This is a genomic window from Aphanothece microscopica RSMan92 (assembly GCF_046613545.2).
Classification (GTDB): domain Bacteria; phylum Cyanobacteriota; class Cyanobacteriia; order PCC-6307; family Cyanobiaceae; genus NIES-981.
In genome coordinates this window covers 1-57,671 of the sequence record NZ_JBKKKY020000005.1, presented here as the reverse complement: position 1 = coordinate 57,671, position 57,671 = coordinate 1, and the positions used below count along the sequence as shown (strand labels likewise).

At 68.6% G+C, this 57,671-nt stretch carries 49 protein-coding genes (1 of these 49 running past the window's edge); 13 read left to right on the top strand and 36 right to left on the bottom strand.

Annotated elements, in window-relative coordinates; all coding sequences use genetic code 11:
- The 9 genes from ACLD7X_RS02600 to ACLD7X_RS02560 all read right to left on the bottom strand — a co-directional run.
- On the bottom strand, positions 1-337 hold the 5' portion of the coding sequence (locus tag ACLD7X_RS02600; protein ID WP_411421900.1) for a UDP-glucuronic acid decarboxylase family protein. It extends 611 nt beyond the left edge of the window; 337 of the gene's 948 nt are visible here — the first part of the coding sequence; the start codon lies at positions 335-337; its stop codon lies off the left edge, out of view.
- Positions 338-341: 4 nt separating this feature from the next.
- Positions 342-1,733: a nucleotide sugar dehydrogenase gene (locus ACLD7X_RS02595; RefSeq protein WP_412007151.1), complete on the bottom strand. Its 1,392-nt coding sequence runs from the start codon at positions 1,731-1,733 to the stop codon at positions 342-344.
- A 202-nt stretch (positions 1,734-1,935) separates the two neighbouring features.
- Positions 1,936-2,832: a DUF4115 domain-containing protein gene (locus ACLD7X_RS02590; protein ID WP_411421898.1), complete on the bottom strand. Its 897-nt coding sequence runs from the start codon at positions 2,830-2,832 to the stop codon at positions 1,936-1,938.
- A 69-nt stretch (positions 2,833-2,901) separates the two neighbouring features.
- Positions 2,902-5,328 carry a type II secretion system protein GspD gene (locus ACLD7X_RS02585; RefSeq protein WP_411421897.1) on the bottom strand — a complete coding sequence of 809 codons (2,427 nt, stop codon included), beginning with the start codon at positions 5,326-5,328 and terminating at the stop codon, positions 2,902-2,904.
- A 100-nt stretch (positions 5,329-5,428) separates the two neighbouring features.
- Positions 5,429-6,166: a hypothetical protein gene (locus ACLD7X_RS02580; RefSeq protein ID WP_411421896.1), complete on the bottom strand. Its 738-nt coding sequence runs from the start codon at positions 6,164-6,166 to the stop codon at positions 5,429-5,431.
- Complete coding sequence (locus ACLD7X_RS02575; protein WP_411421895.1) at positions 6,163-6,870, bottom strand: PilN domain-containing protein; 708 nt, start codon at positions 6,868-6,870, stop codon at positions 6,163-6,165. The genes ACLD7X_RS02580 and ACLD7X_RS02575 overlap by 4 nt, the downstream gene beginning before the upstream one ends.
- Positions 6,867-7,748: a type IV pilus biogenesis protein PilM gene (locus ACLD7X_RS02570; RefSeq protein ID WP_425625049.1), complete on the bottom strand. Its 882-nt coding sequence runs from the start codon at positions 7,746-7,748 to the stop codon at positions 6,867-6,869. The genes ACLD7X_RS02575 and ACLD7X_RS02570 overlap by 4 nt, the downstream gene beginning before the upstream one ends.
- 39 nt (positions 7,749-7,787) lie before the next feature.
- Positions 7,788-8,978: a quinone-dependent dihydroorotate dehydrogenase gene (locus ACLD7X_RS02565; RefSeq protein ID WP_411421893.1), complete on the bottom strand. Its 1,191-nt coding sequence runs from the start codon at positions 8,976-8,978 to the stop codon at positions 7,788-7,790.
- A 9-nt stretch (positions 8,979-8,987) separates the two neighbouring features.
- Positions 8,988-9,812 carry a ribonuclease H family protein gene (locus tag ACLD7X_RS02560; RefSeq protein ID WP_411421892.1) on the bottom strand — a complete coding sequence of 275 codons (825 nt, stop codon included), beginning with the start codon at positions 9,810-9,812 and terminating at the stop codon, positions 8,988-8,990.
- Positions 9,813-9,885: 73 nt separating this feature from the next.
- Here ACLD7X_RS02560 and ACLD7X_RS02555 point away from each other — a divergent pair, with 73 nt between their 5' ends.
- Complete coding sequence (locus ACLD7X_RS02555) at positions 9,886-10,719, top strand: DUF3747 domain-containing protein (RefSeq protein ID WP_411421891.1); 834 nt, start codon at positions 9,886-9,888, stop codon at positions 10,717-10,719.
- Positions 10,720-11,059: 340 nt separating this feature from the next.
- Here the strand turns inward: ACLD7X_RS02555 and rplL are convergent, their stop codons facing one another.
- The 8 genes from rplL to gloA all read right to left on the bottom strand — a co-directional run bounded on the left by rplL (position 11,060) and on the right by gloA (position 18,152).
- Positions 11,060-11,446 (bottom strand): 50S ribosomal protein L7/L12, encoded by a 387-nt coding sequence (rplL, locus tag ACLD7X_RS02550; protein ID WP_411421890.1) that lies wholly within the window; start codon positions 11,444-11,446, stop codon positions 11,060-11,062.
- 82 nt (positions 11,447-11,528) lie between these two features.
- Positions 11,529-12,062: a 50S ribosomal protein L10 gene (gene rplJ, locus ACLD7X_RS02545; protein ID WP_411421889.1), complete on the bottom strand. Its 534-nt coding sequence runs from the start codon at positions 12,060-12,062 to the stop codon at positions 11,529-11,531.
- A 402-nt stretch (positions 12,063-12,464) separates the two neighbouring features.
- The gene (rplA, locus tag ACLD7X_RS02540) at positions 12,465-13,172 is read right to left on the bottom strand and encodes a 50S ribosomal protein L1 (protein ID WP_411421888.1); all 708 of its coding nucleotides are present in this window, start codon (positions 13,170-13,172) and stop codon (positions 12,465-12,467) included.
- A gap of 95 nt (positions 13,173-13,267) precedes the next feature.
- Positions 13,268-13,693, bottom strand: coding sequence for a 50S ribosomal protein L11 (gene rplK, locus ACLD7X_RS02535; protein ID WP_087068222.1), 426 nt, complete (start codon positions 13,691-13,693; stop codon positions 13,268-13,270).
- Positions 13,694-13,798: 105 nt separating this feature from the next.
- On the bottom strand, positions 13,799-14,419 hold the full coding sequence (gene nusG, locus ACLD7X_RS02530; RefSeq protein WP_411421924.1) for a transcription termination/antitermination protein NusG: 621 nt from the start codon (positions 14,417-14,419) through the stop codon (positions 13,799-13,801).
- 127 nt (positions 14,420-14,546) lie between these two features.
- Complete coding sequence (secE, locus tag ACLD7X_RS02525) at positions 14,547-14,831, bottom strand: preprotein translocase subunit SecE (protein WP_411421887.1); 285 nt, start codon at positions 14,829-14,831, stop codon at positions 14,547-14,549.
- 62 nt (positions 14,832-14,893) lie between these two features.
- A complete protein-coding gene (locus ACLD7X_RS02520; protein WP_412006773.1) occupies positions 14,894-17,737 on the bottom strand; it encodes an ATP-dependent Clp protease ATP-binding subunit in 2,844 nt (947 codons plus the stop codon).
- Positions 17,738-17,750: 13 nt separating this feature from the next.
- Complete coding sequence (gene gloA / locus ACLD7X_RS02515; protein ID WP_411421923.1) at positions 17,751-18,152, bottom strand: lactoylglutathione lyase; 402 nt, start codon at positions 18,150-18,152, stop codon at positions 17,751-17,753.
- 131 nt (positions 18,153-18,283) lie between these two features.
- Between gloA and eno the strand changes: the two genes are divergently transcribed.
- Positions 18,284-19,573 carry a phosphopyruvate hydratase gene (gene eno / locus ACLD7X_RS02510; RefSeq protein WP_411421885.1) on the top strand — a complete coding sequence of 430 codons (1,290 nt, stop codon included), beginning with the start codon at positions 18,284-18,286 and terminating at the stop codon, positions 19,571-19,573.
- A gap of 21 nt (positions 19,574-19,594) precedes the next feature.
- On the opposite strand, the gene ACLD7X_RS02505 is transcribed toward eno, so the two are convergent.
- The 4 genes from ACLD7X_RS02505 to argJ are packed head-to-tail and all read right to left on the bottom strand — an operon-like array spanning position 19,595 to position 23,360.
- The gene (locus ACLD7X_RS02505) at positions 19,595-21,265 is read right to left on the bottom strand and encodes an ABC1 kinase family protein (RefSeq protein ID WP_411421884.1); all 1,671 of its coding nucleotides are present in this window, start codon (positions 21,263-21,265) and stop codon (positions 19,595-19,597) included.
- Entirely contained in the window at positions 21,262-21,570 is a 309-nt protein-coding gene (locus ACLD7X_RS02500) for a hypothetical protein (RefSeq protein WP_411421883.1), read from the bottom strand. The genes ACLD7X_RS02505 and ACLD7X_RS02500 overlap by 4 nt, the downstream gene beginning before the upstream one ends.
- Before the next feature lie 52 nt (positions 21,571-21,622).
- The gene (locus ACLD7X_RS02495) at positions 21,623-22,105 is read right to left on the bottom strand and encodes a hypothetical protein (RefSeq protein ID WP_411421882.1); all 483 of its coding nucleotides are present in this window, start codon (positions 22,103-22,105) and stop codon (positions 21,623-21,625) included.
- Between the two features lie 10 nt (positions 22,106-22,115).
- A complete protein-coding gene (gene argJ, locus ACLD7X_RS02490; RefSeq protein WP_411421881.1) occupies positions 22,116-23,360 on the bottom strand; it encodes a bifunctional glutamate N-acetyltransferase/amino-acid acetyltransferase ArgJ in 1,245 nt (414 codons plus the stop codon).
- 72 nt (positions 23,361-23,432) lie between these two features.
- Between argJ and ACLD7X_RS02485 the strand changes: the two genes are divergently transcribed.
- Genes ACLD7X_RS02485 through coaE form a run of 3 tightly spaced genes read left to right on the top strand, consistent with a single transcriptional unit; the run spans position 23,433 to position 26,514 of the window.
- Positions 23,433-24,338, top strand: coding sequence for an SPFH domain-containing protein (locus tag ACLD7X_RS02485; protein WP_412006772.1), 906 nt, complete (start codon positions 23,433-23,435; stop codon positions 24,336-24,338).
- Positions 24,335-24,976 (top strand): TFIIB-type zinc ribbon-containing protein, encoded by a 642-nt coding sequence (locus tag ACLD7X_RS02480; RefSeq protein WP_411421879.1) that lies wholly within the window; start codon positions 24,335-24,337, stop codon positions 24,974-24,976. Before ACLD7X_RS02485 ends, ACLD7X_RS02480 begins: the two co-directional genes overlap by 4 nt.
- 8 nt (positions 24,977-24,984) lie before the next feature.
- Positions 24,985-26,514, top strand: coding sequence for a dephospho-CoA kinase (gene coaE / locus ACLD7X_RS02475; RefSeq protein ID WP_411421878.1), 1,530 nt, complete (start codon positions 24,985-24,987; stop codon positions 26,512-26,514).
- Between the two features lie 34 nt (positions 26,515-26,548).
- Here the strand turns inward: coaE and ACLD7X_RS02470 are convergent, their stop codons facing one another.
- A complete protein-coding gene (locus ACLD7X_RS02470) occupies positions 26,549-27,214 on the bottom strand; it encodes an SDR family oxidoreductase (protein WP_411421877.1) in 666 nt (221 codons plus the stop codon).
- Between the two features lie 95 nt (positions 27,215-27,309).
- Here ACLD7X_RS02470 and ACLD7X_RS02465 point away from each other — a divergent pair, with 95 nt between their 5' ends.
- Positions 27,310-28,206: an MBL fold metallo-hydrolase gene (locus ACLD7X_RS02465; RefSeq protein WP_412006771.1), complete on the top strand. Its 897-nt coding sequence runs from the start codon at positions 27,310-27,312 to the stop codon at positions 28,204-28,206.
- Positions 28,207-28,279: 73 nt separating this feature from the next.
- A complete protein-coding gene (locus tag ACLD7X_RS02460; RefSeq protein WP_412006770.1) occupies positions 28,280-30,130 on the top strand; it encodes an alpha-amylase family glycosyl hydrolase in 1,851 nt (616 codons plus the stop codon).
- 74 nt (positions 30,131-30,204) lie between these two features.
- Here ACLD7X_RS02460 and gatB read toward each other — a convergent pair whose 3' ends face one another.
- Complete coding sequence (gatB, locus tag ACLD7X_RS02455) at positions 30,205-31,731, bottom strand: Asp-tRNA(Asn)/Glu-tRNA(Gln) amidotransferase subunit GatB (RefSeq protein ID WP_411421875.1); 1,527 nt, start codon at positions 31,729-31,731, stop codon at positions 30,205-30,207.
- Between the two features lie 59 nt (positions 31,732-31,790).
- Positions 31,791-32,597, bottom strand: a complete 807-nt coding sequence (locus ACLD7X_RS02450; protein WP_411421874.1) for a hypothetical protein — start codon at positions 32,595-32,597, stop codon at positions 31,791-31,793.
- A 106-nt stretch (positions 32,598-32,703) separates the two neighbouring features.
- Here ACLD7X_RS02450 and ACLD7X_RS02445 point away from each other — a divergent pair, with 106 nt between their 5' ends.
- Entirely contained in the window at positions 32,704-33,840 is a 1,137-nt protein-coding gene (locus tag ACLD7X_RS02445) for an FAD-dependent oxidoreductase (RefSeq protein ID WP_412006769.1), read from the top strand.
- Here ACLD7X_RS02445 and ACLD7X_RS02440 read toward each other — a convergent pair.
- From ACLD7X_RS02440 to ndk, 6 genes are all read right to left on the bottom strand, one after another.
- Positions 33,800-35,707: a CHASE2 domain-containing protein gene (locus tag ACLD7X_RS02440; RefSeq protein WP_412006768.1), complete on the bottom strand. Its 1,908-nt coding sequence runs from the start codon at positions 35,705-35,707 to the stop codon at positions 33,800-33,802. The two genes, ACLD7X_RS02445 and ACLD7X_RS02440, sit on opposite strands and share 41 nt — an antisense overlap.
- Before the next feature lie 32 nt (positions 35,708-35,739).
- Complete coding sequence (locus tag ACLD7X_RS02435; protein ID WP_411421871.1) at positions 35,740-36,606, bottom strand: FecR domain-containing protein; 867 nt, start codon at positions 36,604-36,606, stop codon at positions 35,740-35,742.
- Between the two features lie 87 nt (positions 36,607-36,693).
- Complete coding sequence (locus tag ACLD7X_RS02430; protein ID WP_411421870.1) at positions 36,694-37,467, bottom strand: FecR domain-containing protein; 774 nt, start codon at positions 37,465-37,467, stop codon at positions 36,694-36,696.
- 31 nt (positions 37,468-37,498) lie between these two features.
- On the bottom strand, positions 37,499-39,364 hold the full coding sequence (locus ACLD7X_RS02425) for a CHASE2 domain-containing protein (protein ID WP_411421869.1): 1,866 nt from the start codon (positions 39,362-39,364) through the stop codon (positions 37,499-37,501).
- The gene (locus tag ACLD7X_RS02420; RefSeq protein WP_412006767.1) at positions 39,361-40,002 is read right to left on the bottom strand and encodes a FecR domain-containing protein; all 642 of its coding nucleotides are present in this window, start codon (positions 40,000-40,002) and stop codon (positions 39,361-39,363) included. The genes ACLD7X_RS02425 and ACLD7X_RS02420 overlap by 4 nt, the downstream gene beginning before the upstream one ends.
- 123 nt (positions 40,003-40,125) lie before the next feature.
- On the bottom strand, positions 40,126-40,611 hold the full coding sequence (gene ndk, locus ACLD7X_RS02415) for a nucleoside-diphosphate kinase (RefSeq protein ID WP_411421867.1): 486 nt from the start codon (positions 40,609-40,611) through the stop codon (positions 40,126-40,128).
- 117 nt (positions 40,612-40,728) lie between these two features.
- Here ndk and speA point away from each other — a divergent pair, with 117 nt between their 5' ends.
- Positions 40,729-42,678 (top strand): biosynthetic arginine decarboxylase, encoded by a 1,950-nt coding sequence (gene speA / locus ACLD7X_RS02410; RefSeq protein ID WP_411421866.1) that lies wholly within the window; start codon positions 40,729-40,731, stop codon positions 42,676-42,678.
- 281 nt (positions 42,679-42,959) lie between these two features.
- The gene (locus tag ACLD7X_RS02405) at positions 42,960-44,333 is read left to right on the top strand and encodes a cyclic nucleotide-binding domain-containing protein (protein WP_412006765.1); all 1,374 of its coding nucleotides are present in this window, start codon (positions 42,960-42,962) and stop codon (positions 44,331-44,333) included.
- A 210-nt stretch (positions 44,334-44,543) separates the two neighbouring features.
- On the opposite strand, the gene ACLD7X_RS02400 is transcribed toward ACLD7X_RS02405, so the two are convergent.
- From ACLD7X_RS02400 to alaS, 4 genes are all read right to left on the bottom strand, one after another.
- Positions 44,544-44,819 (bottom strand): hypothetical protein, encoded by a 276-nt coding sequence (locus ACLD7X_RS02400; protein WP_411421921.1) that lies wholly within the window; start codon positions 44,817-44,819, stop codon positions 44,544-44,546.
- Between the two features lie 304 nt (positions 44,820-45,123).
- Positions 45,124-45,813, bottom strand: coding sequence for an SIMPL domain-containing protein (locus ACLD7X_RS02395; protein ID WP_411421864.1), 690 nt, complete (start codon positions 45,811-45,813; stop codon positions 45,124-45,126).
- A gap of 67 nt (positions 45,814-45,880) precedes the next feature.
- The gene (locus tag ACLD7X_RS02390) at positions 45,881-47,071 is read right to left on the bottom strand and encodes a hypothetical protein (protein ID WP_411421863.1); all 1,191 of its coding nucleotides are present in this window, start codon (positions 47,069-47,071) and stop codon (positions 45,881-45,883) included.
- Positions 47,072-47,118: 47 nt separating this feature from the next.
- A complete protein-coding gene (gene alaS / locus ACLD7X_RS02385) occupies positions 47,119-49,830 on the bottom strand; it encodes an alanine--tRNA ligase (RefSeq protein WP_411421862.1) in 2,712 nt (903 codons plus the stop codon).
- Between the two features lie 141 nt (positions 49,831-49,971).
- Here alaS and ACLD7X_RS02380 point away from each other — a divergent pair, with 141 nt between their 5' ends.
- The 3 genes from ACLD7X_RS02380 to ACLD7X_RS02370 are packed head-to-tail and all read left to right on the top strand — an operon-like array spanning position 49,972 to position 54,234.
- The gene (locus ACLD7X_RS02380; protein WP_425625048.1) at positions 49,972-50,385 is read left to right on the top strand and encodes a hypothetical protein; all 414 of its coding nucleotides are present in this window, start codon (positions 49,972-49,974) and stop codon (positions 50,383-50,385) included.
- 40 nt (positions 50,386-50,425) lie between these two features.
- Entirely contained in the window at positions 50,426-53,539 is a 3,114-nt protein-coding gene (locus ACLD7X_RS02375) for a DEAD/DEAH box helicase (RefSeq protein ID WP_411421860.1), read from the top strand.
- Between the two features lie 44 nt (positions 53,540-53,583).
- Positions 53,584-54,234: a ceramidase domain-containing protein gene (locus ACLD7X_RS02370; protein ID WP_411421859.1), complete on the top strand. Its 651-nt coding sequence runs from the start codon at positions 53,584-53,586 to the stop codon at positions 54,232-54,234.
- Here the strand turns inward: ACLD7X_RS02370 and ACLD7X_RS02365 are convergent.
- The gene (locus ACLD7X_RS02365; protein ID WP_411421858.1) at positions 54,188-55,903 is read right to left on the bottom strand and encodes an FAD-dependent oxidoreductase; all 1,716 of its coding nucleotides are present in this window, start codon (positions 55,901-55,903) and stop codon (positions 54,188-54,190) included. The genes ACLD7X_RS02370 and ACLD7X_RS02365 overlap by 47 nt on opposite strands.
- Positions 55,904-55,964: 61 nt before the next feature.
- The coding region (locus tag ACLD7X_RS02360) for a ShlB/FhaC/HecB family hemolysin secretion/activation protein (protein WP_411421857.1) at positions 55,965-57,671 on the bottom strand (1,707 nt) is incomplete at its 5' end.

Sequence of the window (57,671 nt, the reverse complement as noted above, 5' to 3'; positions counted from 1 at the left end):
GTGCGCCCACCCGGCGGGCCAGGCCGAGCATGTTGTAGGTGCCCAGGAAGCTGGTCTTGGCCGTCTTGATCGGGTTGTGCTGGTAGTGCACCGGAGAGGCGGGACAGGCCAGGTGCCAGATGCGATCCACCTCCAGCTGGATCGGCTCGGTCACGTCATGGCGGATCAGCTCAAAGCGGGGGTGGCCGATCCAGCGGGCGATGTTGGCCTTCCGCCCGGTGAAGTAGTTGTCGAGGCAGAGCACCTCCTCGCCGGCTTCCATCAGCCGATCGACCAGATGGGAGCCCAGAAAGCCGGCCCCTCCCGTGATCAGATTGCGCGGGAGGGAGGCCGGCACCGCCTCAGCCCTGCCCGATGCGCCAGACATTGAGGCCCGCCGCCCGGGCGGCCGCCTCGTCGGCCCGGCCGCGGGCATCGAAGAGCCAGGCCGGCTGGCGCATCACCGCAGCAATGGCCATCCAGTCCAGCGCCGCGAACTGCTCCCACTCGGTGAGCAGCAGCAGGGCATCGGCCCCCAGCGCCGCCGCCTCCACCGAGGCCACCAGACGCCAGCTGCCTTCCCCCTCACCGGCCGGCTGGCCGAGGTCGAGGCCGATCTGGCGCTCACTGACCTTCGGGTCGACGATCATCAGCTGGGCGCCCTCCTCGAGCAGATCCCGGGCGATGCGGATTGCCGGGGATTCGCGGGTGTCGTTGGTGTCGGCCTTGAAGGCGAAGCCCAGGATGGCGAGCCGCTTCCCCGTCACGGTGCCGAACAGCCGGGTCACCACCAGCCGGGCGATGCGGTGCTGCTGCCAGGTGTTGAGCCGCACCACCTGCTCCCAGTACGCCGCCACCTCCTCGAGGCCGTAATGACGGCAGAGGTAGACGAGGTTGAGGATGTCCTTCTGGAAGCAGCTGCCACCGAAGCCAGGGCCGGCCTGAAGGAACTTCGGCCCGATCCGGCTGTCGGCCCCGATCGCGCGCGCCACCTCCCGCACGTCGGCGCCGGTGGCCTCGCAGAAGGCGGCGATGCCGTTGATCGAGCTGATCCGCTGGGCCAGGAAGGCATTGGCCGTGAGCTTGCTGAGCTCACTGCTCCAGAGGTTGGTGCGCAGGATGCGCTCCGGGGACACCCAGTGGGCATAGACCGCCGCGAGCACGTCGATGGCGGCGGGATCATCGCCACCGATCAGCACCCGATCGGGGTGCTCCAGATCCCCGATCGCCGTGCCCTCCGCCAGGAATTCGGGGTTGGAGAGCACCGAGAAACTCTTGCCGGCCACGCCGGCGCCCAGGATCGCCTTGACGGCCTCGGCCGTCCGCACCGGCAGGGTGCTCTTCTCCACCACGATCGTGTGGCCCTGGGCCGCCTTGGCCACGGTGCGGGCACTGGCCTCGACCCACTTGAGGTCGCTGGCCTGGCCGGCGCCGAGCCCCCTGGTCTTGGTGGGGGTGTTCACCGAGAGGAAGACCATGTCGGCCGCGGCGATGGCCTCCTCCACCGCGGTGGAAAAGAAGAGGTTGCGGCCACGGCAACGCCCCACCACCTGATCGAGCCCGGGCTCATAGACCGGCAGGCGGCTCAGATCCGGATCGTTCCAGGCCGCGATCCGCGCGGCGTTCAGGTCAACGACGGTGACCGTGATGGCGGGGCAGCGATCGGCGATCACGGCCATGGTGGGTCCGCCCACATAGCCCGCGCCGATGCAGCAGATGCGTTGGGGCAGCGGAGCGGAGACGGCCGTCGTCAAGCACGGTCCAGGCGGGTGCAGGAAAGGTAAGACGGCTGAGGCGGCCCTTCCCTGACAGGCCACCAGCGGGAGTTCTGGATCAGCTCGACTCGCAGGCGCGTCGGCTGTGATCCAAGACGCGTCAGCTGGGATCAACAAGAGTTGGCAGGGCCATGCTCCTCATCACGGTTGCCCCAGCCAGACCTGACGTCGGCCGGTCTGGTCAGCCCGGCCCCTCGGGCTGGCTGACCGGGGGGATCGGGGAGGGAAGAAAGGTCCTCCAGTCGAGGTTGCTGATCGGGTTGAGCACCTCATAGGGCCCCTCCCCCACGGCCACGTCCAGCAGGTCCGGACGGCCGGAGCGTACCTTCAGGCCATCCCGCAGCCGAATCCGCTGCAGATCGCCCTCCTGCAGGGTGTTGGTGTACACCACCTCCCCGTCGAGCTTTTCCACCTGAACCCAGGATTCGCCGCGGGCACGCAGCAGAAGATCCTGATCAGCTCGCCGCGGCGTGGAGGGATTGGCGGCAGGCACCGCCGTCGAGGGCCGCAGCGATGGTCCGGGGGCCTGCGTGGGGGCCTTCAGACGCCGCAGTCCGACGTCCGCCAGCACGACCAGCAGCGCCACACCCCCCACCGTCCCGAGCACCAGCAGCGGCAGACGACCGCGACGCGGAAGAGGGAGGGTCGGCCAGCGGGGGGGCGCGACGCTGGAGGGGAGATGCGCTGCAGCCGCCCGGATGGTCTCCCAGCGGCGGCGCAGACCACGACGCCAGCGCTTGAGACGAAGGGAGCGTGGCCGCCGTGGCGGGGTCGGCACCGCAGCCAGGTCGGTCGTTGCCGGAGGCAGCGCTGGCTGGGGTTCTGCGGCCGGCAGGGTTGCGGCGAGCTGCTCCTGAAGCGCGCGCCGCTCATCCATCAGGCGGCGGATGTCCTGGGCCAGGACCTGGAGTTGATGGCGGAATTTCGTCTCGTAGATGGCCGGCAGCTCGTCGAGCATGGCCTGGTATTCGGCCAGTTCCGCCTGGGCGCGGGTCAGCTGCTGCTCCAGTGCCTCGATCGATTCACCAGTCGAGCCCGACGCGGCCTCAGGCTGACCTGGTGTCGGGAAAGGCTCCATGGGAGATTGGCCCAGGAGGGCAGATGCGGACGAACGGAACGAAGCGGCAGGTGGGGCCCTGGATCTCAGTCAGTAAGAACCCGTGCCGAGGAAATCTCGAACTTGACGGGTGCCCGGTTGGTAGCCGTAACCATAGACCCCTCCCTGCTCATCATTGATGATCCGCGGGGTCACCATGATGACGAGCTCACGCTTTTCCTTACCGCCAGATGTACTACGGAAGAACTGACCGATGAGAGGGATATCGCCAAGGATCGGCCACTTGCTGACCTCTTGCCGGTCAACCTCGGAAATCACACCGGTGAGAATCAACGTTTGACCATCGCGAACGCGGAGCGCTCCGCTGTCCAAGCGGCGAACGTTGAGGATCGAAATCGGCGGACAACCCAATCCGGACGGAATGGTGTCAACGACGGCCGAGACACTGGGGGAGAGAGCAAACGTGACGAATCCATTGTCGTCGATCTTCTCAACTCTGGCCCCCAGCACCAGGCCCGCGGTGGTCAACTCGGAAATTGAACAGGTATTGGTGCCGGCATTGTTGTTCGTCGTAGAATCAACTTCGGTGGGCACGTTCGTGCCGACACGCACCACCCCTTCATTGGCTCGTCTGCGGCCGATCGGAGAGTCAATTGAGTAGGAGTCCAGTCCGCCCTCATCATTTGAATCAGAGCCGCCACTATCCCTCCTGATTTCAGCGGGATTTTCCGAAAGAATCAGCGTGGGGCTGGCAATCACCTTTGTAGAGCCCGAAACAATCTGGGCCCTGAGGAAATCGTAGAAGCTGTCGGAAGGATAACTTTGACCCGGATTGACGCGTCGTGAGCCGCTGAAGTTGGAAGTGGAATTGGAGGTGGTCTGAACATTACGGCCCAAGGTACGAGACAAAATCCGCTCGACGCTTCTTTGGAACCGATCCGAGTTGACATCAATCGAATTACTGCTCGGCACAACCACAAACTGTCCATCATCCTGTTGGACCAGTTCAGAACCCGTCTCAGTAGTCAGCTCTTGGTTGATCTCACTGAGCTGGTTGCGGGTTAGCCCCCGATCCAAGCCTCGGGTGATGCTGAGAGAATCGGATGAACTCCTGGAGAACGTCTCTTGCTGATTGAAGGAATCACTGTCAGCCGGCAGATAACGGCCGAAGGCGCCCAGCAGCTGGCCGCTGTCGTTGACGATCAGGTTGTTACCAAAGCGGAAGGCAAAGGAATTGTCAATCTCAGTAGTGTTATTCAGCTCAACGTCAAGAATCTTGACATTGAGCGCCACCTGGCGCTGGCGCAGATCCAGCTGGCGCAGATACTGCTCCGCAATCCCGACCACGGCAGGATCGCCCACCATCGTGATCGTGCCCAGCCGGGTGTCCGTGGTAGCACGCAGGCCAAGCAGAGGGCCGGTGGAAGCGCCGTAGGCCTCCACCGTGGTGGTGCTGCTGGCCTGGGTGGTCTGGGCACTGGATGCCGAGGAGATCGCATCACCCTGGGTCACACCCTGGGTCACCGAGGTGGTGATCGTGTTGGTCTTGGTGACAGAAGCCCCCAGGTTGGCCAGGTAATCAGCTGCGGCGTTGGGGCCCACCTGGTTGAGGCGGTAGACCTTGGAGACCTGGGCGCCGAAGCTCTTCGAGAGAGCCGTAGGCCCCGCAAAGATCATGCTTCCCTCGAGCTTGCCCTGCAGACCCGCCGCCAGGAGGGTGGTGTTGATGGCACGGGCGTAGCTCTCGCCTCGAAACGCCACCGAGATCGGCTGGGTGCCGCTGCTGCCTCCAGCGCCCCGTGAACCGCCGTCCCCCGACTCTTCCACATAGGCAAAGCCATACCCGCCGAGTTGGGCCAGGGCCATCAAGGCATCCTTCGCAGGAGCGTTCTTCAGCGTCATCGTCACCGGCGGGCCGGAGACATTGACGTAGCCCGGGTTGCGCAGCGTCATGGTGCCCACGGCCATGTCACCGAGGGGCGGGGCCACGGCCCGGGGCTGAAGCGGAGGGGCGTAGCTCGGCAACGGCACAGCCCCGGGCTGGGCCAGGCTGACCCGGTTGACCTGCAGGGAGGCCTGGGGGACGGGGGAGGGGAAGGAGAGGATCAGATTCTCACCATCGGCGCTCACCACCGGCCTGGCCAGGGTCACGCCCGGCATGGGGGTGACGCCAAGCGTGAAGCTGCCACCACCACCGTCGAAGCTGATCCCCTGGATCCCCACCTCAGGCAGTGACAGCCGCTGCGGGCCTGCCTTCAGGGCGGTCGGAGTGGCGGTGAACACCTGACCCTGCCAACCGGGGCCGTTGCTGGATTGCTGGAGCTGGGGAGAGATTCCGGTGCCCTCGATCACGAGCTCCACGGAATCGGGCAGGCGCCTCACCTTGAGTTGAACGGCGCCGGAGACTTCCGGGGTACGGACCGTACTCGAGCCGGGTGATGAGGAGCGGGGAGCCGCGTCGCTCGCGACTCCCAGCAAGGAGGTGCTGAGCACCCCTCCTGCCAGCGCCACGCCCATCAGTTTCGCCCTGTTAAGCCGTCCCAATGCACAGATGCGGTGCCTGGCGGGATATTACCGATCAGATTTTGGGAACACCAGAGCTACGGACAGTTCCTGATCAGCCCTGCTTCGGCGCCGGCGGCGGGGTGGGCGGCGCTGGCGGTTTGAGGCCATCCTTGGGAGCCTTGTAGTAGGTGAGCAGCAACTTGAGCTCCGGCTGGGTGAGCTTGACCTGTGCCGCCCCGGCTGATGGGGTTCCTGGGGGCGCAGGCACCTCGACCAGAGCCATGGCGAACTGGCTGGGCTCCACCAACAGGCTGAGCTTTTCCACCGAACGCACGAAGGCCAGCAGGCTTGGGTAGGGGCCACGGGCAGTGAGCAGCACCTTCTCGGAGGCGAGTCCAGCCTCCTCCAGAGGCGGCAGCTTCGGAGGTGGAGCCTGGTTGGCCTGGCCCTGGGAGGGCTGTTGGGCGGCCGGCGGCGGGGCCACCACGGGTTCGTAGAGCTCGAGCTGAATGCCGCTGCGGCCTGCCTCGCGATCGACCTGGGCCAGGAAGGTGAGGAACTCGCCACTGCCCTGGATCAGGGAAAGGATCTTGCGTTGCTTCCGCTCGGCGTCCTCCTGGTCGGCGGCGGATTTGGCCAGCTGGCTGCGCAGCAGGGGGATCCGGGCCTGCAGGGCCTGGAGCTCGGCCAGGCGCTCGGAGTCGCTCTGCAAACGCAGCCACTGGGGAACGCCGAGGGTGCCAACCACCACGCCGGCAAGGAGCACACCGACGCCGATGGGGACACCGAGCAGGAGGCGCTGACGCAGAGTCTCGCGCTGGCTGTCAGCCGCAGCCTGAAGATTGGTCATGGCAACAAACCCTCCTTCTGGAGCAGGTCAAAGCGACGGGACAGACCTTCGGATCCGAGCTGCTCGAGGATCAGCTTCTCGGAGGCGGGGGGAATCTCCTTCCGGAAGGCCACCTGCAACTCGAAGGCGACCGGGGGAACGAAGACCTTGCCCTGCTGGGTGTCGGTGCGATCACGGCTGGCCTTCACCAGCCGGGCCCCCTGGTTGGTGTCGAGGAGGGGAGAGCGCTTCAGCTCGAGCTGGAGCGCGTTGATCCGCTCAAAGGCCTTGGGCTCCTGGGCCAGCCCCTTGAGCACCATGGTGGTCCCTCCCTGCTCCTGGGCATCGGTGAGCTGGATCCCCTCGGGAATCCGCAGCTGCAGATCCCGCAACAGGGCGGAACCGGAGCGCACGGCGATCAGGCCTTCGACGAGCTGCTTGTTCGCACCGGTCACCTGGGCGAGCTTCGCTTTCTGGGCATCGAGCCGGCTCTGATACTGCTCCACTTCGGCTTCCACCGTGGCCAACCGATCGAGCTCGGCCTGCACCATCACGCCACGCAGGAACAGCAGGGCCGTGACCCCCAGGGCCAGACCCACCAGGGTGGATCCGATCGCCAGGCCCTTGAACAGGGTCTGGCGTATGGCCGACTCGGCAACGGCGGGTTCCGCCAGGCCGAGCTCCTGGCGTTTTTCACGGAGGAGGTCGTAGGGCGAGAGGGTCATCGCGTCAACTCCACATCGGCGAGCCCCTTGAGCACCAGGGAGCCGAAGCCCCCCAGATCGACGGGTTCGATCGGGAACTCCAGGGCCTGGGCCACCGCATCGCTGCCCTCGAACGGCTGGGCCAGGAGCAGGCGGGTGGAGGAGGGGGAGAAGCGCTCCTGGCAGTAGGTGATGGACTGCGTCAGGGCAGGCACCAGAGCTTGGGATTCGAGGGGAAGACTACGTTCGAATTCAGGGGCCCCATCCACCCAGACCTCCAGCTGGTGGCGCGATGCCAGGGGCTGGAGGAGGGCGACCATTCCGCCGGGGGGTGAGGCCTCGATCGCCTCGCGAAGGCCGGCCATCCGGGCGGCCTGGGCAGGCAGGAGGTGGCGCAGGCTGCCACCGGCGATGGCGAACAGGTTGATCCAGGCCTCCACGGTGCCGCGGGGAGCCGCCACCAGCACTGAGCGCGAGGGGCTGGCTGGCACGTCCTGGATGTCGATGTAGGCCTCATCGAGGCGGAACGGCAGCTGCAGGTCGGGATTCATCTCCCGCAGAGCCTCCACCGGATCCTCCGGGATGGTCCCCGCTGGCCACTCGATCAGCCGCCACTGGCTGGCCGCCTGCGGCAGGGCGACAGCCAGGCTGGCATCCGGGGTGCTGTGCTCGAGGAGCAGGTCACCGATGAAATCACCCAGGGCATCGGCCGCGATCGGGACCCCGGAGCGGACCGTGCGGGCCGGCACCGGCGCGGTCCAGACCGGTGAATCGGCCCCCCCCGGCTTGAAGGCCTGGCCCGTGAGGACCATGGCGTCACTCAGATCGAGCAACACCAGCTTCGGAAACAGCTCGGCCCGTACAGATCGCCACCGCTCCTTGATCCCAGCCAGCACCAAGTTCCCGACCGCTGCAGTCCTGGAAAAGCTACCGAACTTTCATCGCCAGGCCAGCCCACTGCCGACCGCCTGTCCGAGGTGGCCCAGACCATGGCGGTCCAGCTGGCGGCCGAGTCCCTCCAGGATGCGCGGCACCAGGGTGGGGCCTTCGTAGATCCAGCCGGTGTAGAGCTGCACCAGCGAGGCGCCTGCCGTGATGCGCTCCCATGCCGCCTGGGGGGAGTCGATCCCGCCCACGCCGATGAGCGGCAGGGCCGGCCCCGCCGTGGCCCGCAACCGGCGCAGCACCTCCAGTGCCCGGGCTCGCAGCGGTGCCCCACTGAGTCCGCCGGCTTCCTCCGCCAGGGTTCTGCCGGTCTGCAGCAGCCGTCGATCCTCCAGGCCCAGCCGGTCGAGGCTGGTGTTCACCGCGATCACCCCGGCCAGGCCCTCCTCGTAGGCCATCCGGGCGATGGCATCGATCGCGTCGTCCTCCAGATCGGGGGCGATCTTGACCAGCAGCGGGGGACAGGCCGGCAGGCGACGCAGCCGTTCCACCAGCCGGCGCAGCAGGACTTCGTCCTGCAGATCACGCAGCCCGGGGGTGTTGGGTGAGCTGACGTTGATCACGGCATAGTCCGCCAGGGGAGCCAGCAGCTCCAGCGAGGCCGCGTAATCGTCGGGAGCCTGCTCCAGGGCCGTGAGCCGGGACTTGCCGAGGTTGATACCGAGCACCGCAGGCCGCTGACCGGGCGCAGGCATGCGCTGCCGCTCGAGGGTGCGGCGCGCCGCCTGGGCCCCCCGGTTGTTGAAACCCATCCGGTTGAGCGCCGCCCGCTCCTGGGCCAGTCGGAACAGGCGCGGCCGTGGATTCCCGGGCTGGGGGTGCCAGGTGATCGTGCCCAGCTCGGCGAAGCCGAAGCCGAACAGGTGCCAGATCGCCGCGGCCACGCCGTCCTTGTCGAAACCGGCGGCCAGACCGACCGGGTTGCTGAAACGGCAGCCGAACAGACTCTGCGCGAGACGGGGGTCGCGATGGCCCAGCTCACCGCCCAGTCCTTCCAGGGCACCACTGACCAGCGGCCAGTGGCGGCGCAACGCCGCCTGGCCCAGGGCCGCGAGCGTCAGCTGGCTGAGCTGCTCGGCATCGGCGCCGGCATCCTTCGCCAGCAGAGGGCCGACGAAGCGGGTGTAGAGCGTGCCGGTGGCAGCCTCCTGCCGCGAACTCCCGTCTCCACCGGCATCCCCCATCACAGCCGCTCAGTCCTGCTCGACCAATCCTGACGTGCCACGCCGCAGCCGCCAGCGGCCCTCCGCCAGGGGCTCGACCCGCCAGTCCCGCCAGGTCCAGGCAGCGGTGCGGCGTTCCAGGCTGCGCAGGGGCTGCTCCACCAGCTGGGCCAGCTCCACCAGGGTGAGCCCGTAACCCTCCGCCGCCAGCCGATCCGCCAGCTCAAGGCGGCTGAGCAGGCGCTGCAGGGGTGCCGGCGCCGCGTCGAAGATCTGATCCTGGGAGATTGACGGCCCACCGGCGTCCGCCGGGGGCCCACCCGCCAGGGACCCACCCGCCGGGGGCACGTCAGCCTCCAGCCTTGCAGTGGCCAGCACCTCCCCGGCCACCAGCGGCGGAATGCGGCCGCGGGAAAAGGCGACCGCGATGGCGTCGCAGCGCTCATTGTCGGGATCGCCGCTGTGCCCCTTCACATGGCGCAGCGGCACGTCGCGGAGGCGGGCGCGATCCAGCTGCTCCCAGAGGTCCCGGTTCAGCACCGGCCCACCGGAAGCCGTGCGCCAGCCCTTGCGCTTCCAGCCCTGGATCCACTTGCCCAGCCCGTCGATCAGGTAGCGGCTGTCGGTGCGGATCGCCAGATCAGGGTGGCGGGGGAGGTCCCGCAGGGCTTCGAGCACCGCCAGGGCCGCGGTCAGCTCCATGCGGTTGTTGGTGGTGGCGGCCTCCGCCCCCCCCATCTCATGGACGGAACCGTCCTCGAACCGCAGCAGCGCTCCCCACCCGCCGGGGCCGGGATTGCCGCTGCAGGCGCCGTCACAGGCCGCCGCCACAACTCTGACCGGCTCATCCGCCACTGGACACTCCAGAAAAGTTCGCTAGACAGGCTCTCTGAACCACTGTCGTGCCCCGCAGGGCAGGAGCGCAGCCATGCCCTTCAGGCGTGCGATCAGTCGCCAGCCCAGTCCCAGCCGCAGCCACAACCCCAGCCACAACCGCATTCAGCTTCGAACCTATCTGGCCGTGGTGGCCGGCTGCGTCGGCGCCACGGCCGCCGTGCTCGGCACGGTATCGGCTGAACGGGTGCAGGCCTCCGGCCTCTTCGGCAGCCAACCGATCGCCGAGGGTCAGGCGATCGCCCTGGCCCAGCCCCTCGCCGGCAACCGCTGGAATCTGATCGTCCTGGAGCAACTCCAGCCTGAGCCGCCCTGTTGGCGGCGCTTTCCCGACGGGACCGTCATCACCTACGACACCGATGTTCCCGAAGGGGTCTGCGGCCGGTACCTCTCCAGCAGCGCCTATTCCCTGCGGGCAGCCGACACCGACCTGGCCAATCCCTGGCGGCTGCGGGTCGAACAGGCGAACGGGCGCCTGCAGCTGATGGCCAGCAACCCCCAGCAGTCGACCCTGATTCCCGTGGCCAGTGGCCCCGCCCCAGCCTCGGGCCTGGCGGAGCTCACCCTGGCGCCCGGCTGGAGCTTCCAGCGCCGCACCTATGGGGAGGAAGCCCTGCGCCATCTCTACATGGCCCATGCCGAGCCCCTGCCGGTGCTCCTGGCCCGGGCCCGGGGCGGCGGTGACACCCTGGCGATGCCCGCCGTACCGCCGCCACCCTCCATCGATCGCCCCGGCAGCAGAACCCTGGCCAGCCTCGACCGCCCGCGGCGGGGATTGACCTCCAGGACCTCGCCGGAGAGCTCAGGATCGCGGCTCTCGGCTGAAACCGGCGTGATCGCCCTGCAGGTCGTTCCCTACCGCCCCTGAGCACCGCCCCCAGGAGGGCTTGCTGGCCAGCAGCCCCTTCGGCCCAAGCCCAGTTGCGAGAGTGTCCCAGCTCCCATCTCCCCGACTGATGGCCTCCCTAAGGTTCTGGAGTGTGAGGAGTGAGGGACGACTCTTCAGGGTCGAAACGAGGACAGACTCCTGAAGACCGTTCCAACTTCCAGCCCCGCCTTCGGCGGGGCTTTTTTCTTGGCTGCATGCTCCTTGGCTGCAGAGCCCCGGATCGGCGTGGGCAGGGAGCGCCAACAAAAAAGCCGGCCCAGGGGCCGGCTGTCGAGGAGAGGCACAAGCGCGGGGGCGGCACGGGGCCACCCCGGAGCGATCACTTGATCGACACCTTGCCGCCGACCTCTTCGAGGGTCTTCTTGAGAGCCTCGGCATCGGCCTTGGCGATGCCCTCCTTGACCGCCTTGGGAGCGGCTTCCACCAGGGCCTTGGCTTCACCGAGGCCGAGGCCGGTGGCCTCGCGGACGGCCTTGAGCACCTTGATCTTGGCCGAATCTTCGAATCCCTCGAGGATCACGTCGAATTCGGTCTGTTCTTCGGCGACCTCGGCAGCCCCACCAGCGGCGGGAGCAGCCATGACGACGCCGGCGGAAGCGGCGGCGGAGACACCGAAGGCCTCTTCGATCTGCTTGACGAGCTCGGAAGCCTCAAGCAGGGAGAGGGTTTTCAGCTGTTCGAGAATTTGGTCGGTAGTAGCAGACATGGTTGGGAATCAGCAACAGATCTGTGTTGGACAGTCGGATCGGTTGAGCTCGCAAGGCACGGGGATGGCGCCTGGGCAGACCTCAGGAGGCCTGACCCTTGCCATCGGCGTGCTGCTGGAGCGCCCGAGCGAGACCGGAAGGAACCTCGTTGATGCCCACGGCCAGCTTGGTGGCCACGGCGTTGATCGCACCAGCGATCTGGGCCATGAGCACCTCCTTGGAGGGCAGATCTCCGATGGCCTTGATGTCGGACTGGGAGAGGAGCTTGCCTTCGAAAAGACCGCCCTTCGTCTCCGACTTCTTCGTGTCCTTCTGGAAGGACTGCACGGCCTTCACCGCACCACCCACGTCGCCCTTGACGAGCACGAAGGCGTTGGTGCCGGTGAGGAGGGAATCGAGATCCGACCAGGCGCTGTTGCCATCAATGGCCCGACGCATCAAGGTGTTTTTGGTCACCTTGCACACGCCGTTGCTGGCCTGCAGACGGGTCCGCAGATCAGTCATTTCCTTGATGGAGAGGCCCTTGAAATCAAGGACCAGCGCCAGTTCGGCCTCGCCGAGGAGCCCCTTGAGCTCGTCGACGATCTGTTGCTTGTTCTCCAGCGTGCGGCCCATAGGAAAGGATCGGATCGGGGGAACAAGCCGGGTACGCGGCCCTGGACGGCTGTCAGGGAGATTCCAGGGAATCACCGCCTGACAACTCGAGGCCGCTGCATGCTCCGGACCCGATCCGAGCGTCCGGCGGAGCAGTTCCGCTGGAGAGCCGGGGGCTGAAACCTGTCGCGTTCACCTCGGCAGGGCTTATGGCAGGGGTCGACCGGCGAACCGGCTGATCCTCACCAACCTGCTGTCTGGGGTAGGGCGCGTGCCCTTCTGGCAGAAGCCAGACCAAGACCTTAGACCATCACCATCCCGGCAGCGTTCCCCTCCGCCCCGCTCGCCCTGCCATGAAAAAGCCGGCCTTCGGTGGGAAGGCCGGCCCTGCGGAGGAGCGGGAGGTCGGAACCGGTGCCGGCCTCAGGACTCCTGCTTGAGGTCCTGCAGCGCCGAGAAGTCGACCTGCACCGACGGACCCATGGTGGAGGTCACGTACAGGGAACGCCAGTAACGGCCCTTGGCGCCACTGGGCTTGTTCCTGTCGATCGTCTCCTGCAGGGCCTTGAGATTGTCGAGCAGCTTGGCGGGCTCGAAGCTGGCCTTGCCGAAGCGCACGTGCACGATGCCGGTGCGGTCGGCGCGGAACTCGAGTTTGCCGGCCTTGAACTCACTGATGGCGCCGGCCAGGTCGGTGGTCACGGTGCCGGCCTTGGGGTTGGGCATCAGGCCGCGGGGACCGAGCACCCGGCCGAGCTTGGCCACCTTGGGCATCATGTCCGGGGTGGCGATCAGCAGGTCGAAGTCCATCGCGCCACCGGCGATCTGCTCGACCAGCTCGTCATCGCCGGCGAGGTCGGCTCCGGCGGCCTTGGCGGCAGCCACCGCCTCACCACGGGCGATCACGGCGATGCGGATGCTCTGACCGGTGCCGTGGGGCAGGGCCACGGTGGTGCGCAGCTGCTGGTCGGTGTACTTGGGATCGATCCCGAGACGCACGTGGGCCTCGATGGTCTCATCGAACTTGGCGTTGGCGTTCGCCTTCACCAGTTCGATGGCCTCCAGGGGCTCGTAGGCGCGCTCGGCGACCTTGGCCTCGAGGGCGGAAAAACGCTTGGAAACTTTGGGCATGGCGGTGATGGGGTGCGGGCGATGCAGGGCGGCAAGGGGCGCTGGGCGCCGCGGGCGGCTGGCTGGATCTCCCCCGGTGATGGGAATGGAACGGTTCAGTCGTTGACGGCGACGCCCATGTTGCGGGCGGTGCCTTCGATGATGCGCATGGCCGACTCCACGCTGGTGCAGTTGAGGTCGGGCAGCTTGGTCTTGGCGATCTCCTCGAGCTGGGCGCGGCTGATGGCACCCACGGAACCCTTGGCGGAGGTGGCGGCACCCTTCTCGATCCCGGCTGCCTTGGAGATCAGCACGGAAGCGGGGGGGGTCTTGGTGATGAAGGTGAAGCTGCGGTCTTCGAAGACCGAGATCTCCACCGGGATCACGTAACCGGCCTTGTCCTGCGTGCGGGCGTTGTACTCCTTGCAGAACGCCATGATGTTGACGCCGTGCTGACCGAGGGCGGGGCCCACCGGTGGCGCCGGGTTGGCTTTGCCGGCCTGGAGGGCCAGCTTGATCACGGCTACGACTTTCTTGGCCATCGTCTCGAACTACTGGGCGGGTCTGCGGATCACCTCCGCTGAGGGAGGCGGTGAAGGAACGGCCGCCCTCCGCAGGGAGACGGCCGCTGAGCCGGGGCCGAAGGCCTAGCTCTGCTTGCTGATCTGGGAGAACTCCAGTTCCACCGGTGTTTCGCGGCCGAAGATGGAGAGCAGGGCCTTGAGCTTGTTGCGCTCGCCGGACACCTCGATGACCTCGCCCTGGAAGTCCTTGAACGGACCCGCAGTCACGAGGATCTGATCCCCCTCCGCCAGGTCGACCTTGACCACGGGCTTCTTCTCGGCGGCACGCTTGAAGATGCGGTCGACTTCCTGCCGGCTCAGGGGGCGGGGCTTGATGTGGCCCCGGGCCCGGGCCGTGGCACGCCGCTCCTCGGCACCCACGAAGTTGATCACGTTCGGGGTGCTGCGCACCGCCATCATCGTGTCCTCATCGAGGACCATCCGCACCAGCACGTAGCCGGGGAAGACCTTCTCCTCGGTGCTCTGACGGCTGCCGTCCTTCTTGAGTTTCACCCCGGGGGTCTGGGGAATCTCGATCTCGAGGATGCGGTTGTCGACCCCGAGGGTCACGGCCCGCTGCTCCAGCGTGGCCTTCACCTTCTTCTCACAGCTGGAGGCCACCTGCACGGCATACCAGCGGGCGACCTGACGCTTCTCCCCAGGCTGGTCGCCCGCAGGCTGATCCTGGCCGGCTTCGCCGGACAGCTCCGTGGACACCTCGGCGCCGATCTCGGCGATGTCGACTTGGCTCTCGGACAGGATCTCGGACACGGTGCTCAGGGTTGGGTTGCTCAGGGAGATGGAGAGGGAATCGGTGAACGTGGAACGTTCTTCAGCCGAAGATCTGGGAGGCAGCCCAGCCGTAGAAGCGGTCGATGGCGGCAATCGCCGCGGCCGAGAGCCCCACCATCAGGATCACCGCCACCGACTCACTGAACAGCTGCTGACGGCTGGGCCAGACCACCTTGCGCAACTCACCCAGGGTGGCGGCGCCGAACCCGCCGGAAGCCGGGGGGGCCTCCGAGGGGGCAGCCCCCCCGGCCACGGGATCGGCTCCAGAAGACAGCTCCGAGCGGTCCTCGGAGCGGTTGGATTCAGCAGGGATGGGATCGGACACCACTTCGGAAACCCCGGGCGCTGGCGCACGCGGGAATCCGCGCGTCTCGGCAAACGACCACCCTACCGGACGCTCTCACCAGGCTCCGCCCGGGGCTCGAACAGGGGCTCGAAGCAGAGGGGCGCCGCCGGGTCCTCGGCCAGGGCGAGCCGCACGCCCCGCGCCGCGGCGTAGCGATCCTCCAGCAACTCCGTCGCCAGGGGATTCTCGATGCGACGGCGCAGCACCCGCCGCAGCGGGCGGGCCCCGTACTCGGGCTCATAGCCCTGCTCGGCGAGCACCCGCACCACCGGCTCCTCCACCACCAGCTCCAGCTCCTGCTCCGCCAGCAGGCCGGCCAGCTCGGCCAGCTGGAGCCGCACGATCCGTTCCAGATCGGCCTGGGCCAGCGGACGAAAGCGGATCACCTCATCGATGCGGTTGAGGAACTCCGGGCGGAAGCGGGAGGCCAGCGCCTGGTCCACCGCCTTCTCCAGCTCCCGGGCGTCGAGGCCCCCCCGGGCGTGCTCGAGGATGGAGCGGCTGGCCAGGTTGCTGGTCATGATCACCACGGTGTGGCGAAAGTCGACGGTGCGGCCCTGGGAATCGGTGAGCCGGCCATCATCGAGCACCTGCAGCAGCAGGTTGAACACCTCGGGGTGGGCCTTCTCCACCTCATCCAGCAGCACCACCGCATAGGGACGCCGCCGCACCGCCTCGGTGAGCTGGCCGCCCTCCTCGTAGCCCACGTAACCGGGTGGAGCCCCCACCAGCCGGGCCACGGCGTTGCGCTCCATGAACTCGCTCATGTCGAGGCGCACCAGGGCGTCCTCCTCGTCGAAGAGCGCGGCCGCCAGGGCCTTGGCGAGTTCCGTCTTGCCCACGCCGGTGGGGCCCAGGAAGAGGAACGAACCGACCGGCCGCCTCGGCGACTGCATGCCGGCCCTGGCCCGGCGGATCGCCGCCGCCACCGCCGCCACCGCCTCGGGCTGGCCGATCACCCGCTCCCCCAGGCGACTGTCGAGCTCGAGCAGTTTCTGGCGTTCACCCGCCAGCAGACGCTGCACGGGGATGCCGGTCCAGCGGGCCACCACATCGGCGATGTCCCCCGGCTCCACCTGCTCCCGCAGCATCGCGTCGGTCTGCATCTCGGCCTCCAGCGCCGCCCGGCGCTGCTGCAGGCCATGCAGCTGGTCGTACTGGAGCCGGGCCGCCTCCTCCAGATCCCCCTGGCGCTCGGCCTCGGCAATGGCGTGGCGCAGGTCCTCGTCCCGCTGCAGCAGCTCGCGCAGCTCGTCCACCCGAGCCCGTTCGGCCTGCCAGCGCTGCTGCAGGGCCTGCAGCTTCTCGGTGGCCCTGCGCCGCTGCTCCTGCAGCTGGATCCGCTCCGACTCGGGCGCGGTCTCGGCGGAGAGCAGGGCCAGCTCGACGCGCCGCAGCGCCACCTCCGCCTCCTCCACGGGTTGGGGCTTGGAGGTGACCTCCATCCGCAGGTTGGCGGCCGCCTCATCCACCAGATCGATGGCGGAATCGGGCAGGCAGCGGTCGGCGATGTAGCGATCGGCCAGGCGCGCCGCGGCCACCAGGGCGCCATCGCTGATCGTGACGCCGTGGTGCAGCTCGTAGCGCTCCTTCAGCCCGCGCAGGATCTCCACGCTGGTTTCGAGCCCGGGCTCCCGGATCACCACCTGCTGGAAACGGCGGTCGAGCGCCGGGTCCTTCTCGATGCTGCGGCGGTACTCCTCCGGGGTGGTGGCACCGATGCAGCGGAGCTCGCCGCGGGCCAGGGCCGGCTTGAGGATGCTGCCGGCATCGCCTCCGGAGCGATCGCTGCTCACGACGGTGTGCAGCTCGTCGATGAACACGATCACGCCAGGGTCGGCATCCCGCACCTCGGCCAGCACCGTGCGCAGGCGCTCCTCGAACTGCCCGCGGAACTTGGCCCCCGCGATCAGCGCCCCGAGGTCCAGGGCGACGAGCCGCTGGCCCCGCAGGGAGTCGGGCACCTCGCCGGCCACGATCCGCTGCGCGAGGGACTCGGCCACCGCCGTCTTGCCCACACCGGGTTCGCCGATCAGCACCGGATTGTTCTTGCTGCGGCGGGAGAGCACCTGGATGAGGCGGCGGATCTCGGCGTCGCGCCCGATCACCGGGTCCAGCTCACCGGCCTGGGCCGCGGCGGTGAGGTCCCGGCCGTAACGCTCCAGCGCCGTGGGCTCGGGTCCTTCGGCCTCGAGGCGAAGGGCGGGTGGGGAGCCCGCTGCCGCAACGGTCCCGTTGGCCGGGGATGCCGCGGGGGCCGATGCAGTGGCTGCCGTCGGGGCCGGGCCTGTGGCGGTGGGCTTGGAGGTGGACGAGGCTGTGGCCGAGGAGCGGACCAGCCGCTCGGATCCCACCCGCCGGGCGGCACCGCCAGGGGTGCGGCCATCGACCCAGTCATCGGCGGGCTCGGGGGGCTCGCCGAGGGCCGCCCGGGCCGAGGATGGCGGCCGCAGCTGGCGCAGCACGGTGTCCTCCGTGAGCCCCTCGCCGGCCAGCAGGGCCGCGCCGATGCGGGGCTCCTGCACCAGGGCGAGCAGCAGATGGGGAACGTCGAGCAAGCGGGACCCCCAGCCCGCCCGCCGGCGGTCCGCCTCCTCGAGCAGGTCCTCGAGGGCGTCGCCGATGAACAGCTGATCACCGCTGCTGGTCGGCTGGTCGGCGCAGAAGGCCTCCAGGCGATCGAGCAGGGTGTCTTGATCGACAGGCATCCGCTCGACCCAGCGGCCGAAGCGCCGGTTCATCAGCAGGGTGAGGAGCAGGTGCTCCACATCCATCACGTCATGGCGCCAGCGGCGGGCCGTGTCCTGGGAGGCCAGCAACAGCTCCCAGGCGTCCTCGCTGAAGCGGTCGGGGTCGCTGGTCAGGCTGGCGCCGGGTTGGGCCATCAGCGCGCCGGGATCAGGCCGCATCGGTCAGGGACCCCAGCTGGATCAGCTCCACCTTGTAACCGTCGGGATCCTCCACGAAGGCGATCACCGTGCTGCCGTGCTTCATCGGCCCGGGCTCCCGGACCACCCGCCCCCCCTTGGCCGCGATCGCCCGGCAGGTGGCGTGGATGTCCTCGACACCAAGGGCCATGTGGCCGTAGCCCTCACCGAGCTCGTAGCGGTCGGTGTCCCAGTTGTGGGTGAGTTCCAGCACCGTGTTCTCGCTCTCCTCGCCGTAACCCAGGAACGCCAGGGTGAAGCGGCCCGTGGGGTAGTCCTTGCGGCGGAGCAGCGTCATGCCGAGCACGTCGGTGTAGAAGGCCAGGGAGCGCTCCAGGTTCCCCACCCGGAGCATGGTGTGGAGCAGGCGCATCGGCGAGACGGCATCGGGGGCATCGTCCCTCCATTCTGGCCAGCCACCATCGAGCCAGTGCTCGTTGGCACATATGGGGGGGAGGGGGTGACCCATAGGATCCACCCCTGAGAACACCAAGGCACGCTTCCGTGATCGACTCCCTCGACCTCGTGATCGACACCGTGGTGGCCCGTGAGGTGCTCGATTCCCGCGGCACCCCCACGGTGGAGGCGGAGGTGATGCTCGAAGGTGGGGCCAGCGGCCGCGCCATCGTTCCCAGCGGTGCCAGCACCGGCGCGCACGAAGCCCATGAACTCCGCGATGGCGGCAGCCGCTACATGGGCAAGGGCGTGCTCCAGGCGGTGAGCAACATCGAGGAGAAGATCGCCCCCAGCCTCTGCGGCCTCAGTGCCCTCGACCAGGCGGCCGTCGATGCGGCGATGCTCGAGCTGGATGGCTCCGACAACAAGAGCGCCCTCGGCGCGAACGCCATCCTGGCGGTGAGCCTGGCCACCGCCAGGGCGGCGGCCAACGGGGTGGGCCTGCCCCTCTACCGCTACCTGGGCGGCCCCATGGCCAGCCTGCTGCCGGTGCCGTTGATGAACGTGATCAACGGCGGGGCCCACGCTGCCAACAGCCTGGATTTCCAGGAATTCATGCTGGTCCCCCATGGGGCTGCCAGCTTCAGCGAAGCCCTGCGGATGGGCACCGAGGTGTTTCACACCCTCAAGGGCCTGCTCAAGGACCAGGGCCTGAGCACCGCCGTGGGAGACGAGGGCGGCTTCGCCCCCGATCTGGGCAACATCGCCGCCGGCGAGATCCTCGTGCAGGCGATCGAGCAGGCCGGTTACCGCCCCGCCGACCAGATCTCCCTGGCCCTGGATGTGGCCAGCACCGAGTTCTACCGCGACGGGCGCTACGCCTTCGACGGCGGCAGCTACACCAGTGCCGAGATGGTGGACCAGCTCGCCCAGCTGGTCAGCCGGTTCCCGATCGTCTCGATCGAGGATGGCGTGGCGGAGGACGACTGGGACGGCTGGGCACTGCTGACCGAGAAGCTGGGCAGCACCGTGCAGCTGGTGGGTGATGACCTGTTCGTGACCAACACCAGCCGCCTGCAGCGGGGCATCGACCTGGGGGTGGCCAATTCGATCCTGATCAAGGTGAACCAGATCGGCTCGCTCACCGAAACCCTCCAGGCCATCGACCTGGCGGGCCGTGCCGGTTACACCAGCGTGATCAGCCACCGCAGCGGCGAGACGGAAGACACCACCATTGCCGACCTGGCCGTCGCCACCCGGGCGGGCCAGATCAAGACCGGATCGCTCAGCCGCAGCGAGCGGGTGGCCAAGTACAACCAGCTGCTCCGCATCGAGGATGAACTGGGGAGCCAGGCCACCTACGCCGGCGCCGAGGACCGCGGCCCCCGGGGGAAATAGGGGTCAGCGGGTGGCTACAGCTCAGTCGCCGCTGGGCGGAGCGGGGGGCGCGGCCATCCCCGGCAGCTGATCCAACCGGCCGTCGCGGGCCAGCCGCGCCTGCAGCTTCAGCCAACCCAGACCGACCGGCAGCCCCGCCACAAGCGGGATGACCACCAGGGTGGGGCGGGTGCTCACCGCCAGCAGGGCTGCGGCAACGGCCAGGCCAGCCAGCAGCATGGACTGGCCGGCGGACTGCTGGGCCAGGGCGAGGCGTCGCAGCAGACGGTCGGTCTCGCCGGCACGGATCTGCACCTGCAGATCCCCCTGCTCGATCCGCGCCAGGCTTTCATCCAGCCGGCGCGGGATTCCGAGGGCACGGCTGCCCACCTGAGCAGCCTGGCGGGAGATCTCCCCGAGCAGATCGTTCCCGCCGGCACCGCTGGAGGTCATCAGGGGAAGGAGGTAGGGGCGGGCAATGGCGACCAGGCTAAAGCCGGGGTCGAGGCTCCTGCCCACCCCTTCGAAGGTGGAGAGGGCCCGCATCACGAAGATCAGCTCAGGAGGCAGGCGGAAGGGCTGGCCGTAGACCAGCTCGTAGAGGTCCCCGGAGAGCTTGTTCAGCACATTGGCGGAGAAGGGTGGGGTGAGGGCCTCGTTGAGCATCACCCGCACCAGACGACGCACGGGCCCGGGATCGATGCCTGGCGCCAGCACGCCGGCGGCCTGCAGCTCGGCCACCAGGCCAGCGGCATCGCGGCCGGCAGCTGCCCGCACCATGCGGCCGAGGCGGGAGCGGAGCCGCCCCGACAGCTGCCCCATCATCCCGAAGTCGTAGTAGATGAGGGCACCGTCGGCCGCCACGGCGAGGTTGCCGGGATGGGGATCGGCATGGAAGAAGCCGAACCGCACGAGCTGCTGCAGGTAACTGGCGGCCCCCTTCTCCGCCACTGCGGCAGGGGCGATGCCCGCGGCCACGAGCGCCTCACGGTCGGTGATCTTGATGCCCGGCACGTAGTCGAGACAGAGCACCCGCCGGGAACTCAGCTCCCACACCACCGCGGGGATCCGAATGCCGGGGTCGTCGAGAAACTGCTGGCGGAAGCGGGCGGCATGCTCCGCCTCGAGGCGGAAGTCGAGCTCGCGCAGCAGCACCCTGCGGCATTCCTGGGCGATGCCCACCCAGTCACGGCCCCGGCCCCAGCGGGGATGGCGCTGCACAACGCGGGCCACCTGCTGCAGCACCTCCAGGTCCAGGCGGAAGAGCCGCTCCAGGCCAGGCCGCTGGACCTTCAGCACCACCTGGCGCCCGCTGCGCAGGCTGGCCCGGTGCACCTGGGCCAGACTGGCGGAGCCGAGCGGCACCTCCTCCAGGTCGATGATCTCGGCGCAGCGTTCCCCGAGCTCCTGCTCCAGCAGCTGCTGCACCACCTCGAAGGAGAAGGAGGGCACCCGATCCTGCAGGGCGGAGAGCTCCTCGACGAGCTCGGCGGGCAGCACATCGGGACGGGCGGAGAGCAGCTGCCCGAGCTTGATGAAGGCCGAGCCCAGGCCCAGAAACTCGCGGGTCAGCCAGCGGGCCCGGCGCCGGGCCCGCTGGCTGCGGCGTTCGGGCGTGGGCCCGCCGGGGTAGGACCAGCGCTGGCCATCCCACCAGAGACCGACGGCGAGCCGCAGCGCCAGCCACCAGATGCGCAGCGGGCGCCGGATCACGGGCGCTGGTCCAGTCGACGGTTCAGGCCGGCGACCTGGGCGCGCAGGGCATCGATCTGATCCTGAACGGACTCGGGCGGCTCCCCCGCCCCATCCCGGTGGGCCGGGTGGTCCCGTTCATCCCGCTCCAGCCGGTCCGCCTCCTCGGCCACCTCCTCCCAGAAGAGCTCGAATTCCTGGCGAAGCCGCTCGGGCGCATCCTGAACGGCCAGGGCCAGATTGGCCGCGGCATCCACGAGCCCACTGCCGAGGCGGGCTCCCAGCCGCGCCAGCGCGGCCTGCATCAGGGTCTGGGGCGCCGGCATGGAGCCTTCACTGCTGCTGGAACTGTGCCAGATGGGGATGACCCGCTGCAGCTCAGGGTTCCCCCGGCGAGGGGAGTGCGGGGGCCTGAGGGGCCCCCTCAGGCTCCGGGCCCGGATCCGGAAGCGCTGGCTCGAGGGGTGCCTGCTGGACAGGTTCAGCCGGCTCGGCCGACCTGGCCTCCTCGGCCTGGAGCTGGGTCTGGCGCCGCTGCTCGTCCAGCTCCTGCTGGCGCTGCTCTTCCTTGCGCTTGGCCTCACGCTGTTTGGCCTGCTGCTCCAGCTCCATCAACTCCAGATCGCCGCGGATCTCCTTGGAGTCACTGCCGAAACGCAGACGCAGACTCTCCAGGCTGGTGCCGGGAAACTCCCGCACCTCGAAACCCTGGCGCAGCTGCACCAGAGCGGGCAACTGCAGCGCCAGCAAGCGCTGGGTGACCCCATAGCCCAGGCCGAAGCAGAACCCAGCCACGAGCGGACCTCGCCAGCGGCTGCGGCGCAGGGGCCGGGGGGACTGGGCAGGGCGGGACTGGGCCATGGACAGGAGGCTAGGTCGTGTAGTCGGCGTTGATGCGCACGTACTGATCCGAGAGGTCGCAGCCCCAGGCGCGGCCCCGGCCGGGGCCCTCGCCCACCACCAGGCGGATCAGCACGGTGTCGCCGCCGGCGCCAGTGCCGCCGAGGTAGGCGCCGGCGGCCCGATCCTTCAGGTACCGGGAGGCGGCCGGGCGGTCGAACGCCAGCGGCTGACCCGCCGCCATCAGCTGGTGCTCGCCCAGCCAGAGGGCCACCGCCTCGGGATCGAAGGCGACCCCCGCCCGACCCGCCGCAGCCACGATCCGACCCCAGTTGGGGTCACGGCCGTGGACGGCACACTTCACCAGCGACGAGCCGCAGATGGTGCGGGCGATGGCCCGGGCGCCGGCCTCATCGGCGCTGCCGTCCACCTGCACCTCGATCAGGCAGGTGGCGCCCTCGCCATCGCGGGCGATCGCCTGGGCGAGGTGCTGCGACACCGCCGTCAGGCCGGCCTCCAGGGCGTCGAAGTGCTCGGGGCCCAGGGGCTCACCGGCGGCAAACGCCAGGAACGTGTCGTTGGTGCTGGTGTCGCCGTCCACCGTGATCGCGTTGAAGGAGCGCTCCACCGCCCGGCGCACCATGCCCTGCCACACGTCGGCCGGCACGCCGGCATCACAGGTGAGATAGCCGAGCATGGTGGCCATGGCGGGGTGGATCATCCCCGAGCCCTTGGCCATGCCGCCGAGCCTCACCTGCCGGCCGCCGAGATCCGCCTCCAGGGCGATCTGCTTGTCCACCAGATCGGTGGTGAGGATCGCCTGGGCCGCCGCGGCGCCCCCCTCACGGTCGAGGGCCTCCACCAGGGGGTCCAGGCCCGCCAGCAGGGTGTCCATCGGAATCGGCACACCGATCACCCCGGTGGAGCAGATCAGCACCTCCTCGGCCGCCAGCCCCAGCCGATCGGCCAGGGCTCCGGTGGCGCGCAGGCTGTCGATCAGGCCCCGATCGCCCGTGCAGGCATTGGCCTGCCCCGAATTGGTCAGCACCGCCCGGGCCCGGCCGCCGCTGGCCGCCAGCCGCTCGGCACAGAGGTCCACGCAGGCGGCACGCACCAGCGAGATGGTGAAGGCGCCGGCACAGACGGCGCCCTCCGGCGCCAGCAGCAGGGCGAGATCGGGATTGCCGGAGGGCTTGAGACCGGCGGTGAGGCCTGCGGCCAGGAAGCCAGCGGGGGCCGTGATGCCGCCGGCGGTCGGGGTCCATGGATGCGTCAAGGGGCCGTGGCCGCTGGCCCCATCCTGACCTCGGGGCCATCCTGAGGGTCGATCCATGGGCGGGAGCGGGCGATGGACCTCTGGCAGCGGGCCCGCGGTGAATTCGTCGACGTCATCGACTGGAGCGAAGACGGCAGCGACACGCTGGTGTGGCGCTTCCCGCGCCAGGGCAACGCGATCAAATGGGGCGCCCAGCTGATCGTCCGGGAAGGCCAGCAGGCGGTGCTGGTGAACGAGGGGCGCGTGGCGGATTGCTTCACACCCGGCCGCTACCGACTCGAGACCCGCAACCTGCCGCTCCTCACCACCCTGCTGGCCCTGCCCACCGCGTTCGAAAGCCCCTTCAAGGCGGAGGTGTACTTCGTGGCGACCCGCCAGTTCACCGACCTCAAGTGGGGCACGCGCCATCCCCTGATCCTGCGCGATGCCGAGCTGGGACCGGTGCGGCTGCGGGGGTTCGGCACCTACTGCCTCAGGGTCCGGGATCCGCAGCAGCTCATCCGCGAGGTGAGCGGCAGCAACCCCCGTTTCCCCCTGGAGGGCATCAGCGAGCAGCTGCGCAACCTCATCGTGAGCCGCCTGGCCGACCTGCTGGGGGAGAGCAGCCACCCGGTGCTGGATCTGGCGGCCCGCTACGACGAGGTGGCAGCGACACTGCAGCGGCGGCTGCAGGCCGAATGGGCCGGCTACGGCCTGGAGCTCACCACCCTGCTGGTCGAGAACCTCTCCCTGCCGGCGGAGGTCGAGGCGGCCCTGGACCGGCGCACGGCCATCGGCCTGACCGGCGACCTGGCCGCCTTCCGCACCTACCAGGAGGGCATCGCCCTGGAGAAAGCGGCTGAGAACCCATCAGGTGGAGCCGCCGCCGGCGCCGGCCTGGCGATGGGCTTCGCCCTGGGGGAGCGGCTCGCGCCACCTCCACCCCCGCCGCCGCCGTCTGCCCCCGAGGAGCCCGACGGTCCCACCCCCAGCCCATGACCTGCCCCAGCTGCGGGGCCCCGCGTCCGCCGCGCGGGGTGGTGTGCGCCTACTGCGGCACCCGGCTGGATCTCGACCTGCGGGGGTGGGCCCACCTGCAGGCCGGCGGGGTGAGCACGGACCTGCAGTGCCCCGACTGCGGCACGTCGCTGGAGGTCCTTCAGCTGGGCCCTGCGGGGACGATCAGCCTGGGACGCTGCCCGGACTGCATGGGACTGTTCCTGCCCCTCGGCAGCCTGGAGCTGTTGCTGGATCAGGCCGTCGGGCGGGTCTGGAATGTGGACCACAGCCTGTTGCAGACCCTGGCGGATTCGCCCCGGCGATCGGCCGCCCCGGTGCGTTACCGGCCCTGCCCCCGCTGCGGCGAGCTGATGAACCGGCGGCTTCAGGGCCAGCGCAGCGGTGTGGTGGTGGACCAGTGCCGCGACCACGGGCTGTGGCTGGACGCCGGCGAGTTGCGGCAGCTGCTGGAGTGGGCTCGGGCCGGCGGAGTGCTGCTGGATCAGGAGCGGCAGGCCCAGCAGACCCGCGAGCGGCAAGTGGATGCTCCAGCAACGTGGGGGAGCCCGGCGGAGGGGTCCGGTGAGGAGATGGACCTCTCGACCTGGCTGATCAGACTGTTGCGGCAGCTGTTCTGATCCCCTTGATGCCCACTGCACCGTCCGGCCCCCTGACGCTGGACGCCGAGGTGGCTGCGGTCTGCCGCAGGCTGGCCGGCAGCCTGTTCCCCTGGGACACCACCCGGGCCCTGGAGCTGGCCCTGCTCAAGACGTTCTGCCTGCCCTCGATCTCAGGCCTTCTGGCCCGGACCGGTGAGTTCACGGAACGCCCGCGCAAGCGTTACGACGACACGGGACTGATGATGGCCGAACTGCTGCGCTGGGGGCCGGACAGCGCCGAGGGACGGGCGGTGATCCATCGCATGAACCGCATCCACGGCGCCTACGGGATCAGCAACCACGATTTCCTCTATGTGCTCTCGACCTTCGTGGCCGAGCCGATCCGCTGGCTGGAGCGCTACGGCTGGCGGCCGCTCCAGCAGCAGGAGCGGCAGGCCTGGTTCCGCTTCTGGGATCACGTGGGTGCCCTGATGGCCATCCAGAACCGCCCCGCCAGCCTGGAGGCGATGCTCAGCCTGAATGGGGAGGTGGAGGCGAAGCTGTTCCGCAGCGCCCCCAGCAACCACCGCGTCGCCGAGGCCACCCTGGGGATGCTGCTGGCGGAATGGCCTGAGCCGCTGCGCCAGCCCCTGGCCACCGTGCTGCGGGGTGTGCTCGACCCCGAGGTGCTCGCCAGCCTCGACTGGCGGCCGGCACCTCCCTGGCTCGCCAGGGTGCTGCGTGCGGGCCTGTGGGGCCGAAGCCGGCTGCTGAATCTGCGCCAGAGGATCTGGCCGCCGCGCCGCACCCGCTTCTATTCCGAGCGGTCCACCCCCAGCTATGGGTCCAGCTTCCAGCTGGAGCAGCTGGGTCCACCCGCCTTGCTGCCCCGGCTCAACAGCCCGCGCTGGGACAGAGCGCAGCACGGAGCGCAGCGTCGCATCGGCCTCACCGGCGGCATCGCCACGGGCAAGAGCAGCGTGGGCCGGCTGCTGGCAGAGCAGGGCCTGCCGGTGCTCGACGCCGACCAGTTCGCCCGGGAGGCCCTCGCGCCGGGCAGTGCGGGGGCCCGCGCGGTGCTGGCTCGCCATGGCGCGTCCGTCAGGGAGGTGCGTGAGGGCAAGGGTCCGGAAAGCCAGTCCGTGGACCGGGCCGCCCTCGGCCGCATCGTGTTCGGTGACCCGGCCGAACGCGCCTGGCTGGAGCAGCTGGTGCATCCCCTGGTGCGGCAGCGGTTCGAGGCTGAACTGCAGCGGCTGGCGGATCGCCCGGTGGTGGTGCTGATGATCCCGCTGCTGTTCGAAGCCGGGCTGGAGGGGCTGTGCAGCGAGGTCTGGCTGGTGGACTGCGACCCGGAGCAGCAGCTCGGGCGCCTGATCGCCCGCGACGGTCTGGAGGTAAGCGAGGCCGGTGCCCGCATCGCGGCCCAGTGGCCCCTGGAGCGCAAGCGCAGCCTGGCGGATCTGGTGATCGACAACCGCGCCAGCCCCGGCGCCTTGGCGAGTGCCGTCGCCCAGGCGCTCCGGAGCGGCCCAGGCCTTCCCCCCGGAGCAGGCCCGCAGGGAGCGGCCCCATGACGGCGGGGGCGCACCCCTCACCAGCTCAGCAAGCTCACCAGGGCAACACTTTCCCGTTGGCGTGCCAGAAGGTGCCGCTCTCTTCCAGGGTGAGCCCATCGATGCGGGCCAGCAGCCCCGTCACCGCTTCCGCCGGGGAGATGCCGGAGGGGGTGAAGCCGGTCATGCCGGTGCTGACCAGGCCGGGATGCAGGATCGCCACGGCAATGCCCCTGGGCCGCAGATCGATGGCCAGCGACTTTCCGGCCATGCAGAGCGCCACCTTGGACATCCGGTAGCCGTAACTGCCCCCGGAGCCGTTGTCGCCGATCGAGCCCATGCGGCTGGTCATCAGGATCAGGCGCGATCCAGCATGCAGATGCCCCAGCAGGGCCTGGGTGAGCCGCAACGGTGCGAGGGCGTTCACCTCGAACTGCCGGCGGATGGTGGCGAAGTCGAGCGTTTCGAGGGTGTCCGACTCCAGGATGCCGGCGTTGTGAATGAGGAGGTCGATCGCCTGACCATCCAAACGGTCCCGCAGGCTGGTGATGCAGGCCTCATCGGTCAGTTCGATCCCGGCTTCGATGCCCACGCCCAGCGCCTCCAGGTCCGGGGACGGCGTGCGACAGACCGCCAGGACGTCATCGCCACGGGCCTGAAGGCGACGGCAGAGTTCGAGACCGATGCCCCGGTTGGCACCGGTGATCACGCAGAGGGCCAAACGGCAGGAGGGCGGGGCTGTCTCACTGTAGGCAGCCGTTGCAGGCAGCCCTTGTAGGCAGCGTCCCTAGATTTCCAGGGTGCGGGTGATCGAAGATGTGGGTCCGGTTCTGGGGAACGCGGGGATCGATCCCCACCACGGGTTCACAGACCCTGCGCTACGGAGGGAACACCACCTGCGTGGAGCTGCGCACCGACGCCGGTGAACTCTTCATCCTCGACTTCGGCAGCGGGGCCCGCCAACTGGGCCTGCACCTGATGGAAGCTGGGTCGCCAACGCAGCAGGGGCACATCCTGATCACGCACCTGCACTGGGACCACATTCAGGGGATGCCGTTCTTCACCCCGCTGTATGCCCGCGGGGGGGTGTGGAACATCTACGGCCCTGCCCCAACCGAGGGAACCCTGCGCGACGCGCTGGCTGTTCAGATGTCAGCCCCTTTCTTCCCGGTCACCCTGGAGCAACTCGGCGCGGAGATCCATTTCCATGACCTCGATGAAGGTGTGTTCAAGATCGGCGGAGTCAGCGTATCGACCAAGTGGTTGAATCACCCCGGCCCCACCCTCGGCTATCGCCTGGAGGCTGATGGCGTGGCGGTGGTGTACATCTGCGACCATGAGCCCTATGGGTTGGCGACGCCTTCCGCTGTTGAGGAGATCGACCCCCGCGATCAGCGCCACATGGCGTTCATGGAAGGAGCCGATCTGGTGATCCATGATGCCCAGTACATCGCCCGCGACTACGCCGAGAAGCGGGGGTGGGGCCACAGCCTTGGAGACTACGTGGTGGAATTGTGTTGCCGGGCCGGGGTACGGCAGGTGGCCCTGACCCACCACGATCCGACCCGCACCGATCCGATGATCGAGGCTTCCCTGCGGGACCTGCGGCTCGCCTTCATGGATCGCAAGAGCGTGCCCGACGTGATCGCTGCTGCCGAGGGGGAGCGACTCCGGGTTGGCACCGTGGGCACGAAACACCAGGAAGATTGGTAGGAATCCTTGCGGTGTCACCACCTCAAATGTCCAGCCCATAGCGTGGGGGTGAGCATTGGCTGAGGGCATCGGCATGACCGGACAGGTCGTCATCCCATCCACATCAGAGCTTGGCCAACTGGCCATCAACGAGCTCGACTTCCGCGAGGAGGTGATCTACTTCATCATCGTGGACCGCTTCTGCGATGGGAGCAGTGATGAAGAGGAACGGGCAGGCTTGTGGGACCGGGGGGAACGGCAGGGGCTCTATGACAAGACCTGGCTCCAGTGGGGCAAATACTGGGGTGGCAACCTCGACGGCATCATCCAGAACGTTCCCTATCTGAAGGAGCTGGGGATTACGGCAGTCTGGCTCTCGCCTCTGTTTGAGCAGGTGGATGACATGCAGTTCGAGCGCGCCCCCATGCATGGGTACTGGACAAAAGACTTCCGCAGAATCAACCCCCGCTTCATCCGCCATGATGACTGCAACACCCTGGAGCGCTCGCACACCCTCGCCGATCTTGTGCAGGCCCTTCACGGGGCCGGCATCAAATTGATCCTGGACGTGGTCTGCAACCACAGCTCACCAGACATCAACGGAGTCAAGGGAAGAGTTTATGACGACGGAGAACTGATTGCCGACTTTTATGACGACAAGAACAACTTCTATTACCACCACCCAGAGATCACGGACTGGGAAGACGAGTTCCAGCTGATCCACGGAGAGATGGCCGGGCTGGCCACCTTCAATGAAAAAAATATTGACTATCGAAACTTTATCAAATCAGCCATCAAGAGCTGGATTGACGTCGGCGTGGATGCCCTGCGCGTGGACACGCTCAAGCACATGCCGATCTGGTTCTGGCAAGAGTTCACCTCAGACATGAAGGCCCACAGGGCCGATCTCTTCATGTTTGGGGAGTATGGATTCGGCAAACCCTGGGACGCACGAACCGTCGCCTATGCCAACGACACGGGCATGTCCATCCTCGACTTTGGCCTGTGTGATGCCATCCGCTTTGCCTTCTCCGGTTCCGAGCCTGGTGGCTTCCAGCTGGTGAACGACCTGCTCAGCCATGACCATGTCTACAAGAGAGCCAACGAGCTGGTGACGTTCATCGACAACCATGACATGCCGAGGTTTCTCTCGATCTGTCCGGACGAACGGTTGCTGGAGCTGGCGACCGTTCTGCTGTTCTGCCTGCGCGGTGTGCCCTGTGTCTTCTACGGCACGGAGCAGTATCTGGTGAACAACACGGAAGGCGGTCGCGATCCCTACAACCGGCCCATGATGGAGCAGTTTGACACAAACTCCCAGCTCTTTCGTCTTGTGGCCGCGATGTCCCAGCTCAGACGCACGAATCAGGCCCTGAGCCTGGGAGGATGCCAGGAGCGGTACATCTCAGAGGACATCTACGCCTTCGAACGTCGCTACCGGGACTCATGGGCGCTCTGTCTGTTCAACAAAGGCGAGGAGCGCACCATCACCCTTGAGGGACTCAGCCTGCCGGAGGGCCCACATCACTGCTGGGTCAGTGGAGCCGATGTGAACGTCCAGGCTGGCAAGCTGGAGTCATTGCATCTGGGTGCCCGCAGCATGCACGTGCTGGCCCAGGCCGGGCCAAGGGTCTGCGGTCCCGCGGTGGCCGTCTTTCAGCTCAATGGCGTGGATACCAAGCCCGGCGAGCACCTTGTTCTGACAGGAGACTGCCCTGAACTGGGGGAATGGGATCTGACCCGAGCCTACGGGCTGGAATACGTGAATCGGAACACCTGGATTGCGGAAGTACCATTTCAGCAAACGGCAGGCGCAATCCTTCATTGCAAGTTCGTCATTCTGGGATCCGATGGATTCTTCCAACACGAGAATCTGACCTCTCGCCGACTGCTGTTACCGCCATCAGGCCGAATCAAGTTTGACTGCGTCTGGGGATCCCACTGAAGGAGACACACCCAGAGGGAGTCATCGCCTGAAGCAGCGGCTGAGCAGAGCACCGGAGGCGCGGGATTCGCGGCTCAGCCCTTCAGCTTCTCGGCCAGGATGCGGTTGGCGAGCTTCGGATCAGCCTTGCCACCGGTCTTCTTCATCAGCTGGCCCACAAAGAAGCCCTGCAGTTTGTTCTTGCCAGCTCGGAAGGCTTCGACTTCAGCGGGATGGGCCGCCAGCAGCTCCTCCACGATCGCCGTGATCGCCGCAGGGTCGCTGATCATGCCCAAGCCGCGCGCCTCCACGATCGCGGCGGGGGAGCCTCCCTGCTCCAGGAGTTCCGGCAGAAGCTCCTTGGCGATCTTGCCGCTGATCGTGCCATTCCCGATCAGCTCGATCATGTCGGCCAGCTGATCGGGACGCAACGGCAGGCTGGCGTAATCGAGCCGGTTGGCGTTCACGTAGGCGGCGATGTCGCCGGTGATCCAGTTGGCCGCGACCTTGGGGTCGGCCCCTGCCGCCACCACAGCCTCAAAGTAGTCCGCCATCGGCCGTTCGTCGGTAAGCACCCGCGCGTCGTAGACACTCAGCCCCAGCTGCTCGGCATAGCGATGGCGCTTGGCGGCCGGCAGCTCGGGAAGCTCCGAACGCCAGATCTCCCGCTGCTCGGCCGTGACCTCGATCGGCCCGAGATCGGGATCCGGAAAGTAGCGGTAGTCGCTGCTGCCCTCCTTGGAGCGCATGCTCTTGGTGAGCTGTTTGCCCTCATCCCAGAGACGGGTTTCCTGCACGACCGGCTCACCGGCTTCGTAGGCCTTGATCTGCCGCTGGATCTCGTAGTCGCAGGCCTTCTGAATGGCGGAGAAGGAGTTCATGTTCTTGATCTCCACCTTCGTGCCAAAGGGAGCCTCAGGGCCGCGACGTACGGAGATGTTCACGTCGCAGCGCAGGGAGCCCTCCTGCATGTTGCCGTCGCTCACGCCGAGATAGCGCATGATCCGGCGGATCTCCGAGGCGTATTCGGCGGCCTCGCGGCCGGTACGCAGATCCGGCTTGCTCACGATCTCGGCCAGGGCCACGCCGGCGCGGTTGTAGTCCACCAGCGAATGGGTGGAGCCCGCCAGACGGTCGCTGCCGGCGTGCACCAGCTTGCCGGCGTCTTCCTCCATGTGCAGGCGCTCGATGCCGATGCGCTTGAGATAGGTCTCCTTGCCCTTCTCGGCCACCTCCACCTCGATCCAGCCGTCCTCGGCGATCGGCTCGTCGTACTGCGAGATCTGGTAGTTCTTCGGGAGATCTGGATAGAAGTACTGCTTGCGGTCGAACTTGCTGTGCTCTGCGATCTTCAGGTGCAACGCCATGGCGGCCTTCACCGCATACTCCAGCACCTTCTGATTCAGAACGGGCAAGGTGCCGGGAAGGCCGCACACGACAGGATCGATGTGGGTGTTGGGGTCGTCACCGAAGGCGGTGGAGGCGTTGGTGAAGATCTTGCTGGCCGTGCCCAGTTGCACGTGGGTTTCCAGGCCGATCACCGCCTCCCAGGCGGCGGGAGGGGTTCCGCCCCCGGCCTGCCCCTGTTGCTCCACGGCTGCTGCCTGGGCCGCGCCTGCCATCTGGACTCTCCTGCACCTGTGCGTGGATCGATCCTATGGAACGCGCCGGGGGGGCTGGTTCATTGTCCGGACTCGCCACGCGGGTAGCTCGGTCGGCTGTCCCCAGGCTCGGGACCGCCCCCACCGAAGCCGAACCCGAACCCGAAGGAGAAGGGAGCTCGGCGGCGTTCAGCCCTCGGTTCGGGCCGCGGCAGGCTCACCCCGGGCACGTTGGCCCTGAGATGGTCCTCCAGGGCTCCCTGGGCGGGCAGCGGCTGATCGAAGCCTCGGAACAGCGGACCCTCCAGGATGGCCCGATAGTCCGCCGGCGTCAGGGCGATCACCGTGGTGAGGTCCGCACCGAGGAGCAACCGCAGGCGCTGACCGCTCTCCACCTGGATCGGAGCCTGTTCCCCCGACGCTCCGTCCCGGCGGAGAACGACTTCCAGGCGCCCCTCCAGGGATGTGACGGCGGCATCGCCGTTCTCGAAGGCCTCCAGGATGTAGTTGGTTCCCCGCACGCTGACGCGGACCGAGGCGGTGCAGCTCCCCTGGCGCCCCGACACCAGCAGCTGTCCTTGCTCCAGCAGGATGCAGCGGTTGTCGAGGCGCAGCAGGGAAAAGCGGTTGACACGGCCGGCGGCCCCGGAGCTGAACCGGAGCTGGGCCCGGGTGTTGCGGGTGGTGAACTGCTCCGGCGCGCTGGCCACATCCTTCACCCTCGCCAGGCGCGCATCGATGTAGAGCTCAGGTCGGTCGAGGATCTGCTGCACGGTCGCCCGCACCAGCCCCCGCTCCGGCAGGTCCTGGGCACCGGCGCCCGGTGCCATCGCCAGGGGCAGAAGCAGGACGAGGGCGGCAGCGGCGGGGCAAAGGGTCTGGGCCATGCCCGGGACATCGGCACTGCGCCTCCACTCTGAAGCGCGGCTGCGGAATTGGCAGGATGCATCCGGTCCGGGCCTGGCAGGCCCCCAAGCACCCGGAGCAGCCAGCGTGAGCACGGACGCGCAGACCCTGATCCTGGGCGGTGGGCTGATGGGCCTCGCCCTGGCCCACACCCTGGCCCGCCAGGGCCGCGAGGTGGCGGTGATCAGCCGTCAGCGGCAGGAGGCGGCCGGCTTTGTGGCGGCGGGCATGCTCGCCCCCCATGCCGAGGGCCTCAGCGGCCCGCTGCTGGAGCTGGGCCAGCTCTCCCTGGCGCGGACCCCGGACTGGGTCGCACGGATCGAGGCGGACGGAGGACTCGACTGTGGTCTACGGAACTGCGGGATCGTGGTGCCGTTCACCACGGCCGCCGAACGGGATGCCTACCCCACGGCCTGCTTCGGCACCAGCCTGGACCGCCGCGGGCTGGAGGCCCAGGTGCCAGGCATCGGTCCGCGATGGCAGGCCGCTCTGCTGTTTGAACAGGACGGTCAGATCGACAACCGGCGACGGCTGATGCGGGCCCTGGAGCGGGCCTGCGTGGAGCGGGGGGTTCGTTTCGAGGAGGGCTCGGAGGTGCTCGCCCTGCAGACCGATGCCGGCGGCTCCCTGGTGGGGATTCAGCTGCGCCGGGCCGACGGTGAGCAAACCTGCCGGAGCTGCGAGCAGGCGGTGCTGACGGGGGGCGCCTGGAGCGCCCAGCTGCTGCCCCAGCTGCCGATCGTGCCCGTGAAGGGGCAGATGCTCTCCCTGCAGGGGCCCCGCCAGGCCCTGGAGCGGGTGGTGTTCGGCCCGGGCACCTACCTCGTGCCCCGGGAGGACGGGCTGCTGGTGGTGGGAGCCACGGTGGAACCCGAGGCCGGCTTCGCGGCAGGCCTGACCCCGGCCGGGCAGCGTCAGCTGGAGGCCGGCCTTGCGGAGCTCCTGCCGGCGGCGGCCGACTGGCCGCCGATGGAGCGGTGGTGGGGCTTCCGTCCCTGCACCCCAGACCAGGGTCCGCTGCTCGGCGCCGGCCCGATCCCCGGCCTCTGGCTGGCCACAGGCCACCACCGCAACGGGGTGCTGCTGGCCGCGATCACCGCGGAGCTCGTGGCAGGCCTGATGCAGGGCCCGGCCCCGCTCGCGACCCCCGCCCGGCTGCTGCGGGCCTTCCGCTGGGACCGTTTCAGGCCGCGGGCAGCTGCATCAGATCCTCCTCCAGGCTGAACACCGGCAGGGTGCCCATCCCCTTGACGTTCTGCTCGCCGAGGCCGCGCACCGGCACCACCTCGCCCACCAGCCCCGCCGTGGACTCGTCGAACAGGATCGGCGCGCCGGCCGTGCGGGTGAGCCCCTCCATGCGGCTGGCCAGGTTGACCTTGTCGCCGATGACCGTGAACTCCATCCGTCGGGGGCTGCCGATCTGCCCCACGATCACCTCCCCGGAGGCCAGACCGATGCCGTTGTCCAGGGGGGTGAGCCCTTCCGCCGTCCACTCGTGGTTGAGCCTGTTGAGGGCCCGTCGCATCTCGAGGGCGCAGCGCACCGCCGCCAGGGCCTCCGGCTGGGTGCCGCGGCCGATCGGCGAGCCGAACACCGCCATCACGGCATCCCCGATGAACTTGTCGACGGTGCCGCCATGGGCCGTGATCACGTCCACCATCTCGCCGAGGTAGCGGTTCAGCTGGCGCACGTGCATCTCGATCTCACCGGTGCCGCTGCGCTGGTTGGTGAGCTGGGTGAAACCCTTCAGATCGGTGAACAGCACGGTCACCGGCAGGAGGCGGCCCCGCAGGATCCCCTCGGCGGCTGCCGGATCGGAGAGGATCTCCGCCACCACGCTCGGCGCGACGTAGCGCTCGAAGGTGCGGCGGAGCCGACGCCGCTCACCCTCTTCGGCGATGTAGGCATCACCGCCGTAGAGCAGCCCCAGCAGCACCAGGCCAGCGGAGGGGGCCAGCAACGGCACCCAGGTGTTGCGCTGCGCGAAGGCCACCCAGGCCACGGCCAGCTGAAGGGCGAGCACACCACCCATCAGCCACAGACGCCATGCCAACGCTCCCCGCAGCAGGGCGAGACAGGCCACCAGCAGCACCGGCACCACCGCCACCAGGCCGCGGTTCAGGGGAGAAACCGGCCAGCTGTGCAGACCGTCCCCGAGCAGGGAGTTGGCCGTGGCCGTGGCCAGGAGCTCAAGGCCCGAGAGGCTGCCGAAGGGGGTCACGGTGCCGACCCCGCCCTGGGCCACCACCGGACCGACCAGCACGAGGGCATCGCGCAGCAGGCTGCGCTTGGGGTGGTTCTGCCATCGGGCGGGATCGAGCACCTCCCAGGCCGACAGTCGCTCGAACCGTCCTTCGGGGCCGTAGAAGTTCAGCTGGCGGTCGGCATCGGGCTGGCGACTGCTGCGACCCGAACGCTCCAGGATCACCCGAGGCAGCGAGGCCCGTGCGGAGGCGCCGCTCATCGGCAGCACCCGCTGGCCGTAGGTCTCCGGATGGGTGAAGGGCTCGCCCTGGCCGGCGGGCAGCGTGTTGGAGATGCCGACGGCCTCCATGCCGGCGGCGCTGAGCAGGGGTACGGCCGGCGGGGCCAGGCTCAGCCCGCTGAAGCCGGTGTCGCGGATCTCCATCATCTCGGCGGCCAGGGCCACCTTCCCCGGCATCCGCGCGATGGCACCGGCCAGGGCCGCATCGTCCGCTTCGCCCCGGCCGCTGGGCCCCTCGAAGACCAGATTGAAGGCCACCACCGCGGGGCTGGCTTCCGCCAGGCGGTCGAGCAGATCGCCATAGCGGGCCCGGGGCCAGGGGAGGGTGTTGATGCCCTCCGCCCAGGAGGGGATCGCATGGGGACCGTCGGTCTGGTCGGCAAACCAGGCGCCCTGCTGCAGGGTGGAGTCATCGATGGCCACCAGCACCACCGCCTGGGGAACCGGCCTGGGCCCCCGCAGCCTGACCATCTGGCCCTCGAGGCCGCGCTCGAGCACGCGCACGCCCCTCGGGGAGGCGGCCCCGATCCAGGCCACCACGCCCACCACCAGGCCGGACACCACGGCCAGGACGACGGAGCGGCGCTGGGGCAGGCGCTGGGGCATGCGTTGAAGCATGCGTTGGGGAAACTGGCGGATCAGAACAGACCCAGACCGAGCACCCTCAGCAGCGAACCCGCCACAGGCACGTTGTCGGCCAGGAAGCTGCCCAGCTGACCGAAGGCGGCCAGGGGCTGCTGGAATCCCTCGAACAGGTCTCCCCCGAGAATGCGCTCGTAATCCGAGGAGACCAGGCAACGCCGGTCGACCACCTCCCCTTCCGGGGTGATCCGCAGCGCTTCGCGACGGAGCGGATCGCTCCAGGCCTCCCGGGCGCGGGGGTCCTTGGGCTCCACCACCACCTGGCCCTCCAGCACCGCCACCTCGGTGGAGCCGTCCTCGAGCACCGAAACGATGTAGTTGGTGCCGCGGGCGCTGAGCTTCATGCTCTTGAGGCAGGTGTTCTGGCGCCCGGAGATCAGCACCTGACCCGATGTCAGCAGGAAGCAGTCGGACTGGAGCTTGAACTGGGAGTTGCGGTTGACCCGTGCCGTGGAACCATTCTGAAAAGCCACCGTGCCGCGACTGGCCTTGGTGCTGATCACATCGGGCGTGCGGGCCTTCTGGTTCACCTTGGCCTGCTTGGCATCGATGAAGAACTCCTTGCCATCGAGGATCTCCCGCACGGTGGCCTCCTGCTTGGCGGCCTGCACCGGGGCGATGAAGGTGGTGGTGAGCAGCAGGGTGGCGCCCAGGGCCGCCGCGATTCCCCCGGGGTCTCCTGCCCCCCCGAGGCGGCGGGACGCCGAGGGCGAACGGTGGTTCTGCGCCGTGGTGGCAGGTGCCGGCGGAGCACCGTGTCCTGCCTTCGCGAAGCGCTTGCGGATCCCAGGCATGGCCAGACCCATGGGAAGCAACCCGATCGAAGTCTCCCTCACGATGCCGACCTGAAGAGCGGTTCGCATCCTTTGGTCATCACCTGCCATCAAACGCAGCGGAAACCGCATCGCACGAGGGCGGCAACCTCAGCGCTGCGAGCCGACCTGCGCAACCTAGAAGAACCGCGGCAGGCTGAATCCCGGAATCGAGGGGGTGACGGGCAGACCCGGGAGACCCACGCCGGGCACGTAGCGGCGGATGTAACTCTCCAGGGAACCCATGCCGGGCAGCGGCTCCCGGAAGCCCTCGAACAATGGGCCCCCCAGGATGCCCGAGTAATCCCCGGACGACAGCTTCAGCAGCGTCAGCACCACCCCAGCCGGTGACAGCCGCACCCGTTGCCCCGCCTCGACCCGGGTGGGGGGCGCCTGCCCATCGGGCACCGGCTCCCCATCGCGAAGGGGCTCCACCTCGACGGAGCCCTCGAGCACGGAGAGCTCGGTGCTGTCGTCCTCCTTCACCTCGAGCAGGTAATTGGTCCCCCGCACGCTCATCCGGGCCGACCGGGTGCAGCCGCTCTGGGGCCCGGACACCAGAATCTGCCCCTTGCTCAGCAGGAAACAGCCGCTGCCCAGCCGGAGCTGGGAATTGCTGTTTACCCGACCCGCCGCACCGCTGTCAAAGCGGATCTGGCCGCGGCTGCGGCGGGTGCGGATCTCATCGGGCGCCGTGGCCCGTTGCTTGACCCTGGCCTCCCTGTCGTCGATGTAGAACTCCCGGCCATCCAGGATCTCCTGCACCGTGGCGGCCTCCGTGGCCCATGCGGCCGGTGCCGTGGCGAACAGCGCCGCCACCGCCATGACGGTGACAGCAGCCGGACCCGTGAGCGTGGCGGCCAGCAGCGGTGCGAACCGCTTCGGCGGGGTGGAGGTGAGGCACGACGCCATCGCAGCTCCGGGGCAGGCACTCAGCCCATTCTCACCCGGTTGCTGAGGGTGCCGTTTCCCCGTCCCCGTCCAGCCCCTCGAGGCCGTAGACCTCCAGGGGAACAGGCCACCCCTTCAGCTGGTGGGCGCCCAGATGGACGGCCCGCACCGAGGCGGGCAGCAGCTCGAGCACGGCCCCACTGAGCAGGATCGGATGGTCCGGGTACTGGCGGGTGAGCCCCTCCAGCCGGCTGGCGACATTCACCGCGGCGCCCACCACGGTGAACTCCAGGCGCTGGGAGGACCCCAGATTGCCGGCGATCACCTCCCCCACATGGAGACCGATGCCGTGGCGCAGGCACGGATGCCCCTGGGCCTCCAGTTCCCGGTTCAGGGCCTCCAGGCGCTCCTGCATCGCCAGAGCCGCCCGCACGGCGGCCAGGGCTTCGGCCCGATCGCCGCGGCTGCGCGGCACCCCGAATTCGGCCATCAGCGCATCCCCGATGAACTTGTCGAGCAGCCCCTGTTCCTCGATCACGGCCACGGCGATCGCCTCGAAGTAGCGGTTCAGCAGCGCGAACAGGGCCGGGGGGTCCAGCTGGGCACTGAGGGGCGTGAAACCCACCAGATCGGTGAACAGCACCACGCAGGTGCAGCGACTCCCGCCCACCTGGGTGCCCAGCGGTCCGGGCTCGCGCAGGATGTCCCGCAGGAGGGTGGGGGAAACCCGCCGGGCAAGCACCTGGTGGAGGTAGGCGCGCTCGCGGCTTTCGCGCCGCCACTGGCCGATCCCCCGCAGGCTGCCCCCGCCCAGGGGCAACAGGATCAGGCCCGTGAGCGGCAGCCAGAGCTGCAGCACCGTCCAGCCCAGGGCCGTGAGCAGCAACGCCCCCAGCATCAGCCCCAGGGTGCGCAGGAGGGTGCCCTGGGCCTGCGAGGCCTGACGGAGCAGCAGCAGCACGGCGGCGGCCCAGGCCAGCAGCAGCAGCACGCCATGGGAGCTGGCCATGGGCGCCAGGGCTGTCCCTTCCAGAACACTGGCGAGGGCAGCCGCCTGCACCTCGGTGCCACTCATCGCGCCGAAGGGGGTTTCCATCTGGTCGCCCAGGGCCGGTGCCGTGGCCCCGATCAGCACGGTGCGGCCCCGCCAGAAGCCGTCCGGAACCTCCGGCAACTGCCAGGCCGGCACCAGGGGAGGACGGGCGGCGGGCGGTGCGAAGGCGATGTAGCGGGGCAACCAGGGGACAGGCCCGGAGCCGGCGCGGCCCCGGTAGGGCAGCGGTTCGGGCCAGGGCGGGAGAAAGTCGGCCAAGCGCGCCGCGAGCCAGCGCCGGCCTGGGATGGCCTCGGTGTAGCCCTGGGGGCTCTGCAGCAGTGCCGTGAGGCCGGCAGGCGGCGCCGCCGCCCGATTCAGCAACGGGAGGGGAGCGCGCAGCTGGGCGAGTTCGACGCCCTCCGACTGCCGTGCCCCGAAGGCGGCGGCCAGGACGACCCGCTCCTTCCAGGGGCTCAGCCGTTCGACGAAGGCCTGGTCATCCTGGGGACCGAGGCGGCTGGGCTGGCTGAACACGACGTTGAACAGCACCCGGGAGGCACCCCGCTCCAGCACCCAGGCCGCGAGGTCGGCCTGCAGGGCCCGCGGCCAGGGCCAGGCGCCCATCTGCCGCCACAAGGGCGAAGCGCGACGCTCCTCCGGCGAGAGCAACTGAGCGAGATCGAGGGAATCGGCATCGATGGCCAGCACCACCGGCTCCGGCGGCCCCCCGCGACCTGGGCCCCAGGCGGCCGCCAGCCGCCAGCCGATGACCCGCAGCTGGGCATCCGAAGCCTCCAGTCCCTGACCCAACGGTGTGGGCTGCAGCGGCGGAAGGGTGGCCACCAGCGGCAGGAGCACCCCCAGCAGCCACAGGGGCCTCACGGGGGATTCAGCAAGCCAAGCTCCCGCTCGATCACAGGCAGGGTGGCCATCGGTGCGGAGAAGCCGTTCAGCAGGAGGCTGCGGCGACGGCGCTGCATCACCTCCTCCCGACCCAGGCGCCGGGGCGGCAACCAGGCTCCCTCGCGGTAGGCGACCTGCTCACCGCTGCGCAGCACCACCGCGGGCAGCCCCTCGCCGCCGGCAGGGTTCGGGCTGAACCGCACCTGACCCTCCCAGCTGAACACCGTCACAGCGGTGTCATCGACCTCCAGGAAAACGGTGGTGCCCTCGATCGAGGCGGTGCCGACGCGGGTCCTCACCCGCAACGGCTCCCGGCCCTGGGCTCCGGGCTCCACCCAGGCAATCAGCTGACCGCGTTCGAGATCCAGCCCCGAAGGCGTCAGACGCATCACGGCGTCACCCCCGAGGCGAAAGCTGCGGCCCTGGGCCAGGAGAACCTGGAGGCGTCCCGGTCGCTGGGTGCGCAGCAGGGAGCTGCCGGGGAGGAGCTGGCCAACCGCCGCGGTCTGTTCGCTGCGGCCGGGCGGGCGCACGAAGGCCGGCCGGGAGGGCACCTCAACCACCCGGGGCAGGGGTCGGGCCGCCTGGACCCCCGGCACCAGAACCAGGCCAAGCAAGCCAAGGATCAGCAGTCCGTTTGACAGGTGCGATCGAGGGCCAGACAGCCTGGCCAGGGGCTCGGTGACGGTTTTTCCTGACAACGGCATCGGCCCGGTGACTGACCGCTCCAGCCTGGCGACTCAGGCCTCGGTGCGCCAGGCCTGGTCGGAGGGAGTCCAGTCGCTGAGCTCGGAAGGCTGGAACCACAGACCGATCTCGAAGGCCGCCGTTTCCGGGGCATCGGAGCCGTGAATCACATTGCGACCGATGTTGATGGCGAGATCCCCACGGATCGTGCCGGGCTCGGCCTCGAGGGGCTTGGTCGCACCGATCAGTTTGCGGGCGCTGGCGATGACGCCGTCGCCCTCCCACACCATCGCCACCACGGGACCCGAGGTGATGAAGTCGACCAGCCCGGCGAAGAAGGGACGCTCGCGGTGCACGCCGTAGTGGTTCTCAGCCAGCTCGCGGCTGGGGGTGAGCTGCTTGAGACCCACCAGCTTGAAGCCCTTGCGCTCGAAGCGCCCCAGGATCTCCCCCACCAGACCGCGCTGAACCCCATCCGGCTTGATGGCGATGAAGGTGCGTTCGGCGGCCATGAACTCGATACGGCGGATCCGGGCCATCGTGTGCGGCCGGCCTGCCGCTTGGCAAGCTGCTGGCCCGCTCCATTCCCGGGGTGAGACAGCGACCGACGGGCGGGCTGCCTACATTCCTCCCCATTGCAAGCACGGTGCAGGGCCATGGTGCTCACCACCACCCCCAGCACCTGGACCGCCGAAGACGGCGCCAGCCTCTACGGCCTTGACCGCTGGGGCGATCCCTATTTCTCGGTCAACGGGCGCGGCCATGTGATGGTGCAGCCCCGGGGCGACCGGGGCGGCTCCCTCGACCTGGTGGACCTGGTGCAGGAACTCCAGGGCCGGGATCTCTCCCTGCCTCTGCTGATCCGCTTCGACGACATCCTCGAAGACCGTCTGGAACGCCTGCATGCCGCCTTCGAGCGGGCCATCGCCCAGTACGGCTATGCCGGGCGGTACCAGGGGGTGTTCCCGGTGAAGTGCAACCAGCAGCGCCACGTGGTGGAACAGCTGGTGGAGAGCGGCCGTCGCTGGCATTTCGGCCTGGAGGCCGGCAGCAAGGCCGAACTGCTGATCGCCCTCTCCCTGGTCGATGACCCCGAGGCCCTGCTGATCTGCAACGGCTACAAGGACCGCCGCTACATCGAGACGGCGATCCTGGCCCGCCGACTCGGCCGCCAGCCGGTGGTGGTGATCGAGCAGGCCGACGAGGTGGCGCGGATCATCGCCGCCAGCCAGGAGCTGGGCGGCGCTCCCCTGATCGGTGTACGGGCCAAGCTCTCCACCCGCAGCACGGGGCGCTGGGGCAGTTCGGTGGGCGAGCGGGCCAAGTTCGGCCTGGCGGTGCCGGACCTGCTGGCCACGGTGCAGGCCCTGGAGCAGGCCGGCCTGCTGGGCGAACTGCGGCTGCTCCACTTCCACATCGGCAGCCAGATCAACGACATCGCCGTCCTCAAGGACGCCCTCCAGGAAGCCGGGCAGATCTACGTGGAGCTCACCAAGCTCGGCGCTCCCATGGGCCTGCTGGATGTGGGCGGCGGCCTGGGCGTCGACTACGACGGCAGCCGCACCGCCACCGCCGCCTCCAAGAACTATTCCCTTCAGAACTACGCCAACGATGTGGTCGCCACGGTGCGGGAGTGCTGTGCCGCCCATGGGATCGCCGTGCCGACCCTGGTGAGCGAGAGCGGGCGGGCGATCGCCAGCCATTTCTCCGTGCTGGTGTTCGACGTGCTGGGCACGGCGCGGCCTCCTGGTGCCGTGCCGGCCGAACAGCCCCAGGAACCCCTGATGGTCCGCAACCTGCGGGAGACCCTGGCCACGATCAACGCCGCCCCGGCGGCGGGCGGCCATGCCAGCTGCGACACCCTGCAGGAGGCCTGGAACGATGCGCTCAAGTTCAAGGACGACGCCCTCGCCGCCTTCCGGCTCGGCTACCTGAGCCTGCCGGAGCGCGCCCAGGCCGAACAACTCACCTGGGCCTGCGCCGAGGCGATCGCCGCCCGGCTCGCCGGACTGCCCGAGGGCACGTCGATTCCGGAAGACCTGCTGGCCCTGCAGGCTGCCCTGGCGAGCACCTACTACGCCAACCTCTCGGTCTTCCGCTCAGCCCCGGACACCTGGGCGATCGATCAACTCTTCCCCGTGCTGCCGATCCAGCGCCTGGATGAACGGCCCATGGGCCTGGGCAGCTTTGCCGACCTCACCTGCGATTCCGATGGCAAAATCGCGCGCTTCATCGGCACGGGCCAGGAGAAATCCCTGCTGGAACTGCATGCCCCCCGCAGTGGTGAGCCCTATTGGATCGGCCTCTTCCTGGCCGGTGCCTACCAGGAAGTGATGGGCAACCTGCACAACCTCTTCGGCAGCACCAACGCTGTGCACATCCGTCTGGGCACCGGCGGCAACTACGTGGTGGATCACGTTGTCCGCGGTGACACCAACGCCGAGGTGCTCGAGGTGATGGAGCACGACCCCAAGCAGCTGTTGGAGCGCCTGCGGCTGGCCAGCGAGGAGGCCATCGGTCGGGGTCACCTCGCCATCAGTGACGCCCGGCGGCTGATGGCCCACCTGAGGGCAAGCCTGGATCAGACGACCTATCTGGCCAGCTGACCAATCTGGCCAGCTGACCGCTCGGGCCCGCTGGCGACGGGCCGGCCGCGCCGAGCGCCCCAGGCACGCCGCGCGATCTATGTTGGGAGCATTGGCGAGGTGCCCGGAAAGCGCAGCCTGCCAAGGATCCCCATGGTCCGTTTCACCCCCGACCCAGCGCCTTCCATCGCAGGATGCCGCAACTGCAGATCTGGTTGACGGCACTGGGGCTGCTCGCGCTGCTGCCCCTGCTTCGGAGGATCACCAGACAGCTGAGGTTGCCCAAACTCCCCATCCAGTTGATGGGGGCAACCATCCTGACCTGGCTGCTCCTGGCCATTCTGCCGCGGGAGCTGCTGGCGAGCAGTCAGCTGAGGCCGCTGAATGCCATCGACGAGCTGCTGATCAGTTTTGTCTGCATCCGGCTGTCGCTATGGACCTTGCTGCAGCTCCCCGCAGCTTTTGGCTGGAGAAAGCAGCCCCCCGATCTGGTCATCCAGCTGCTGATGCTGGCTGGGGGGATGCTGGTCACCATTGTGGTGCTGAAGGAAGAGGCGCAATTTGACCTCGTCGGTCTCGTCACCACCTCGGCGGTGCTGACCGCTGTGCTGGGCCTGGCGGCCCAGGAGCCTCTGAAGGATCTGTTTGCGGGGCTGGAGCTTCAGTTCAACGAAATCTTCAAGGTCGGCGACTTCATTGACCTCGGCGATGAGACCAATGGAATTGTCATTTCGATGAACTGGCGGGACACCTGTCTGAGGGACATCTCAGGGGCACTGGTGGTCATTCCCAATGCCAAGGTCACCGAGGTGGTGCTGAGGAATTACGGCACCTTCGGCTGCATGGGCAACCGGTTCAGTGTCGGCCTCGACTACGCCCTGCCGCCATCCCAGGCCCATGCCCTGTTGCTCGGGGTGCTGAACCAGCATCCCTCGGTGCTGGCCGACCCGCCCCCAAGTGTGCGGGTCAAATCCTTTGATGACAGTGCGATCAGCTATGAGCTGCTGGCCTTCCAGCCGCCGGGCAACCTCGCAGCCCTGCTCGACCTCCGCAGTGACCTGCTCGAACAGATCTGGTACGCCCTGGAACGCAACGGCTCCAGCGTCCCCTATCCGGTGCGCGAGCTGCGACCCAAACGGGCGTCCCTGGATCAGCGGCACCCCACCCGGCTGAGCTGGGAGGAACGTCGGAAGCTGCTGAGCCGAAATCCTCTCTTCGGTGGGCTGAACGAGGACGAGCAGAGCACCCTGGCTGCCGAAGCCCATTGCCTTCGCTTTGCCAGCCACGAAACCATCGTGCGGGAGGGTGATCCGGGGGAATCGCTGTATCAGGTTGTGCAGGGCAGCGTGGAAGTCCTCAAGGAAACCGGCTCACCCCCTGCCGTGCGGGTGGCTCAGCTCGATCCCGGTGACATCTTCGGTGAGATGTCCCTGCTCACAGACAGCGCCAGAAGCGCGACGGTGCGCGCCATTGATGAATGCCTGCTGCTGGAGGTGCAGCAACGGCACCTGCGCCCCATCCTCCAGGAGAATCCGCAGCTCATGGATGAGCTGGCCCGCTTGGTGACCAACCGTCAGGGCCAGTTGAAGGGTCTGGAGCAGGAGATGGTGAAGGTCCAACAGAACCAACTCCTGTCACGGATGCAGCAACTCTTCTCCTCGGTTCTGGGGTCGTGACCGAACGGTTGCCGACCCCGCGGGCACGCGCCAGGCGGTTGGCGAGCGGACCCTGGGTCAGGCGACTGAGCGAAAAATCAGACACGCCGTGAACAGCTTCATCCCGTCGTGGCGACTCCACGACCCAGAAATCCGGCTGCACGAACGCCCGCAGAAGGGCCCAGACGGCCGGTGGTCGCAGCTCAGGCACGAGCCTCAGGGACGCGGCTCTCAGCCAGCGAGACCACGGTTGCCAAGACCAAGACTGAGGATGACGAGAGTCCAGATCAATTTGAAGAGAATGTGCAAGGCCTGATCCACCGAGATCCTGAACAGGTGCCGACACTTGGCGTAGTCAATCAGGATGTGGACAAGCCACTCGGCGACTCCCACAAGCGGGATCCCGGTGATCCAGGCCACAAAGAAACCATGAATGGCCGCATGGGACACAAGCCACCATGGCCAACCGAGAACCACATCCCGGCCAGGGCATTTCTCGGTGGCCATCCGATCACTCTGAAGCCCGAAATCGGCCACGAAGTGACCCATGCAAAGCATCAGGAATAAATTCAGACCATTCTGAAAGTCGGGCATCAGATCGATGGTGGCGCTGCCACCTCAGCCACCCTTCAGAACACTCGGGCTCAGGTCTTGCGACGAGAAGCTGCCAGAAGGACTCCCAGGGAGCCCCGCCGGAGGTCTCTCACACCGGACATACGCCATGCCAGGGTCTAGGGCTCTTGTGATGGCATGGTACGTGCCAAGTGAAAACTGCGCAGCCATGCCAGCGCGGCGGGCGGCTGGGTCAGTGTCACTGGGCGCAGAACCAGACCTGCAGGCTGAGGCGCTCAACGGGCTGGGGCAGTTCCCGCGGGTCAAAGGGTGGAACCTGCTCGTCAGCGGCCATGGCCCGCAGGGGGGTTGGTCGCATGCCACCCTCCACCTGAACCTGCAGCGGGACGACCCTGTCCCGTCCAAGCACGGCAGCCAGTTCGCGGCCCTGGTCCAGCGCATCCTTGTAGGCCTCCCTGAGCAATCTCCGGCGAATGGCCTCATCCCCGGAGCTCTCAGCCTCAGGCTGGACCGGCGAGAGCCGCACCCCCGGCAAGCCACCCACCTGCCGCACCAGGGCCTGCAGCTGCGGCATGGCCAGCATGCCGCTCACCTGAAGGCTCGCCACCGTGACCTCGGGCTGGCGGCCCCGCCGCCCCCGTTGCCATGTGCTGGGTGAGCCCACCTCCAGCTTCTGAACATCGAGGGCTTTGAGGCGGGTACGCACCGCGGCCAGGCGCCGCTGCAGCTCCTCCAGAGCTGGATCGGCCGCGGCACCCTCCGCCTCCAGGCCCAGGGAGAAGCGGAAGCGGCTGGCCGTGCGCCTGACCTCCGCGTTCCCCCGGGCATCCACCACGGTGCCGCTGCACTGGAGCTGGACCTGGGCGCCGGCGGCCATGGGCAGCCAGAGGATGAGCGATGGAAGCAGCAGGGGGAGACAACGGCGCATGGGAGCGGGAGGGGTGAATCCCCCCAGCCTGGGCGAGCCGGGCGCGATCAGCCAGCCCGCGCCCGGATCAGAAGAATCCGCGGAACAGGTTGAAGGGGCTGCCGCCCCCACCCCCGGGAGGGTCGGACTCCCCGGAGTCGGCCCCTCCCTCCCCTGGGGATGACGGCAGCCCCTCCACCAGCGGCTGGATGACCATCGCCTGACGGTCGAGATGCACCTGCCAGGCGGGATTCACCCCGGGCGCGTCCAGAAGCAGGGGGGCGCCGAAGGCACTGAAGTGCAGGACACCGGCCTGCATCTGCTGCATGACGGCCGCGGAGACGGTGCAGCTGGTGCGATCCGGAGCCATCAGCACACCCTGGCGCACCAGGGAGGCCCCATCCTCGCTCGCCAGGCTGAAGGCACCGAGCATCGGGCTCTCGCTCCAGGAGCGCTCACTGGACGTCCAGATCACCACATCCCCCTCCTGACGGCCAGGCCCCGTCACCAGGGCCTGGTACCCGAGGACGGTGGGGATCGGCTGCCAGCTCAGGCGCCAGGCTTCTCCGGCTGGGCTGGTCCGCAGCTGGACGGCCGGCAGAAAGTCATGGTTCCGGTCCACCGCGAAGGCGATCTCAGGGGCGTAGTTGCTGGTCACCCGGTGGGAACCGACCAGCGAACCCTGCGTGGGGATCGCCGGGGAGGAAGCGCCATGGGGCCAGTGGCCCACCACGCCGGTACGGGATCGTCCGGACTCGGCGTTCGTCGGCAGACTGCCGCTGCGGGCCAGAGCCCGGGCGATGGCCTGCTGGTCGGGCACCAGCCTGGCGAAGTCGAGCACCTCCGGCTCCAGGCTGGGCTTCCCCTCGGCGCAGCCCCGGAACACCAGCAGGCGGCCCTGGGGCAGCGTCGCGTCCTTCGACCCGGGGGCTCCAGGCGATGGCCCGGTCGACGCGGTGGGGGTGAGCAGGGACAGCGACGCACCCAGGCCGAGGCCGGCCGGGATGCTGTGATCAGCCTGGGGATTGGCCGGTGGAGAGCCGTCGGCCCGCAGGGTGAGCTGCAGGCTGCGGGCCGCCGAGGGTTCACCGCCCATCAGCAGGCGCATCATCGCGGCCCCCGAGAGCCCGCCCCCCGCGGCCGCTGCGCCCAGGCCCGAGAGGGTCCAGGCCTGGATCTCATAGCGGGCGGGAGCGGCCCCCGCCGCGGAGGCCCCGATGGTGCCAACGAGGACCCCGGCCGCCAGGGAAGCGCAGGAGCCACGAAGCAGACGAACCATCACGAGCCGCCGACAGGGCACCGAGGCTAGGTCCGCAAGGGCGAGGATCAGGCCAGGGCCGCGCGCAATGTCTGGCGGGCCTCGGCCAGCGCAGTCTCGAGGGCTCCCCCGTCGCGGCCTCCGGCCTGGGCGAGGTTGGGCCGGCCGCCGCCGCCGCCGCCGCAGGCCTTGGCCACTCCCCCGATGAACGGGCCCGCCTTCAGGCCGGCGGCGATCACCGCCTGGCCGAAGGCCGCCACCAGGATCACCTTGCCCCGATCGGCCGGGTCCGGCAGGCCGCCCAGCACCACGGCGGCGCCATCGCCGAGCTGGTCCGCCAGCCCCTGGGCTGCCGTCTGCAGACCGGCGCCCTCCACCCCGTCGAGACGGGCCACCAGCAGCTGGAACGGCTGACCGCCGGGGGCCGCGCCGAGGGCCTCCGCCCCACCGACCAGGGCTGCGGAGCGGGCCAGGGCCAGCTCCTGGCGGACCGCCGCCAGGGCCTTCTGGCTGGCCTTGAGCTCCTCCTGCAACCCCACCACCCGCTCGACGATCTCGGCGGGCTGGGCCTTGAAGCGCTCGCCGAGCTGCTTCACCACCGCATCGCGCTCGTTGAGGTAGCCGAGCACCGCGGGACCGGCCACCGCCTCGATGCGACGGATGCCGGCGGCCACGCCGCTCTCGGCCACGATCTTGAACACCCCGATCTCGGCGGTGTTGGTCACATGGGTGCCGCCGCAGAGCTCCATCGACACGCCCGGCACATCCACCACCCGCACCACATCGGCGTACTTCTCGCCGAACATCGCCACGGCACCGGCGGCCCTGGCCTGCTCGATCGCCATCTCCTCCACCACCAGAGGGTGGGCCTCGCTGATCCAGCCATTGATCAGGGCCTCGATCCGCTGGAGCTCCTCCGGCGTCACCGCGCGGGGGCAGTGGAAGTCGAAGCGGAGGCGATCGAAATCCACCAGCGAGCCGGCCTGGCCGATGCCCGGGTCCACCACCTGCTTGAGGGCCGCCTGCAGCAGGTGGGTGGCGGTGTGGTTCGCCTGGGCGCGGCGGCGGCAGGCGGCATCCACCCGGGCCGTCACCAGATCCCCCACGGCCAGCATGCCCCGCTCGACCCGACCGCTGTGCACGAACACGCTGCGGTTGCGGCTCACCGCCTCGATGCTCACGATCACCCCGGCATCCACCGCCGTCTGGTCGCCGCCGCCGAGCAGCACGCCCCGGTCGCCCACCTGGCCACCGCCTTCGCCGTAGAAGGGCGTGCTGTCCAGCACCACCTGCACCGCATCGCCGGCCCCGGCGCGCTCCGCCGGCTCACCGTTCACCACCAGGGCCAGCACGCAGCTGGGGTGCTCCAGGGCCTCATAGCCCCGGAAAGTGGTGGCCTCCAGGGACCCGGCCACCTGATCGATGGCACCCTGCACGGTGAGGTCGATGCTCACGGCCGCGGCCTTGGCCCGCTGGCGCTGGGCCTCCATGGCGGCCTCAAAGCCCTCCAGATCCACCGTGAGGCCGTGTTCCTCGGCGATCTCCTGGGTGAGTTCGAGGGGGAAACCGTAGGTGTCGTAGAGCTCGAAGGCCTGGGCGCCACTGATCTGCTTCGGGCTGGTGGCCAGCACCTCGGCCAGCAGCTTCTCGCCCCGCTCCAGGGTTTCGAGGAAGCGGCCCTCCTCCCGCTCCAGCTCGGCCAGGATCACGGCGCGGCGCTCGTCGAGCTGGGGATAGGCCTGGCGCATCAGGGCGATCGAGGCCTCCCCCATCGCCTTCAGGAAGGGCCTGTCGATGCCCAGCAGCCGGCCGTGGCGCACCACACGGCGCAGCAGCCGCCGCAGGATGTAGCCGCGGCCGAGGTTGCTGGCCGTCACGCCGTCGCCGATCAGCTGGGTGATGGCGCGGCTGTGGTCACCGATCACCTTGAGCGACGTTTGCCCCTTCTCGTCCAGCAGGCGATAGTCCACCCCCGCCAGAGCGGCCGCCGTTTCGATCAAGGGATAGATCAGATCGGTTTCGTAGTTGTTGGCCACGCCCTGCAGGATCTGGGCCATGCGCTCGAGGCCCATGCCCGTGTCGATGTTGCGGTTCGCCAGCGGCGTGAGGGTGCCCTCCGCGTCGCGGTTGTACTGCATGAACACCAGGTTGTAGAACTCGATGAACCGGCTGTCGTCCTCCAGATCGATGCCGTCATCCCCCAGTTCGGGCTTGAAGTCGTAGTAGATCTCCGAGCAGGGGCCGCAGGGGCCGGTGGGGCCGGAGGCCCAGAAGTTGTCGGCCTCGTCCATGCGGATGATCCGCTTCGGGTTCACCCCCACCCGATCCCGCCAAATCGCCTCGGCTTCGTCGTCCTCCCGGAAGACGCTCACCACCAGGTTCTGTGGCGAGAGGCCGTACACCTCGGTGCTCAGCTCCCAGGCCCACTGGATCGCCTGCTCCTTGAAGTAGTCGCCGAAGGAGAAGTTCCCCAGCATCTCGAAGAAGGTGTGGTGACGCGCCGTGCGTCCCACGTTCTCGATGTCGTTGGTGCGGATGCACTTCTGGCTGCTGGTGGCCCGCGGCGCCGGCCGCTCCGCCTGGCCGAGGAACACCGGCTTGAAGGGCAGCATGCCGGCGATGGTGAGCAGCACCGTGGGGTCGTCGGGCACCAGCGAGGCGCTCGGCATGGGCCGGTGACCCCGCTGTTGATAGAAGTCGAGGAACGCCGCCCGGATGTCGGCACCGGAACGCGGATGGGAGCGCTCGCGATGGGACGTGCGCGCGGTCGTGGCGGCCATGGTCAACCAGTTCAGCCCTCAGCAGGGCATGATCGCCCAGCACCGGGTCGGTGCAGGCTCCGGACCTCCCCCCGCTCCCCGCACCTGCCGCCCTCTCCCCGTCGCCCCTCCTTGAGCGCGCCGTCTGCCCCGAAGCCCACCGTGCCGGCTCCCGGCTACCGGGCCCAGCTGCGCTTGCGGTCGATCGCCTGGGCCCTCGGGGCCGGGGTCGCCGCGCTGCTGCTGGGCCTTCCCCTGGGGCTGGAGCCGGCCCTGCGGGCCGGAGGCTGTGGGGTGCTGTACGGACTGCTGGCCTTCCACCTCCAGCGGGTCGATCCTGACGACAACCACCTGCAGGCCGGACTGGTGGGAGCCGTGTGCGGGATCCACAGCCTGGGGCTTCCGCCCCTGGCCCCCTGGCCCGGGGATCAGCCCCTGGCGTCGGGCCTGCTGGCGGTTGCGCCGGCTGTGATGATGGGGCTCGGGCGGGCCTGGCTGCCGCTGATCGGCGCAGCCGTGCTGCTGCACGGAGGGCAGCACCTGGCAAGGCGTTTTCCGCCGCTGAACCGGTCCTAGAGGCCACCGCTCCATCCCCCGTCGCGGTCCTGTCCGCCCCATGAGCCTGCTGCACGCCACCTGGCTGTTTCCCCCGGAGGGTGCCGGTGGGCGGCTGTTTCTCTGGGCGGACACCTGGCGCGTGGCCACGCCGACCGTGCCCGGCCACGAGGCTCCGGAGCATCCCCTGGCCCTGGACGAGGACACCCTGGCCCAGTGGCTCGACGACAACGACCTCTGGTCCGAGGCACTGCGACCGGCGCGGGCCACCCTCACCCTGCCGAGCCGTCGCCAGGCCGCGCGGGGGCGCAAGTCCGGGCCTGCCCCCTGGAGCGGCCTGCCCCTGCAGGCCGGTGAACCGATTCCCAAGCAGCTGGAGTGGTGGCCCTGGCAGGTCTCGGGCTGGGCCCTCGATCCCGCCGGAGCCGCCGAATGGCTCAGCCTCCTCCCCCTGGCGGGCGACCATCCCGAAATGGCCGATGAGCTGCGCTGGTGGACCCACCTGCAGCGCTGGGCCCTCAGCCTGATCGCACGGGGACGCTGGCTCCCGCAGATCGAGGACGGCAAGGCCCGCTGGCTCCCCCTGCTCAACCGTGAGGACGACCGCCGCCGGCTGGAAGAGCTCGCCATCGGCCTCCCCCAGGTGGCCACCTGTGCCCTGGCCGCCGGGCCCATGGGCGATCCGGCCCTGGCCTGCCGCCGTCCCGGCAGTGGCCGCCTGCGGGTGGCCAGCCTGCTGGAAGCCCTGCTCGACGGGCAGCTGCGGGTCGACTTCAAACCGGACAACGACGCCCTCGACCCGCTGCTCACCGCCTGGCAGAAGGCGCTGGGCAAGGGCGATGGGACCCTGAACCTCGATGAGGAGGAGCTGGAACGCCTCACCATCGCCACCCACCACTGGCGGGAAGGGGTGGCCGGGAAGGTCGCTCCGGCGCGGGCCTGCCTGGAGCTGTTCACGCCAGCGGAGGGCGAAGATCTGTGGGAGATGAAGCTCAGCCTGCAGGCCGAGGCCGATCCCAGCCTGAAGGTCCCGGCCGCGGTCGCCTGGGCCAGCGGCGATCGGGGGCTCCAGCTCGGAGAGGTGGCCGTCGCCCAGCCCAGCGAACTGCTGCTCGAGGGCCTGGGCCGGGCCATCACCGTGTTCGAACCGATCGCCCGGGGGCTCGATTCCGCCACGCCGGAGGGGATGCAACTCACCCCCGCCGAAGCCTTTGTGCTCGTGCGCACGGCGGCCAGCCAGCTGCGGGACGTGGGCGTGGGCGTGATCCTGCCCGCCAGCCTCTCCGGCGGACTGGCCAGCCGCCTCGGCCTGGCCATCACGGCGGAACTGCCGGCCCGTTCGCGGGGATTCACCCTCGGCGAGAGCCTCGAGTGGACCTGGGAATTCATGATCGGCGGGGTCACCCTGAGCCTGCGCGACCTGGAGCGGCTCGAGGCCAAGCGCAGCCCCCTGGTCCAGCACAAGGGGGCATGGATCGAGCTCCGGCCCAACGATCTGCGCAACGCCGAACGCTTCTGCGCCGCCAAGCTCGGCCTGAGTCTCGATGACGCCCTGCGGCTCACGGCCACCGCCGGGGACACGTTCCACCGCCTTCCGGTCCATGCCTTCACGGGCGGTCCGCGGCTGCAGGCCGTGCTGGAGCAGTACCACCAGCAGAAGGCCCCGGATCCCCTGCCGGCCCCGCCGGGCTTCGCGGGCCAGCTCAGGCCCTACCAGGAACGGGGCCTGGGCTGGCTGGCCTTCCTGCACCGCTTCGACCAGGGTGCCTGCCTGGCCGACGACATGGGCCTGGGCAAGACGATCCAGTTGCTGGCCTTCCTCCAGCATCTCAAGGCCGAAGAGGAACTCAAGCGACCGGTGTTGCTGGTGGCCCCCACCTCGGTGCTCACCAACTGGAAACGGGAGGCGGCGGCCTTCACGCCGGAGCTGACGGTGAGGGAGCACTACGGCCCCCGCCGACCCACCACCGAAGCCGCCCTGACCAAGGCCCTCAAGGGCGTCGATCTGGTGCTCACCAGCTACGGACTGCTGCAGCGCGACAGCGAACTGCTCGAGAGCATCGACTGGCAGGGGGTGGTGATCGACGAGGCCCAGGCGATCAAGAACCCCAACGCCAAACAGTCCATGGCCGCACGCGACCTGGCCAGGCCAGCGCAGGTCGGCCGCGACAGCCGGTTCCGGATCGCGCTCACCGGCACGCCGGTGGAGAACCGGGTCAGCGAACTGTGGGCCCTGATGGACTTCCTCAATCCCAAGGTGCTGGGTGATGAAACCTTCTTCCACCAGCGCTACCGGCTGCCGATCGAGCGCTATGGGGACATGGCGTCCCTGCGCGACCTGAAGGCCCGGGTGGGCCCCTTCCTGCTGCGCCGTCTGAAGACCGACCGGTCGATCATCTCCGACCTGCCCGAGAAGGTGGAGCTGAGTGAATGGGTGGGTCTGGCCCCTGAACAGAGGAAGCTCTACACCCGCACGGTGGACGAGAGCCTCGAGGCCATCGCCCGGGCCCCGCTGGGCCAGAAGCACGGCCAGGTGCTGGCGCTGCTCACCAAGCTCAAGCAGATCTGCAACCATCCGGCTCTGGCACTCCGGGAAAGTGCCGACGTGGCCCTCAGCGACGCTGCCGCCAGTGGCTTCACCGCCCGCAGCGCGAAGGTGCAGCGGCTCGAGGAGATCCTCGAAGAGGTGATCGAGGCGGGCGACAGGGCCCTGCTGTTCACCCAGTTCGCCGAATGGGGTCTGCTGCTCCAGGCCCACCTGGCGCGCAAGTGGCGCCAGGAAGTCCCGTTCCTGTACGGCAGCACGAGCAAGACCGAGCGCCAGGCGATGGTCGACCGGTTTCAGGAGGACCCCCGGGGCCCCCAGCTGTTTCTGCTGTCGCTCAAGGCCGGCGGTGTGGGCCTCAACCTCACCCGGGCCAGCCATGTGTTCCACATCGACCGCTGGTGGAACCCTGCGGTGGAGAACCAGGCGACCGACCGGGCCTACCGGATCGGACAGCAGAACCGGGTGCTGGTGCACAAGTTCATCACCAGCGGCTCGGTGGAGGAGAAGATCGACCGGATGATCCGGGAGAAGTCCCGGCTGGCCGAGGAGATCGTGGGCTCCGGCGAAGACTGGCTCGGGGGTCTGGACGTGGGCCAGCTCAAGGACCTCGTCAGCCTCGAGGACTGACCCATGGCACTGAGTGACCGGCGACCGGACCCCGCCGGGCCGACGTGACCCTTGATCTCTACTGCGAGCGGCTGGGGCCCGGGCTGCTGGCCGAGCCGATGAATGCCCTCAGCAACGGCGCGTTCCTGCTGGCGGCCTGCTGGATCCGGGCCTCGGCCCGGCGGCTGATGGGGGGCATGGGCCGGCAACTCGGCACCCTGGTGGTGCTCGTGGTGGCGATCGGGGTGGGCAGCACGCTGTTCCACACCCTGGCCACGCCCTGGGCCCTGCTGGCGGACGTCATCCCGATTCTCCTGTTCCAGCTCACCTTTCTCTGGATCTACCTGCGGCAGCGCGCGAAACTCCCGCCCGGCCCGGCCCTGGGGCTGACCGCCGGGTTCCTGATCGCCACCCTCGCCAGCCGCGGCGCCGGCGAGGTGCTCAACGGCTCGCTGGCCTACGGGCCCACGCTGCTGGTGCTGCTGGCGATCGGCTGGCACGACCGACGGCGACGGGGCAGCCCCTGGCTGCTGATGGCGGCGGGCACCTTCGGCCTGTCCCTGGTGCTGCGCACCATCGATCAGTGGGTGTGTCCCTGGCAACCGGTCGGCACCCACCTGTTCTGGCACCTGCTCAATGCGGTGGTGCTGGCGCTGGCCGCCAGAAGTCTCATGCCCGGGCGGCCAGCTCCGCGAGCACGGCATGGACATGGCTGACCGACATCGCCCCCTGACCGACCGCCGAGGCCACCCGTTTGGTGGAACCGGATTGCACGTCACCCACGGCGAAGATGCCGGGCTGGCTCGTCTCGAGCATCATCGGCTGGCGGTGGGAGTCGGTCCAGGAGCCATCCCGGACCACATCCAGACCCGTGCGGATGAAGCCCTTGTCGTCCATGGACAGCCCGTGGTCCAGCCATGCGGTGTTGGGCTTGGCACCGATCATCAGAAAGACGTGACGAATCGGCAGGGTTTCCCGTTCTGCGGTCTGCAGGTTCTGCCAGGTCACCTCCTCCAGGTGGCCATCGCCATCCAGGCCAACGATTTCCGTGAAGGGATGGAGGGTGATGCGATCGGAGGAAAGAATGCGCTCGATCAGATAATTCGACATGGTGTCAACCAGGCTCTCACGCCGAATCAACAGGTGAACATGCCGGGCATGGGAGGAGAGGAAAACGGTCGCCTGCCCCGCCGAATTACCTCCACCCACAACAATGGCGTCCTGATGGCGGCACAGCTCCCCTTCCATCGCCGTTGCCGCGTAGTAGATACCACGGTTGTCATAATCACGTCCATTGGGAACATCCAGGGTGCGGTAAGTGGCCCCGGTGGCAATCACCACGGTCTTGGCGCGCAAGGTCTGCTGCCGGGCCTCACCGCGACGCAAGGTCAGCGCGAACGGACTGCGGCTGCAGTCCAGGCCTGTGACCTCGATCGGCAGGGCGATGGTCGCACCGAACTTCATCGCCTGGACCTGGGCTCGGCCAGCCAGGGCCTGGCCTGAGATCCCCGTGGGGAAGCCGAGATAGTTTTCGATCTTTGAGCTGGTGCTGGCCTGCCCGCCCGGAGCTTCCCCCTCGAGAAGAATGGTGCGCAAGCCTTCAGAGGCCGCGTAGACCGCAGCGGAGAGACCGGCAGGACCACCTCCAACGATGGCCACTTCATAGACATGACCACAATCGAAATCCTCCACCAGGCCAAGCGCCAGGGCCAGCTCATGGTTGGAGGGTCTGTAGAGGATCTCCTCATTGAGGTGGATGACCACCGCAGGCATCTGGGCTTCCTGCAGGCCATAGCGATCCACGACCGAGGCATAGTCTGAACAGGAAGGATCCATCAGACTGATGGGGTAGCCATTGCGGCGCAGGAAGCGCTCGATCCGTACACCGTCACCACTTTTCTCCCGATCCACCAGGGTGACGCCCCCCTGTTCATGGGAGATGAAGGCCGTGCGGCGGAGAATGAAGGCTCGCGTGATGATCTCCCCCACATCCGGCTCCGCCGTGATCATGCGCCGGAAATCCTGGGGATGAACGCGGATCACCTCGCCAGGCTCCTCACCCATGCGGCCGGAGACCAGGATCTTGCGATGGTTGAAGAGGTCCAGCTCACCTGTGAAGTTCCGCTCCCTGTGAACGGTGATCACATTGGGCCCCGTGTGCCGATGCTCGTAGATCTCAATGCAGCCCTTGAGCACAATGAAGAAGTCCACACTGTGCTGTCCCCGTTCAAACAGAACGGTGCCCGGAGGCAGGCTCTCCTGAGTGCCGAAGCGCCTGCATCGCGCGATCTGCTCATCACTCAGGCAGGGGAAGATCTGATGCTCGCGGGCGTACGGATCGGTCGGATCAAGCGGATTGGCGAGCTCAGAAGGGTTGGCCTGCATTGGGTGTCGGGATCAGGACGGTGGCGGTTCGCCACGACCCAGGCAACCTAGCTGCGGTGACTCAGAAGCGATACTGCACGCGCCCGTAGAAACCCTGGCCAAGAGCCCAGTCCGACCAGGGGCCACGGTTGTCCTGGGTGGCGAACTGGTCAACCCAGCCCACTTCGACCAGCCAGGCGCTGGCAGCCTGCCAGCGCACCAGCAGTCCACCGGATCCGACCGTGTCGCTGATCGTGTCGGCGGGCAGCGTGGTGTAGACCCCCCCGGCGCCGATGAACGGCACCAGCTGCAGGGCATGGTGCGGGTTCTGCCAGAAGGTCCAGCCAAGCTCGAGGGTTCCCAGCCAGCCGCTGTCGCCGCTGACGAACTGGGCCGGCAGGCCCCGCAGTCCCACATCGGAGCCCAGCGTGAAGCGCATCGGATCGGTGAGCGGTTGAAAGGCCACCTGGCCACCGGCACTGGCACTCAGCTGCCACCCCGGGGCCAGGGCCCAGCTGGCTGCCACCAGGGCTCCCCAGGCCGTGGCCTGTCCGGGGCGGATGTCGATCTCGGCCAGCTCGCGCCGCTGATCGGCCGGGGTCGCGGGACTGATCCCCTGGAGCAGGTAGGTGGTGCCACTCCAGCCGAAGCGACGGCCGAAGCCGCTGCCGTTGAGGCCAAGCCGGAGATAGCCGTTCCTGGGCTCCCTCAGGGTCTCGGGGACCTCCTGGGGCAAGGGGTCACCATCGAGAAGACTCTCCCCCCGTGAGGCGGTGTAGCCCAGGGTGAAGCTCCACCGCTGGCTGAGGGATTCATGGAAGACCCATTCCAGTTGGCCCAGCCCCTGGTACTGATCCGTGGAGAACTCATCGAGGGGATCCTCCAGCTCGACCAGATTTCTGCGGCTGTATCCAAAGGCCCCGGTGACGTTGAACTGCTCTCCCAGAGGCAGGGTGTAGCTGAGGGAGCCAATGGCCGAGCCGAATTCAGGCTCGTCAGTGGTGTTGACCTCACCATTCAGGAGGAGGATGTCGCCATCCTTGAACAGCGAAGGTTTCAACAGGGTGCCCAGGAGACGGGCCTCCCCTGACCCGTTCGAACCGTCGTTGCGCAGGCTGAACTCGCCCTGAAGAGGCTGCCGGGCCCGCTCGACCGTGACGGCCAGAGTGCCCTGGGAAGGATCGGACCCGAGCCTGGAGAGACTGGCGCGCACGCCCCCGACAACGGGCAGCTGCTGCAGCAGCTGCAGTTCACGCTCGATCCTGGGAACCCGGAGCACCTCGCCCCGCAGGGGCGCCAGCAGACGTTGGACACGGCGCTGCAGCCAGGGGTCCTCCGACACGACGCGTACCTCCACCAGACGGCCTTCGACGATCTCGAGTTCGCCGCCATCGGCGGTCGAACGCACATAGACCCGGGTGTTGATGTAGCCGTCCAGCACCAAACGAGCCGTGAGGGCTGCGGCACAGGCCTGGACGCGCTCGCCTGGATCGGCGACCTGGCGACAAGGCTTAAGGATGGCCTCGATCGCGCTTGATGGGTAAGGGCTCGTGCCCTCCAGACGAGGGGCTGGGAACAACGGCGGAGCACCGGGCTCAGCTGAGCCGGGGGTCTCGGCCGGCGGAGCCTCCGTCGGGGCGGCGGCCGGAAGCTCGATCGGCACGGCGGGCGAAACCTCCCTGGGCAGCGGCTGTCGTTCCTGGGCGGGGAGGCGGACAGGTCCCTGCTGCAGAGGCGGGGCAACCAGTTGGGCGAGCAGCAGGTTCAGCATGCAGTGGTCATCCGCCCC

Coding starts and splice junctions, on each gene's coding strand:
- ACLD7X_RS02590 (WP_411421898.1), bottom strand. CDS start 2,832: ATGGAGCCTTTCCCGACACCAGGTCAGCCTGAGGCCGCGTCGGGCTCG.
- ACLD7X_RS02585 (WP_411421897.1), bottom strand. CDS start 5,328: ATGGGCGTGGCGCTGGCAGGAGGGGTGCTCAGCACCTCCTTGCTGGGA.
- ACLD7X_RS02580 (WP_411421896.1), bottom strand. CDS start 6,166: ATGACCAATCTTCAGGCTGCGGCTGACAGCCAGCGCGAGACTCTGCGT.
- ACLD7X_RS02575 (WP_411421895.1), bottom strand. CDS start 6,870: ATGACCCTCTCGCCCTACGACCTCCTCCGTGAAAAACGCCAGGAGCTC.
- ACLD7X_RS02565 (WP_411421893.1), bottom strand. CDS start 8,978: ATGGGGGATGCCGGTGGAGACGGGAGTTCGCGGCAGGAGGCTGCCACC.
- ACLD7X_RS02555 (WP_411421891.1), top strand. CDS start 9,886: ATGCCCTTCAGGCGTGCGATCAGTCGCCAGCCCAGTCCCAGCCGCAGC.
- rplL (WP_411421890.1), bottom strand. CDS start 11,446: ATGTCTGCTACTACCGACCAAATTCTCGAACAGCTGAAAACCCTCTCC.
- rplJ (WP_411421889.1), bottom strand. CDS start 12,062: ATGGGCCGCACGCTGGAGAACAAGCAACAGATCGTCGACGAGCTCAAG.
- rplA (WP_411421888.1), bottom strand. CDS start 13,172: ATGCCCAAAGTTTCCAAGCGTTTTTCCGCCCTCGAGGCCAAGGTCGCC.
- rplK (WP_087068222.1), bottom strand. CDS start 13,693: ATGGCCAAGAAAGTCGTAGCCGTGATCAAGCTGGCCCTCCAGGCCGGC.
- ACLD7X_RS02520 (WP_412006773.1), bottom strand. CDS start 17,737: ATGGCCCAACCCGGCGCCAGCCTGACCAGCGACCCCGACCGCTTCAGC.
- gloA (WP_411421923.1), bottom strand. CDS start 18,152: ATGCGCCTGCTCCACACCATGCTCCGGGTGGGGAACCTGGAGCGCTCC.
- ACLD7X_RS02500 (WP_411421883.1), bottom strand. CDS start 21,570: ATGCCGGCGCCCCAGACCCTGATGCAGGCCGCGCTGGCGCGGCTGGGA.
- ACLD7X_RS02495 (WP_411421882.1), bottom strand. CDS start 22,105: ATGGCCCAGTCCCGCCCTGCCCAGTCCCCCCGGCCCCTGCGCCGCAGC.
- ACLD7X_RS02485 (WP_412006772.1), top strand. CDS start 23,433: ATGGACCTCTGGCAGCGGGCCCGCGGTGAATTCGTCGACGTCATCGAC.
- ACLD7X_RS02480 (WP_411421879.1), top strand. CDS start 24,335: ATGACCTGCCCCAGCTGCGGGGCCCCGCGTCCGCCGCGCGGGGTGGTG.
- coaE (WP_411421878.1), top strand. CDS start 24,985: ATGCCCACTGCACCGTCCGGCCCCCTGACGCTGGACGCCGAGGTGGCT.
- ACLD7X_RS02465 (WP_412006771.1), top strand. CDS start 27,310: ATGTGGGTCCGGTTCTGGGGAACGCGGGGATCGATCCCCACCACGGGT.
- ACLD7X_RS02460 (WP_412006770.1), top strand. CDS start 28,280: ATGACCGGACAGGTCGTCATCCCATCCACATCAGAGCTTGGCCAACTG.
- gatB (WP_411421875.1), bottom strand. CDS start 31,731: ATGGCAGGCGCGGCCCAGGCAGCAGCCGTGGAGCAACAGGGGCAGGCC.
- ACLD7X_RS02450 (WP_411421874.1), bottom strand. CDS start 32,597: ATGGCCCAGACCCTTTGCCCCGCCGCTGCCGCCCTCGTCCTGCTTCTG.
- ACLD7X_RS02440 (WP_412006768.1), bottom strand. CDS start 35,707: ATGCCCCAGCGCCTGCCCCAGCGCCGCTCCGTCGTCCTGGCCGTGGTG.
- ACLD7X_RS02435 (WP_411421871.1), bottom strand. CDS start 36,606: ATGCGAACCGCTCTTCAGGTCGGCATCGTGAGGGAGACTTCGATCGGG.
- ACLD7X_RS02430 (WP_411421870.1), bottom strand. CDS start 37,467: ATGGCGTCGTGCCTCACCTCCACCCCGCCGAAGCGGTTCGCACCGCTG.
- ndk (WP_411421867.1), bottom strand. CDS start 40,611: ATGGCCCGGATCCGCCGTATCGAGTTCATGGCCGCCGAACGCACCTTC.
- speA (WP_411421866.1), top strand. CDS start 40,729: ATGGTGCTCACCACCACCCCCAGCACCTGGACCGCCGAAGACGGCGCC.
- ACLD7X_RS02405 (WP_412006765.1), top strand. CDS start 42,960: ATGGGGGCAACCATCCTGACCTGGCTGCTCCTGGCCATTCTGCCGCGG.
- ACLD7X_RS02400 (WP_411421921.1), bottom strand. CDS start 44,819: ATGGCCACCGAGAAATGCCCTGGCCGGGATGTGGTTCTCGGTTGGCCA.
- ACLD7X_RS02395 (WP_411421864.1), bottom strand. CDS start 45,813: ATGCGCCGTTGTCTCCCCCTGCTGCTTCCATCGCTCATCCTCTGGCTG.
- ACLD7X_RS02390 (WP_411421863.1), bottom strand. CDS start 47,071: ATGGTTCGTCTGCTTCGTGGCTCCTGCGCTTCCCTGGCGGCCGGGGTC.
- alaS (WP_411421862.1), bottom strand. CDS start 49,830: ATGGCCGCCACGACCGCGCGCACGTCCCATCGCGAGCGCTCCCATCCG.
- ACLD7X_RS02375 (WP_411421860.1), top strand. CDS start 50,426: ATGAGCCTGCTGCACGCCACCTGGCTGTTTCCCCCGGAGGGTGCCGGT.
- ACLD7X_RS02365 (WP_411421858.1), bottom strand. CDS start 55,903: ATGCAGGCCAACCCTTCTGAGCTCGCCAATCCGCTTGATCCGACCGAT.